Raw genomic sequence first — 57,671 nt, 5'->3', positions numbered from 1 at the left:
ATTTTAGAACATCATAAAAACCACCATCTGATAAATGTGAAACATCTACTATTATACCCATATCCTCCATACTTTTAACTAACTCTATCCCAAACTTTGTTAATCCATTTTCACTATTCACAATACTTAAGTCTGACTTTTCTAATACATTCCCATTTTCATCCACCTTAAGTTTAATATTGGGATAACCTACTCCATTAGGATAATTCCATGTTAAAGTTATAAGTCTAACTCCTCTATCATAAACTTCTTGTAATCTCTCAATCTTACATTCTAATGCACCTGAATCTTCTATCGTTAATAAAGCTGCTATTTTACCATCTCTTTCACACTTTAATATATCCTTATAATTATAAACTGGCTCTATATATTCCTTATTTTTACTAAGTTCCTCATAATAAATATCTATCATTTCATTTAATGTCTTATAAGGATTTTTATATTTTTTAATATCTATAAACATTGCAAAATTTTGTAGAAAATAATCAGCCTTCTTCATTTTCTTTATATCAATATGAAGATTATTATCTTTTAAATTATAAACATTTCCTAAAAGTTTATTTTCATAAATAGCTCCAATTGTATCACAATGCATATCAGCAACTCTCATAAAAGTTACCCTCCTAAATATTTATTAACTTTAATTATATCACAAATGGAATAATAACAAAAAAGTGGCAAGCTAAGCCTGCCACTAATACTAAACTAACCATAAGGTATTATATTAATTTTTCAACTATTTCATAAGGTGCAGGAACTGTAAAAATTAAATCTTCATCTACTCTAACTTTACATTCTTCTTTACTTTCTTTAACTTTATCCATAGATAATCCACCAATATTAACTTCCTTTAATCTAGATGGAGCAACTTCAACTTTAAATAATGAATCCTTAATTCCTGTAATTTTTAAATCAGCTTCTCCAGTGCTATTTTTAACTTTTAAGCCAATTATGTTATTACCTTTTATAGTCTTTTGTTCTGTTGGGAAATATTCTACATCAACTTCACCTGTTATAGTAATAAATCCACCGCTTAATTTTCTTTTAACTAATAAGTTTATATTATACTCATTAGAAAGTTCTTTTAATAATTTTCCTAATTTATGTACTGTTAATTCGTATATCATAATAATTGTTCCTTTTCTATAATTTTATATATCTATTATACTACACAATTATTATATTATTGCAACCCATTTGTTTAGATATATCCTTTAGTTCTTGAATATATTCACTTTCTGGACTTTTTAAATGACTAAATTCTTTTCTTACACCATATTTTCTAAAAGAAATAATCTTATATCTAATGTTTGAATTATACTTAAAAATTACTTTAGAAACTTCTCTTACCGTTTCTTCATTATTAAATATCTCAGGAACAACTACTGTTCTTACCTCATACAACTTATTAATGGACGCCAAAAACTCTAAATTATTTAATACATTTGAATTATTAAAGTTAATATATTTTTTATGCTCATTATTTTCAAAGCATTTTACATCTAACATAACTCCATCACAGAGCTCTAACAACTCCTTCATTTCACTAAAGTTTTTTGATCCATTGCTATCAATAAAACAAGTAAGTCCTATATCCTTTGCCTTAGTAAATAGTTCTATTATAAAATTTTCTTGCAAGGTACATTCTCCACCTGATACTGTTATCCCCTGAATAAATGGTCTATAATTTAATATTTCATTTATTACCTCATCTGCAGTAAGCCTTTGTATTTTAGGACTACTGCTATTTTGGCAGGTTTTAATACATTCATCACAATTACAGCATTTATCTTTATTCCATATAACTAAACCCTCTATAATATCTATAGCTTTTGTAGGACATTTAGCTTTACATAATCCACAATTACTACATATATTTATAGTTTCTGGGTTATGACAATAAATACAATTAAAGTTACATCCTTGAAGAAAAATTGCAGTTCTATTCCCTGGTCCATCAACTGGACTAAATGGTATTATCTTATTAATATAACCAACCATTATCTTACCATTCTTTCAAGAACTTTTCCGTTATTAACTTGACCTTGCCCTAGAACAACTGTATCTTGAAGAGTTGCTTCTCCTCTATTTAATTTTTCAATTTCACTTTTCTTAACTAAATATCCCGTTATTCTAATTACATCAGCATCTGAAGAGTAAAGAGAGAAATATCTCATCCCTTCTTTAAATGCTCCTTGAATAATATTTAAAATAAATTCTGGATTATTCATTGCATTTATTTCAAATGGGAATATATCTCCAACACCTGATGGAAAATATTTATGGAATCTTGCAGTTTGTTTTAAATGCTTCCATAATTCTGGTTCTTCTCCTATTGGAATTCTTGAACCTGGACTAATATTTATATCATCTCCAATACCAACTTGCGCATGAAGCAATAATCTTTCATTTGTAACTTTACAATGCTTACTTTCAAAGTTATTAATAAACTCTTCCATAAAGTCCATTATTCTAACACCTAAATCATCTGCAGCTTGTGAATGTCCAAATTTATCTTCAAGTCTTTCGGCCTTAAGTAATATATTTACACATTCAGCTAAACCCACTAATCCAAACATGGATGTAAATCTATCTTTATTAATAAAACCTTCTTTAACTAAGAAATTAGTTTCAAAGAAAGTACTTTCTTCTACTATGTATCTAATTCTTTCATTAATATACTCTGCCATACATCTCATTGCATGTGGAAGCTTGTTATCAAAGAAATCTTCTATACTATCTGCTGTTTCTGCAACATTAGATAATCTCATTCTTACTAAAGTATGTGCTCCTCCCCCAACATGCAGTCCATTATAGCAACTTGCTATTCCATAGTTTCCTAAATCATTACTAAACATTTTATCATTAGCAAAGCTTGGTTTTGCAGTAATTAAAGCTGTCTTAATTGCTTCTATTGCTAAATCATCAGGAGTTTCTTCATTATATTTTAAAGTAAGATTCGGAATTGCATTTTCTAGTTCTCTTTCAACTTCTAATATAATTTTAGCTGCCTTAGTTGGTTTTGGTCCTAGATTCCCATGGCAGAAAGAATCTGTTATAGTCCTATCTAATTGAGTTAAGAATAGTCTTATTGCAAGTTTTGCTTCTTCTTCATCTACTATAAAAGGTTCTAATAAATAATCTATATTACCAATATAAACTGGCATTGATGTTATTGAAGGAACATGCTTGTACATAATTAATAAATTAGTTGTAGCTTCCCATATATTTGTTGCTGGAGACAGTTCTAAGAACTTACAACCTTCCTTCATAAATTTTTCGTAATCAGGTAATATGTATCTAGGTCTATAAGGAACATTTCCTTCAAATAAATCACATATAATACCTTCTTCTCTTAGCTTTTCTGTATCTTCAGATATATTTAATACCCTTACACTATTTTCTGCATATCTTGCTAATGATAATACCTTTTGCTCATATGTTAAGGTAACATCCTTAATTATTTTTTCTACTCCATTCATAGTATCACCTCATAAGTTATCTTTTGTACGCTTAGAGTATATCATAATAAATACTTATGTTCCATTGTTACATTAATATAAATTATGATGTAACTTTTATATTAATTTTTTTATTTAGCTTTTAAATTCTATAGATATATTTTATAATTATTTAGTGGTAAATGTTATAATTTAAGGCAGGGATTGAATATGGATTTAAAAATTAGATTTGCAGAAATTAACGATTTAGACAGTTGTGTTGAGTTAGACTTACATAAAAACATCGATACAATCAAAAATAAAATTTCTATGAAGGAAGTTATTGTTGCTGAAAGTAATAATGAAGTTATTGGTTGTTTAAAAATTGAGTACATATGGACTCATCTTCCATTTATAAGCTATATAGTTATTAAAAATGACTTTAGAGCTTCTGGAGTAGGAAAATCTATGTTAACGTTCTTAGAAGAATACTTAAGAAACAATGGACAAGATACTCTTCTAAGTTCAACAATGACTGATGCACTAAGACCTCAAAAATGGCATTTAAAAATGGGATTTGTTGAATGTGGAATGCTATGTGGAATTAATGATGATGGTGTTGGAGAGATATTCTTTAAAAAAGCATTATAAAATTAATCTAAATATCTAAAAAGCCCCAGCTTTATCACTGAGGCTTTTTATTAATTATTAACTAAAAAATCTAAAACAAATGGTGAAACAATATCTATTTTACTAACTAATTCTAAATGATTTAAATTGTCAAATATTTTATATTTAACACCATACGTTTTAATACTATCTATATTTTCTTTGATATTTTCTAAAACAATAGGATTATCGTTACTACCTGAATAAATCGTAAGTTTACAATTTATATCACTTGGATTAATGCCATCCCAATTTATCCAAGCCTTCATTTGAGATATATTAAGATTTAAATCTGTATTTTTAATCCAATCAATATCTTCTTTTGATAATTCTTTAGTATCAAATTTATTATTTTTTTTCATATATTCATACTTTTCATATTTTTTTATCCACATAGGAATTACTTCCTTGAAAAATTTATCTCCAAAGGTTGTTCCTGCACAAATACATTTATTTAACTTCTTATTGTACTTACAAAGCTGCAAACCAATAGTAGCTCCATAAGAATGTCCAAAGCAATTAAATTCTGTGAATCCTAACTTTGTAATTAAAGTATCTATATCCTCTAATATTTTACTATAATCATAAAAGTCAACTTCATATGATTTATCACTTTGCCCATTTCCCCTAATATCAATAGTTATAACTGTAAAAAAATCTTTCAATAAGTCTATCCATCCAGTTTCTTCCCAGAGTTCCTTACGATTTCCCATTCCATGAACTAATAAAAGTGCTGGACCTTTTCCAAAAACTTTATATGAAATTTTTGAACCATCCTTAGAAAAATAATATGCCATAAATACCTCCTTTAGGTTTCCACATGGGAAGAGTTTAATTTACTTTAAACTTCCAACAATTTTACTTCCATGCATTTCAACACATTTTATATCTTTAGCAAGTTCTTTATAATTTTTATAAGTAACTCCACCACCAACTAAAATTGTTATTCTTTCTGAACTTTTTTCTACAAGCTCTTTTAATACATTCTTCCCATCTTCAGCACATGTTTTAGAACCTTTAGTCAGTACTCTATTAATACCCATTGAAATAAGTTGCTCTAAAGCTTCCATCTTATCATCTATTTCATCAAAAGCCATATGGAAGGTAATCTTTAATCCATTTGATAACTCTACTAATTCTCTTGTTCTTTCAATATCAATAGTATTGTCCTTATTTAATATACCAAATACAACGGTTTCAACACCTATTTCTTTACAAAGCTTTATATCTTTTTTCATTATTTCAAACTCATCATTTGAATAAACAAAATCCCCACCTCTAGGTCTTATTATTACTGCAATAGGGATATTAATATTTTTCTTTGCTAAATGTATAGTTCCATAAGAAGGAGTTGTCCCACCTTCTCCTAAGTTATCACATAACTCTATTCTATCTGCTCCTTGTATTTCTGCTCTTTTAGCCTCTTCATAACAACCAACACAAGCTTCTAATAAAATGCTCATAGTTTTTCCTCCATTACTCTTCTGTATTTAAAACACCACATGTATTTAATTCTTCTCTTAACTCTTTAATGTTCTTAAAGTGAATTCCCTTAATACCTTCTTTATTTGCACCCTGAACATTTTCAAGAACGTCATCAATAAAAATACATTCTTCTGCTTTTAAATCATAATCATTTAAAATTTTTATATAAATATCTCTTTCTGGCTTTAGTAGTTTCTCCCTAAATGAAACAACACCTCCATTAAACGCTTTAAAAACTTCATTATTTTTTGTAACATATTCAAAAGCCCTTGAATGGAAGTTAGATAGATAATATAATTTATATCCATTACTCTTAAGCTCATTTATAAGATCCACTGTATCCTTTAATGGATTTAACATAACATACCAATCCTTAAATGCTATTTCAATAATCTCTTTATTATTTATATCTCTATTAACTATTCGTTCTATTGCCTCTTCTTCTGTTATAACACCCCTATCTAACATTGGCCATTCTTCACTTTTAAAAATATTTTCTAAAGCAATTTTCTCGGATTTTTCATCATTTAATTTATCCTTTAAATATGCTATAGGATTATAATCTAAAACTACATTTCCTAAATCAAAAATAATATTCTTATACATTTTATCACCTCAACCCTCTACTCTTCTCACATTTTTTATTATAACATACAAACTCTAAGTCTAATTAAAAATCTACTATGAACTTTTCATTTTAAAAAAACTTAGATATATATAATATACCTAAGCTATTTTAAAACTTTTCATTTAATAATTTTACTTAAAAGTAAACATATATTTTTCCTGGAAACTTACTTTTATTATATCATTAATTTTAAACTTCATTTTTTCTTTTGAAATAGTAAAATTAATTAAATTAACATTAGAAGAATTAACTTCTTTTATATATAAAGTATAATCAAAAGGATTTTCAACTATATTTTCAATAATCATATTAAAGACGTTCACGCTTTCATTTTCTTTATCATTAAACAATTTAATGTTATGAGACCTTATAGCAATATATCTAATATCTACACTATCATCTAAAACTTTTAATTTTAAATTCCATTCTTCAGCTAATATGTAATCACTATTTAATCTTTTAGCCTTTGATATATTTTTACATCCAGTAATTTTAGCTTCTGCCAAACTTAATGGTTTTTCAAACAAAATACTCTTTTCTCTGATTTCACTTGCTTTTCCACTATCAAAAACTATTATTTTATCACAAACTCTATAAGCTTCTGCTATATCATGAGTTACAAACACTACTGTTCCATCATAATCTTTTAATATTTCTACAAGTTCTCTTTCCATATTAGCCCTTAAATGATTATCTAATGCTGAAAATGGTTCATCAAGAAGTAATATATCTGGCGATGTTATTAAAGCTCTTGCCAGAGCTACTCTTTGCTGTTGACCACCTGAAAGCTGCCAAGGATATCTATTTTCTAACCCTTCTAATCCAAATTTTTTAATATAATTAGCTGATAACTTATTTTTCTCGTCCTTACTTGTTTTATCTAGTCCTATTTCAATATTATTTTTTATAGTCATATGAGGAAATAAAGCATAATTTTGAAATAAAAATCCTACTTTTCTATCTTTAGTCTTTATATTTATTTTATTTTCTGAATCAAAAAGAACTTTATCATTTATTATTATTTTACCTTTATCAGCTTTTTCAAGCCCTGCAATGCATTTAAGTGTCATACTTTTACCTGAACCTGATGCCCCTAAAAATCCTATAATACCACCTTTACTTTTCATTGAAACATCTAAATTAAAGGAAGATAACCCTTTTTTAATATCTATAAATAAACTCAATTTTATCTCCCCCTATTACCTATTAACTTTTGTTGAGTGTCACACCAGTAATTTAATAAAAATATCATTATAAATGAAATTGCTACTATAATTAAAACCCAAAGCATAGCCTTATTCATATCCCCACCTTCAACAGCAAAGAATATTGCAACTGGCATAGTTTGAGTTCTTCCAGGTATATTTCCTGCTATCATTAATGTTGCCCCAAATTCTCCTAATGCTCTTGCAAAGCTTAGTACTAATCCTCCAATTATACCTGGCCATGCAAGTGGAATTGCAATTTTAAAAAATATCTTAGTTTCACTTAATCCTAGTGTTCTTGCAGCAGAAATCATATTTTTATCTATTTGCTCAAATGCAGAACGACATGTTCTATACATCATTGGAAATGCAACTACAGTTGCTGCTATAACTGTTGCACTCCAGCTAAATATAATATTTTTATTGAAACTCATGAAAATCTTTCCTACAAATCCATTCTTACCACAAAGTAGTAATAAGAAAAACCCAATAACAGTAGGAGGTAATATTAGAGGAAGAGTAAAGATTCCATCAATGAATCCTCTACCTCTTCCTTTATAATTATCCATTTTATAAGATATAAAAATCCCTATTATTGAAGTTATAATGGTTGCAAGAAATGCTGTTTTAAGCGATATCCATAAAGGTGAAAAATCCATAACTTATAACCTTACCTTCTTTTTATTACTCTACAGACTTATCTGATAGCTAGTAGTTATTAACTCTATAGAGTTAACAACCTCACACTCCTAGATAAGAAATTCTAATCTTCAATTGGAGTTTATACTCCAACTGAAACTAAGAATTCACTTTATATCCGTACTTTTCAAATATTTTTTGTGCTTCATCAGTAAATAAGAAATCTTCAAATTTCTTTGCTTCATCAATATTATTTGAAGCCTTTATTACTGATACTGGATAAGTAATTGGTGAATGATCATTAACTTCATCAACATTTTCTACGATAGATACACTATCACTGCTTAATGCATCACTTAAGTATACAAATCCTACATCTGCATTACCAGATGCAACCCATGCTAAAACTTCTTTAACATCTTTTGCAAAAACTAATTTATCTGAAATACTATCTTTTATTCCTGTATTTGTTAAAACTTCATCTGCATACTTACCTGCTGGTACACTTTCTGGTTCTCCAACAGCTATATGAGTAACTTTATCACTCTTTAAATCATCAAAGCTGTTAATTTCAACTCCATTAGCTGCTACAAGTACTAAAGAATTTTCTACTAAATCTTTAGTTGTATCATCTAATAATAATCCACCATCTTTTAAAGCTTTCATTTGCTTTTGTCCTGCTGAAATGAATAAATCACAAGGTGCTCCTTGCTCTATTTGTTGTTGAAGAGATCCTGATGAACCATAATTTACAACTAAAGTAACATTTTCATTACTCTTTTTATATTCTGTTTCTAAGTCAGCCATTACTTCTTTTAAACTTGCTGCCGCTGAAATACTTAATTCTACTGGTTCCTTCTTTTCATTTGTGACATCATCATTACTTTTTGTAGTACATCCAACCATTAATAAGCTACAACATAATAACATCGATATCCATTTTGTCTTTTTTAACATTTTACACTCTCCCACCATTCTATTTTAATCATGTTTTATTATTTTTTATCACGTTTTGTTATGTTTGATACAATAAAATATTATCATAATATACCTTTTATATCAATCTATTTAATTCAAATATAGAATTACTTTTCTTTTAATGTTAAAATTATCTTAATATTAAGGAGGGATACTATGAACTTAAAATCTTCTTTAACTCCATTAGAAGTTTCAGAGTTACTTAAAATAACTAAAAATACAGTCTACGAACTTATTAAACGTGGTGAATTACCTAGTTATAAAATTGGTAAAAAAATTAGGATAGATATGCATGATGTTGAAGAATATATTAATAATCAAAAATCTAACTCTAAACCATCTATTAATCGTAATATAATTAATAATTCATTAAATAATAATATTTCAAATATTACTACTAATAATATCTCACTAAATAATCCAACTAATTCTGAAATAATTATTTCTGGTCAAGATATTTTATTAGATGTTTTAGCAAGATACATAGAAGAAATTTTACCTGACTACACTATCCTTCGTTCTTACAAGGGAAGTTATAACGGTTTATATGATTTATATAATAATAAAGTTTCTATAGCCTCCTGTCATCTTTGGGATGGTGATAATGATAGCTATAATTTTGATTATGTTAAAAGACTATTACCAGGCACTCCTTGTATTCTTGTAAATTTAGCATATAGATTACAAGGATTTTATGTTGCAAAAGGTAATCCCTTAAATATAAACTCATTTGAGGATTTAACTAATAAGAATATAAAATTTATTAACAGGGAAAAAGGTAGTGGGGTAAGGGTACTATTAGATGAAAAACTTAGATTGCTTAATATTGATCCAAACTCTATAAATGGTTATTATAATGAAGAAAATTCTCACTTAGCTGTTGCAAGTACAGTGGGACGTGGTGATGCTAATGTAGGTCTGGGAAATAAAAAAGCTTCTATGCAAGTTGAAACTATAGATTTTATTCCACTTCAAACTGAAAGATATGATTTAATTATAAAGAAAAGTGATTTAAATAATCCTATTTATCAAAATATACTTTCTATATTATCCTCTGAAAAATTCAAAAATGAACTATACGGTATTGGAGGCTATGATTTAAAAGATCTTGGAAAAATCATGGCTACCACTTAAAGAAATTTAATTTATCAAAAAGAAATATTATATTTACAGAATTATTAAAGTTTTTTCTGTTATATATTATTTCTTTTTTTATTTTTATCTATGATAAATATAAATATAAATATTTATGCCTCTACTTTTTAAGTTTAGAATTATATTAATATGACCATAATTACAATTGGTGATGAAATGTGATTAATTTTTATAAAACTCTAATGAATTATAATTCTAATAAAAATATAGCTAACTCTTGTTGTAAAAGTTCTAAAAATAGTAATTGTAAAATAGAAAAATGTCCATATTGTGATAATAAAGATTTTATCAAATATGGTATGTATAAAAAACTTCAAAGATACAAGTGTAAAAATGATTTGTGTGGTAAAACCTTTACTAAAGAAATTTATAATAAATTTCGCTATTCTAAAAAATTCAAAGAAAATTATAGTAAATACTTTGATCTTTTAAATAAAGGATTAACATTAAGAGAATGTGCAAATAAATTAAATATTACAATTGTTACAGCCTTTTTCTGGAGACATAGATTCTTATTTGATTTTAAAAACCAACATTATATTGAAAAAATAACTTCATATGTTGAATTGACTAAAATGATTATAACAGAAAATTTTAAAGGTTCTAGAGATATTCCTTATGATAAAAGAGATGAAATAACAATTATCAATGCGGTAAATGATTCTATTGATATAATTCCAATCTTTGCTGCAAGAAACTTTTTTGGATTTTATGAAATTAGGGATAATCTTATTCCACGTTTAGATAAACATTCATATGTAGTTGGATTAATTGATGGACGTCTAAAAATATTTTCTCAAGCATTTAATGAAATAAATAAAGCTAAAGCAACAAAAATTCCTAAAAATTATATTGATATAAAATATTCTATTAATACTGTAAATTGGCTTTCAAAATTTCATGGTGTTGCAAGTAAATACTTAGATCACTATTTATATTGGAGATTATTTGAATATAAAAATAACTTTGAACTTAATAAAGAAAATAATCTAATTAATAAATTAAAAAATAAAGATTACTTAGCTCCAAATCTAACTACCTATATATCTTGGAAAAACATAAAATTTAAAACGATACTTATATAATAAGTTTATTTTTTATAATATAAATTTACAAGCTAGTTTTTTTAATATTAATTCTAGCTTATTCGCTATACCTAAATTTATATCTCAAATTTTTTTATCATTTCTTACATTCTCATTTTCTCTTTAAGCCTTCCATTCTAATATATTACCCTAAGCTATATTAGAATCTGTTATACTAAATTGTTGTTACCAACAATTTAGTATAACAGATTTCTATAGTTACTAATAAACATTTATAAAACTAACTTTAAAACAAAAATAAAATTTATCTTTTATATAACTCTCTCAATTCATCTGTAAAGCCTATCCTATTTTCCTCTAAAGTCTTTAATCTAAAGAAACAACTTCCTTTTACATTTGAATTTCCCCTAGAATATCGGATTTGATTTATTACTTCATTTTCATTAAGCCATGACTCACCATAGGTTGAATCATTTATTTTATAGGCTGCATGCCCAATATATAATTGAACATTAGTATTTTCAACTTGTTTAGCCCACCAGTCAACAAGCGTTGCATATGGAGCTGCACTATAATCAAATTGCCAATATATTTGAGGAATAATATAATCAATCCAACCTTCTTGAATCCATTTCCTTGAATCTACATATACATTATCATAGCTACTTAAACCACTTGTATTACTTCCTCCTAAAGATTCTCCATTTCTCCATATTCCAAATGGACTAACACCAAACTTAACTTCCGTATTAGTTTCTTTAATCTTTTTATATAACTCACTTATAAAACAATTAACATTATTTCTTCTCCATTCTTCCTTTGAATTAAATCCTTCACCATACTTTTCATATGTATTATCATCAGGAAATTCTAATCCACCTGAAGGATATGGATAAAAATAATCATCTAATACAACCCCATCAATATTATAATTTTTTACAACTTCTATAATTGTATCTATTACATATTCTCTAACCTCTGGTATTCCTACATCAAGATAATGATAATTATTATATTTTACAATCCAATTTGAATTATTTTTTAATGGTGATTGTTCTGGCAGCTCATTAATATAATTATCCATATTAAAACCTGCAGAATTACTATCTATTCTAAAAGGATTAAACCATGCTTGAAGCTCTAAGCCTCTTTTATGAGCTTCATTAATAGCAAATTCAAGGGGGTCATACCCAGGGTCTTCTCCCAAACTCCCAGTTAAATATTTTGACCATGCTGCATAATTAGATTTATAAAATGCATCTCCCATTGGCCTGACTTGAAAAAATATTGTATTCATATTTTGTTCTTCTATGAAATCAAATTTTTCTTTTAACATTTCTTGCTGAACTTTACTATTCTTATAGCTACTAATTTCAGGCCAATCTAAATTGCTTACTGTAGATAACCATACACCTCTCATTTCACCATCCTCTAAAAATTTATTAGCTATAATTTCTTCACCTTCACTTTCATTGCTATCTATACTTTGATTATTAATTTTTGAATTATTATTAATTTTATCTATCTTTATTTTTAGCACCACCCCAGTAACTAGAAATATTGCTATAATCATTATTACAAACTGAATATACTTATTTCTCATTTGTCACCTCCTTTTACAATATTACTATTAATCTTTTACTAATATAACAAAAATTTAAAAAACTTAATAAAAAAAGGTAATCTATTTCTAGATTACCTTTTAGTTATTATAAAGCTTTTAATGCAACTGCATTTAAAATGCTCCATGGTTTATTAAAGTGTGGTTGGAAGAAGAAATCTGTCATTGCTAATTCTTCTATTGTCATTTCATTTTGAATAACTACTGATAAAGTATTCATAAATTGAGTTAAATCTATATCAGAAACTATTTGTCCTCCAATTACTCTTCTAGTATCTTTATCAAATACTATCTTAACAGTAGCTGGTAAGTAAGTTGGCATAAATTCTGGTCTGTAGTTATCAGTTAATGATACTGATCCAACATTCATTTTAGTAGTAGCTTTTGCAACATCTTCAGTTAATCCTGTTGAAGCTATACATTTTTCATAAATTTTAATTCCTGAAGTACCTTGAGTTCCCATGTACTTAAGAGTTGGCTTTACTATATTTCTAGCTACTAAAGTACCCATTCTTACTGCATTTGTTGCAAGTGGAATATATCTTGTATCGTGAGCTGGATTATAAGTTACTACACAACAATCCCCAGCAGCAAATACGTCTTCTTTACTAGTTCTCATGTATTCATCTATTATTATAGCTCCATTTGGTAGTGTATCTAATTTACCTTGAACAAGTTTAGTGTTTGGAGCAAATCCAATACATAATACAACTAAATCGCCTTCATAGCTTCCATTGTTAGTAACAACCTTTGTTACTTTTCCATTTTTGCCTTCGAACTTAGAAACTTTTTCACCTAAAACTAAATTTACTCCTCTATCAGCAAACTCTTTTTCAGCTATATCTGTGAATTCTTTATCAAGATATTTAGCCATAATTCTTTCTTCTGCATCTATTAATGTAACTTTCTTACCTTGCATTTCAAATGCTTCTACAAGTTCAACACCAATGTATCCAGCTCCAATTATAACTACATTTTTAGCATCTTTAGATTTTTCTATTATTTCAATTGCATGGTCATGATTCTTACATAATAAAATATTTTCTAAGTCTCCACCTTCAAATCTTGGAACTATTGGCCATGATCCTAATGTTAAAACTAATTTATCGTAATTATCTTCAAACTCTTCATTTGTTAAAAGATTTTTAACTTTTAAAGTTTTATTATCAAAGTCTATGTCTAAAACTTCATGTTTCATATTAGTTACTACACCCATTTTAGCAATGTTTTCTGGTGAGTTATAGAAAAGATTTTTAGTTTCCTTGATTACTCCTCCAACATTTAAAGCTATTCCACATGATAAGAATGATAGATTATCATTTTTTTCATATATTGTAATTTCACTTTCTGGGTGAAGTTCCTTTAAATTAACTACTGCAGCTGTCCCTGCATGTGTACATCCAACTACTACTATTTTCATTACAAATTCCTCCTAAAAGAACATAGATATTTCATTTATTAATATTAGTTTTTAATTAATAATTGTTTTCCTTAATTAAATCATACTACTTCGCTCAGGAATAGTAAAGAGTTTTTTTGATTTTTTTGTATATTTTTTAACAATGATATGAAAACAAATATTTTTTTAATATATTATTTAATTTATTCTTTGTTTTTTCACAATTTATATTCTTTAATATTTATAAAATTATTTCTATTTGCTAATATTTCATCATATTTTTCTTGTTTTATATAGTTTTCATTAATTTTAAACAAAGTTTTTAAATAAAAATGGTTATTTTTAATTATTTCTTTCATAGTATATTATTAGATTTTTATTTAAGGAGGATTTAACTTATGAGTAAAAGTGCATGGGAGTATACACTAGAAATTATTTCACTTGCTACGGATATAGATAATTTAAATAGTAAACTAAGTAAAACTAATAACACTTCAGAAAGGGAACGACTTTCTTCTAAAATTGATACTTTGGAAAGTAGATTATTTGAAGTAAAAGATAAGTTGAAAAAGGTAGATATAATTTAAGTGTATCAAATAAAAATTTTATTAATTAATACATTAAAAAGGTATGATTCCTAAAAAAAGAAATCATACCTTATTTGCATATCATAGTTTAAGCATATTTTTATATACTACTATTTTATTTATTTATTATTTTTTACCCTTTTTCTTAAATAACACTATTGCACCTGCAGCTACTACGATAATAGCTACTACTACATAAATAGTTGAATTAACCCCACCAGTGTTAGGTAAATTTGTTGTTCCATTATTATTTGAACCATTGTTTGTGCCTGATCCATTATTTGAGCCTGAACCATTTTCTGATCCATTTCCACCTTCTGGCTTAACATCAACACCTGGCTCTTCTGGTTTAACATCAACATCTGGTTCTTCCGGCTTTTGATTTTCTTCATCATCTTCTAAAACAACTATTTCTGCTGAATCTCTAACTCTTAATCTATGACCTTCTGGATCTTCTGATGCAAGACCTATAGCTGAAACCTTGTCTCCAACTTTAATTCTTGACTTCCACTCATCAGCTACACCTGGATTTGCACTACTTCCAATATATCCTTCTGTGTAAACTCTCGCTTCACCAGTTCCATCATTAACATAAATATTTTGACCTTCTATTCTTGTTACTTTACCAGCTACTTCAACTAATAACCCTTCTTTTTCTTCAAGCATACTATCTGCAGTAGAAAGCTTAGTTGGATTAACTAAATTAATATTAGTATCAATTATTTCTAAATCAAATTCTTCATTGTTTAAAGCAATTTGTGCATCACCTAAATATGAAGATACCTTACCTGTAAGTCTTACCTTTTGACCTAATTTAACTTCTGTTGATGATACACCAAAGACAGTAAGTCCAGCTGTTTCATCTTGTACATAAATTACATCAAAGAAAGAATTTCCTTTTGCTGCTGCATTAGATGCTGCAGTAACATAACCTTCAACAACTACTGTTTCACCAAATCTATCTGGATTATTATCTCCATCTAAATCCACTCTTACATCAGCAATTTTACTAACTGGTAACTGTGGAGTTGGTGCTAATTCTCTTAATACTTTACTTGTTATATCAAAGTTTGAATATACATATCCATCAATTTCGAAATCTGAGAAGAATGTAGCTCCTGAAACAAATACTTTAGAACCACTTTCAAGTGTTTCAACTGCAAGACCTACAACTTCACCTTGTCCTACTGGAGTATTGTCTCCCTTTTTATCTGCATCATTACCATAAGTAGTTTCATGACCTCTTACTAAAACTTCAATATTATTAGTATTTTCAGGCATAACTAATGTTGAACCACTATAGAAGCTATAATTTTTACTTGTATCAACATCCTTTAACCATTCACTTTCAGTATTATAGTCATTAAAGTATAATCTATAACTTTGACCACCATTTTCTACATCATCTGTAGCTTGGTCATCATTAAATCTTATATTAGCTCCAATTGCCTCAAGAACTGAATTTCCTTGTGCTGCATTTCCATATTCTCCTACACCATCACCATAGTCTGCTTTTGATGTAATTACTATATTACCACCATTTTTTGCAAACTTAGCTATAGCTGCTAATTCATCTTCACTATATTTTTGAGGAGTTAATCCATATGAATCCTTATTTGTACTTTGAGGGTCTGAAAGTATTAATAATGATACACCTTCTAAAGTTTCATCTGTAATTGGTTCAGTATTTAATATAGATTTAATTCCATTTTGAGTCATTAAACCTGTAAGTGTAGTCATTTTTCCTGCGTAATCTCCATTTACATATTGGTTTTGATGAGCTCCATCAATAACTACCTTTGAAACAGCACTAGCTTTAGATACTTTAATATCTATGCTACCTTTAAACTCTCTTTCATTTCCATTTACATTTGCTTTAACAACTACATCTATTTTATGCTCACCAGCAGCCTCAAAACTATGGCTTAATGTAGCAGTTCCTGTTGAAGCAGATCCAATATTTTCAATAGTGCTTACTACTGGTTCAGTAGCTCCATCAATATAGAATTCAACTTTAACGTCTGTTAATTCTGTAGCTTCATTGTTATAAATAGTAGTATCAATATTAATTTTTTCATTTTCTACTACAAGTTCTGTATCACAATCAATTGATTCTATTCCAACATTTTCTCTTTCACCAACCCATATAGGTGCAGTTACCGCGATATCTTGGTCTGCTTGATCAACTCTTACATAGTAATATGAACTTACATTATTGTCTAAAGTAAATGTCCATTGTTTTTCTGTAGAATTTATATTGTCTATAGACTTTACAACCTTACCACCATCTCCAATAATTGAGATTTTCTTAATGTTATCTCCTGAATCAATATCTTCTACATTTATATTAAATTCTAATGCATCTGTATCATCTAAAATTGATCCCATAGTGCTTCCATTTACAGTATATGAAATTCTTAAATTTTCATCTTCTGTAGCATAAGTTCTTCTTTCACTAATAGCTTCATAAACAGCTTCTCTTGTAAGCTCTGATGCTTCAACTACTGTTCTTGCAGTATTAGCATTACCCCATTTACCTTTATGGTTATCTTGGTTATTTGTAGGAGATACATGCCATCCCTTATCAAGAGCTCTTGTATACTCTTCATATGATGGGAAATATCCTGAACTTCTTATAGCTCCTTCACCATTACCAACTTCTATTAAAGTAACTACTTCATCAATAGCTACATCATAATGTGCATAATCACTAAAGTTACCAAAAGTTTTACCTGGATGGTTTAATTGAGATAAAGACTCTGGATATTTCTTTAATGTTTCATAGTAATTCTTTAAATTCATATTTTTATTTGTTCTAGTTTCGAATCCAGGTGTGTTAAATGTATTTATATGTCCATATCCACCTGTTGAACCTGACCATGTCATTTCATAACCATATATAGCTGCAAATTCGCCATCTTTATTATACTTGTCAGCAGTAGCTAATCCTAATTTCCACTCTTCACTTACAGATCCATCCCCCATATTAGCTGATGTATCATTATCAAACCAGTTACTATGATCTGTAACAGCTATGAAATCAACATTTGCATTATCTCTAGCATAAGTATAAGCTTCATCTATTGTACCTTGTCCATCTGAAAGGTTTGTATGTGAGTGAAGTTGTCCAAAATAAAGATTACTTTCTACAGTACCAACTGTAAATTTCCACACTTTAGTAGTTAAGTTTCCTAATGTATCATTAACTTCAACTTTAACAGTATATTTTCCATCAGCTAAATCTTTATTAACTAAATACTTAACTGTATTTTCTTCTTTAACTAAACTAGATGTAACATCTTCCCCATTAAATGTAACTTTAACAGTATTCATATCCACACCGGATTCATCTTCAAATGTAGCAGTTATTTCTGGTCTTCTGTTTTCACCTAAATTAGCTGAATTTCCTGGAGTAACCTTAACTACAGTTGGTCCAAATTTATCTACTTCTGGTTCTTCTGGTACATCTGGAGTTTCAGCTTCTACTTTTGTGAAAGAACAAGATGATCCATAAATTTGAACAGTATCATTATATCTTCCTACAGTTCCAACTACATCTACTGTATCGCCTGTAGAAACTTCTAATCCACTTGGTATAAAGTATATATCTAAAACATCATCACCTTGAGTTAATGTTTTTGCACTTGTATCTAATACAGCACCCTTTATTTCTACATAGTAAGAATCATAATTACTTTCTTTTAACTCTTTTATAGTTAATAGCTTTGGTGTAGGTTCACCTTTTTTACTTATAGCCTTAATTTCTGTAGCCTGTACTTGTCTTAATTTACTATAAGTATCAAGTGTTCCTGTTATTTCTATTTCATCACCTTTAACAAATCCTGAAAGATCTATACTACTATTTTTATTTGAAATAGCTATAGCACCTGTTTTATCTTGAACATGAAGTGTTTTATTTCTGTCATTAAATGAAACTACTCCTCTTATTGTTGTTTCTTCACCATCATTTAATTCTTTTGCTTTATTGATGAATGTTACTCCCTCAATAGCTTCAGATTTTTCACAAGTAAGTCTTACATCATCAAAAGTAAGATTCCCAACATTTTTTGTATATTCAAAATTTATATTTGTAGTTTCTGAAGGAATACTCGCAATATTAACCTCTTTTACTACAGTATATTCAGATAACTTAGCAGCATCAAATGCTTCTTCAAAAGTAATTTCTCCATTAGCATTAAATCCTTTTACTACAAATGCTGATGTAGAATCGGCTTTAATACCTTGACTCTTTAAGTAAAAACTTAACTTCCCTTCATTCTCTAAAGTAAACTTTGGAGTTGAAATAACATCTATTTTTCCACTTGAAGTTCCTTTACCTAACCCAACTGATGGTAAAGTGTTATAATTACCATTTGAGTCATATCCACCTAATTCTCTACTAAATGTCCAACCATCGTTTATAGCATTTACACTATCTTTATTCCCCGCAAAATTTTCTTCAAGTACAAGCACTTCTTCTTGTTCTGAACTTACTGATTCCTGTGCTGTTTGAATAGCGCTAGCATATGTAATTTGCGATTTTGGCGTTATTAAACCAATTGACATAGTTGCAGCCATTACTAAAGCAATTAACTTTTTATTTTTCATTTTTATCCCCCTATTTTTGGATGTTTTCTTACGAACATTATTCTAGCATAAGACACGAACGTTTTGAAGTCTTTTTATGTTAAATTTTTGCTAATTTTAATATTTTTTATGTTTTTTTATAATTCCTATATAGTTTTATTCGACTTTTTTCATCTTTTATGTATTTTTTACCATTATATTTATTATTTTATTTAATTTTTACCAAAAATATTTTTATTTTTATTTTTTTCAATAAAATTTGTCCGTATTTCTATAAGCTTTATTTTTAGTACGCAAAATTTGCCAATTATTATAATAAAAGAGGTTCTAAATATAAATAAATATATTTAAAACCTCTTTTATAACTATTTTTTTATTTAACTCTTGTTCGATTTACATAAATAACATCCTATTAATGCTGTAATCGGCACCGCTAAAACTATCCCTATGCTACCGGCTAATCCTTGTATAACCTCTGTACCTAATACATCTAAATTTATCATTTTATTATAAGGCATAGATGAAGAATATATTAATATTAAAACACTTAAAGATCCACCTGCAAAAGCTAAAATTAAGGTGTTAGTCATTGTACCAATAATATCTTTACCAATATTCATAGCACTTTTAAATAGCTCCTTAAATGTAACCTTATCATTTATACTATTAATTTCAAATATAGATGATGAAATTGACATAGCTACATCCATTACTGCTCCTAACGAAGCAACTAATATCCCAGTAAACATCAATCCAGTAATCTTTAACCCCGTATCTTCTGCTATATACATTAAACTTTCAGCATCCTCCATAGTAATTCCTGAAAGATAACTTAACTTTCCAAATACATAAGCTATAATTCCTGCAATAACAACACCAGAAACTGTTCCTAATATTGCAGTAAATGTTTTTTTATTCATACCTGAAACTAATAATAATGTAACAGTAATACTTAATATAGCCATTAAAATTCCTGCAATAATAGGACTTACCCCTTTAAGAAGTAATGGCAACATTAAGTATACACAACAAACTAATGTAAAAATTAATGATACTAATGACTTAACTCCTTTAACTCCACCTATTATTATTACTATTAAAGCAAATATTGCAACTAATATATAAATTATATTACTTCTATTATAACTAAATATGGTAAATACATTTTCTCCGTTACTTTCATAACAACCTACAATTACCTTAGTTCCTTCTTTTACTTTTATATTGTAAAGCCTACTTACTGGATTGCCAATTTCATACTCTTGTCCCTTTAATGGTCCATCTTTTAGTTGTACTAATACTGTCTGAAATCCAACTTGAACATTTTCTAAAAATTCATCCTCTTGTAAGTTCTCTTCAAGAACCTCCACTACCTCACCTTTATAATATTCCATTCCCTTATTATACTTATCAGCTAAAAATCCACCTTTAAATATAAACTTTGATAAACTTATCAATATCAAGCTACATATAATCACTCCTACAATTGGAATAATATTCTTCTTTAGATTTTTCATACCTTCCCCCCTAATTTGAAATATACTTACTTTATTTATCTATATTTTATTACATATATTAAAAAAGGTAAATTATTTTATATATTTTTCTATATAATATTCGTATTTTTATTTTATATAATACTTCTCTGTCAAAGCTAATTATATAATTAATTATAATAATCAATTGTAAAATTCATTCTAACTTTATGTTAAACTTATATTTATTTATAGCAAAAGAACACACCCCTAAAGAGGCATGTTCTTTAAACTACTTACTTCTTTTCTTTTTAGATTCCATAAATATTCCACTACCTACTAATAATAATGCTGCTGCTATAACGTAAATACTATTAGTTCCTCCTGTTTTAGGTATTGTAGTAATTATATTATTACTTCCATTACCTTTGTTTCCATTCCCCTTATCTATATTATTTTTATCATCATTTACTACTCCTGAACCTGTTCCACTGCCTGTTCCTGGATTTGGTGTTGGTGTCGGAGTTGGATTTTCATTTGAAGAACCTGGATATTTAATTGAAAATTCTAATTCTACTTCAGTTACATTTCCTGCTCTATCTGTAGCAACTATTTTTAATACATAATTACCTTCAGCCTTTATTTCATTTCCAATATAATCTTCTCCATTTAAAGTCATTACTAACTCTGTATCTTCATCAACTGTTATAATTGGTTTCACTACTTTATCATACTTCATACCATCTATAACACCCTCAACAGTAACTTCTGGAGCAGTTTTATCTATCTCAAAATTATATACTACTTCAGTTTCATTACCTGCTTCATCTACAGCTTTGATTATAAATTCATACTTACCTTCTTCACTTATTGCTGCTTTATCATAATCTTCACCATTTAATTTAATTGAAACTGTTGCTGCTTCTTCTACTTTTATATTTGGTATTACATCTGTATCATATATCTTACCATTTTCTAATCCATTTACTGTTATAATTGGAGCTGTTTTATCTATAGTAAAGTTTATAACTGAGTTATTTTCTACTCCGTTAATACCTATAGCTGTAATTACTAACTGGTAAACTCCTTCTTCAGTTATTTCCTCTAAATCATAAGATTTTCCACTTAAAGTTGCTGTAAATGTAGCATCTTCTGGATTAACTGATATTTCAGGCTTTACATTTTGATTGTAAACTCTATTATTTTCAACACCTTCAATATTTATAGTAGGTATAGTCTTATCTACTTTTACTTTTATTTGTTTAATTGTTTCATGTCCAACTAAATCTACTGCCTTTAATGTTATTATATCCTCATCTACAACAGGAACTTCATATTCAAATTCTCTATAGTTACTTTCTTCATTACTTCCACTTAGTACAACTGTCATTTTCTTTTCACCGTTTAAATATAAAGAATAACCTTCTGACTTATCAGATACTGAACCCTTTACTATAACTGAATCATTAGCTGTAACTAAAACTCCATCTTCCCCAACAATTGGTTCAAAAACATTTAAAGTTGGTGCTGTAATATCACAATATACTTTATGTCCATAATTAGCTATTACTTTACCTGAAATATCTGTTGCATAAAACTTAACAGTATTTTCCCCTTCTTCAAGAGTTACTACTTTAGTGAACTTTCCATTTTCTTTAGTATCTGGCTCTTCTCCATTAATTAATATTTTATCTACCGGTCCAGAGTAAACACCTTCTACTACCAATTCAGTACTATCTAAATAATCTGCATCTGGGAAATTAACTAATTTAACACTTGCTTCACTTTCTCCAACAGCAACATTAAATTCGTCATCACCAATATTGTAAGCATTGTCCATTGTTAAAACTTCTATAGTATTAACAGCATTATCAACTAATGTTAAATCAATAGCAAACTTATCTCCATCAACAACTCCATTTGCTAATGTTTCATCATTTAATACTTCACCATTTACTGCAATAAGTAATTGTTTAAATTACCATTTTCTAATTCACCATCAAAATTTAATTCTAGCTTATAATTTGATGTTTCTGATTTTATATTAGATAGTAAATTAACGTCTATTGCTGTTAAATCAATTTTAACTGGCATAATGAAGTTTTGATAATCAGTATTATCCCCATCAACTTTAGCTTTGTAATTTAAATAATATTGTCCTTCTTCTGCTACTTCTTCACTACCAGTTTGTTTATTATATACTTTACCATCCCAAGCTATATCATTATATACTGATGCTGATGATCCACCTGTACTACTAAGTACTTTCTTTCTAAAATCAACTCCAGCAGAAACATTTTTAGCAATTACGTCTCCATTTTCATCTAATAAGTCAACTGAAATTTCCTTTGCATTTCTTAAGAAATATAAGGCCGGGAAGAATTCATCTCCTAATTCATCCTCATTTGGTGAAATAGCAATTTTATCTGAATCTATGATAACATTTCCTGCTTCATCTCTTCCAACATACCCTGCATAATTATATTCTCCTAAAATTTCTGTTGCTGCAAAACTTGGTGATACTATTACTTCATTATCCCATGCAACTCCATCTATTATAGTTTCTGCACTCCAATCACCATAATACCCCATATAAGGAACTACTAATGATGGTGTATCTTCATCTTCTGCAATAAATTTAATAAATCCTTCTACAAAGTTGTTTGATACAGTTCCTTCTTCTACATTTAATGTAACAGTTATATTAACTGATCCATTAGCAGGAACTGTAACTTTATTACTATCAAATGTTAAGCTTGCACCTTCTAATACTGTATCAAAAGCCATAACTCCAACTATATTTCCACCAATCATAGTAGGAGTAAATGCAGTTAATACATCACCTAATGATTCTACTGTATACTTTTCTTCCTTATCACTATAATTAGTTAAAGTTAACTTAAATGATGTTGTATTTCCTATTTCCTTTAAAGAAACTGTAGCTTGTCCGCTTTCATCAGTAACTAAAACTCTATTCTTTATTGCTTCTTTAGCCTGAATCATTCCTGAACCTTGCCTTCTAGGTGAATATGGAATATTTTCTTCCTCCAAAGCATTTTTTTCAGTTAAAGTTTCTGCAGTATTTATAATTGTCTTCTTAACAAACTCAACTAATTCTCTTCCTTCAAGTTCTATTCCATTATCTTTTAATCCTTGAATAATTAATGCTGTAGCACCTGCAACATGTGGTGAGGACATTGATGTACCACTCATAGAGCCATAACTATTATTATTTAAAGTTGAGTAAATATTTCCACCTGCTGCTGTAATTTGAGGAGCAAACTCTAAATTAGGTGCTGGTCCCCATGATGTAAAATCTGACATTAATGTTGCTTGTGGATTTGCTATATTAACAACCTCTCCTTTAAATGAAATTGTAGCTTCACTTAATGGAGCACCTTTTAAAAGATCTGCATCTTCCTTTGTAATAAATACTACAGGTATTTTAATACTATTATCACTAGCCATATTAATATGAGCTGAATTAGCTACATTATTATAAACAATTACCGCACTTGCCCCAGCAGCTTGTGCATTTATTTGCTTTTCAACAAAAGTAATTTCACCTCTACTTATTAATGCAACTTTTCCGGTTAAATCTTTTCCTTCAAAATCTTCTGGATTACCAAAGCCACAATCTACTAAGCTTAAACTTTTATCTGAAGGAAAAACTTCCATAGGATTAACATCACATTGAGTGTATCCTATTAATTTTGTTTCACTTCCAATATTGGCTTCTAAAGCTGGTAAAGTAATTACAGAGTTTTCACTACTAGCAACTTGTAGTGCATCACTTGCAAGTCCTGGTGAACCAACAACTGCCGTATCACTTACTCCGCTTACTATATAAGGATCTAATGATGTAGCAGAGTTTCCTGCTGAAACTACACAAATAACACCATCATCTGTTGCATTCTTTATAGCAACTTGTTCTGGATCTTCTGCATCTCTATACCCTGCTGTAGAACCTAGAGACATATTTATAATATCAGCATCTAATTCAACTGATGCTTCTAATGCTGCTATTATATCATCTGAAAATGCTCCTTCTATTTCAGGATTATTGGTAAATACTTTCATAGCAAGTACTTGTGCCTCTGGTGCAACACCTTGTACACCTGCATTGTTATTAACTTCCTCTTGTGAAGCATTTGCAGCAACTATCCCTGCAACGTGCATCCCATGCATACTACCACCGATATCTAAAATTTCATCATTTTCATCTGCAAAGTTATATCCATATGGAACTTTATCAGTATAAAACTTTCCTAGTCCTATATTAGTATTTTCTTCATTTAACTTAGCTTTTGATGAATCTGTTAACTTCATATCCTTATGACTTGGATCAATCCCTGTATCTATTACTGATACTACTAATCCTTCACCTTTATATCCATAATCATTCCAAACACTTAAAGCTTCAGTAAATTCTTTAGCGGAGTTTACATCAGGATAATAAATCTTTACTTCTTTAACCCTTGCTACTCCATCAACCTCTTCAATTTTTTCTATATCCTTTCTTTTTACCTCTATAGAAAATCCATTAATAAGATTTCCGAAGGTATGTCTAACTTCTTCTCCAGTTTCATTCATTACTTCTTCTTGAATAGGTATTTGTGCTTCTTTTACCTTCTCAATCAACTCTTCTGTTGGTTGTTCTCCATCCTCTAACATTAAAGTTGCTGGAGTATCATTTAACTCAACTATTACTCTTACTCTTTCTTCTGGATTACCTAATTCATCTAATGTTGAGTTTTCATTATCTACTTCTAATACTTCCACATTTGAAAATTTGTCCCCATTTAAAATTTTACTTTCCAAATTTTCTAATAATGTTTTTCTAGCATTTTTACTTTTCTCTAAAGTATATGCCTTTGCTTCCGTACCTTTGTTTGATGCCAATAATGTTATAGACATAATTGCAGTCATAACAATGGACATAAATTTAAAATTTCTTTTTTTCATCTAATATCCACCTTTTTATTTCAATATATTTATATATATTGTATTTATTGTCTACCTTTTGTTTCTATTCATCAAGTGTTTATCAGTATTTTTCTTATTTTTTTACAATATATTATGTAAACTTCACCACTATATAAACGTTTACTTAACTTTTAGTGAATTAATTTTAATTTTAATTTTAATTTTATTATCATAATAAAAAAATAATGCCAATAAGAAATAATCCTATTGGCATTATAATATTAGCTTATTAAATAATTTAATTTACTTTTTTCTTACCTTTTACTATAAAATATACTCCTCCAGCAACTAATACTAATGCAATAATTACATAGTAAATTGTATTAGTTCCTCCTGTTTGAGGTATATTTCCTGGTTTGTTATTATTATTGTTGCTATTATTACCATTTTGATTTCCACCATCTGGTTTAATATCAACTCCTGGCTTATCGGAATCATCACCATCACCTGGCACTTCAACCTCTTCATCATTTATTACAGTTACCCTTATTTCCTTAGATGTTTCTCTGCCGTTATCATCAACAACTTTATATCTAACCTTATATTCTCCTTCTTTTGATGTATCAACAGTGTTCTCCACAATTTCTAATCTTTCAGTAATATCATTACCTAAAGAATCAATTGCTGTTACTCCATGGAAAGGATTAAAAGTATCACCTAATTTAATAACCTTATCCTCTACATTGATTACTGGAGCTTGAATTTCTTCCCCTTCTCCTAATCTAGTAATTTCTAATTCTAAATCCTTAGTTGCAAAACCTATAGCTTCTGCATTATTGTTAAATATATCAGGATTATTTTTATTTTCTTCAGTTGGTTCAATATGAATTGCTATATTATTTTTACCAACATTTAATTTTACCTCATGTGCAAAGTTACCATTTTCATCAACAGCTACAGCTTCACCATTTATTGTTAAATTAGGATCTAACATTGAATTACCTCTAACAGTAATACTTTCATTTTTAGTATAGCTTCCATTTGAAGGGTCTAAAACAACTACAGGCATATCCTTCCATCTTACCACTTCATTTTCAACTAACATTTTTCCATCACCTTGATTTACAACAGTGATTTTTTCATTTCCACCTTCACCAGTTGTACATCCATACTTACTTTGATTTGCTGCTTTTGGATTTGAGTAATTCATTAATGCTTCTTGATTCCATTCTCCACCTTTAACATACTTATACTCTATTGTTTCACCTTCTAAAACTGAAATAGTATAAGTCCAGTCAGCAGTAACTGCACCATTTCTACTCATTTCCCATGAATTAACGTCCCATCCATTCATTACTCCTGGCATAGTTATAGTTGCATCAAGAGGAGTATATGAAGGTGCATGTAATTTAAATGTTACTTCTACCATTACTAAATCTGGAGTAACAGTAACCTCATTTGATTTAACAGAGTTTCCTCCATTTGTATATGCTATTACTTCATATTTATATTCTGTTTTATTTCTAACATCCGTATCCTTATAAGATACTATAGAACCATCTTGAATTCTTGCAACAACAACTCCATTTCTTACAATTTCATATAAAGTAATATTATTTGTTCCAACAACACTCCAATTTAAATTAACTTCTCCTGATTGTTCCTCTGGAGTTTTAAGTTCTATTGCCTCTGCTGGAATCCCATCTTCAACTGATGATAATTCAAATACTTTCACTTCTGTATAGCTTACTGAATTTTCATCATTAAATCCATAAGTTCCTTTTGTAGTAAATTCATATTTATATTCATATTTTCCAGACTTATTTGCTATAAATGAAGCAGTAAACATATCATTGTTTCCAGCCTCACCAGAGTAATTTGCTTTAACTACTGTAAATTCCTTATCTCCTGGATACTTAACTAATAATCTTCCAACTAAACCTGCTGAAACACCTTCCTCATTAGAAATATTTTCTATGAAAACTTCAGCATTAACATTTATTGGTGTTGAAATATCAACTTTATCTACTTTTACATCACTTAGATTTCCAAACCATGTAATTTTTGAATGAGGAGTTAATTCATCACTCCAAGTTAGAACTGACTCATTTCCCTCTTTATCTATTACACTTACTGCAAAATATAATCTATTACCATTTACTAGCCCATCAATTGTAGCTTCAGTATTTTCTACTGTCTTTACTTCTGTTTTTAAGCTACCCTTAAAGCTTGAATAATAAATTTTATATTCCTTAGCATCTTTTACAGCATCCCATTTTAAAGTTACTTCTCCATTACCTTCTGTACCTGTAACCTTATTAACTGAATCTGGTAATTTTATAACATTAGTGCTTGTCATCATTCTTCCTGTCATTGAAGGAATAGTAATTTCAGCCTTTCCATCTTTTACTGTTACTTTATATGAAGAATCTAATCCATCAATAAATTTTGTGCCATTTCCAGTAAACTCTTTTAAATCTATAGTTACTTTTGCATCAGTATTTGTAGGATTAATAGCAACTATTGCATGTTCATCTTCATAGCTTCTTCCATAAACATACACCCCTTCAGCTCCAGTATATAAAGTTGTTAAATCTCCATAAGAGAATAACTCTTTATTATTTTCTCTAACTGATCCAATAGCCTCATAGAAGCTTACTAATGATTCATCTTCATTTCCCCATGGATAAGTTCTTCTACAATCTGGATCCTTAGAACCTGTAACACTAGCTTCATCTCCATAATAAATAGTAGGTGCTCCTGCATATCCAAATTCAAATAAAGCTGCAAGCTTTAATCTTTGTTTTCCTAAAGCTTTATCATAATCACTAAATTCAGCTCTTTCTTCTGAATCTACTCCGCCACCTAGTACATATATAGCTCTTGCAACGTCATGTGATCCCATTAAATTCATTAATGCATAAAATGCTTCTTCTGGATAATCTTCGTAAACAGCCATTAATGTATCATTTAATCTAGTAGCATTACCATTTTTTAAATAATCAATTAAAGCTGCTCTAATTCTATAGTTCATTACAGAATCATATTGATCACCAACAAAGTACTTTGAAGCATCATCCCATATTTCACCTAAAATAAGTGTGTCTTCATTATGTTCCTTCATAACTTCTCTAAAGTCATTCCAGAAAACAGTATCAACTTCGTTAGCAACATCTAGTCTCCATCCATCTGCTCCCCAATCAATCCATTGTTTAGCCACTGAATCTTCATCTTTATAGATATAATCAACTAATTCTTTATTATTCCATTCACTAGATTTATTAACAAACTCATCACTTGCACTTGCTAATCCTAATTCAATAGCTTCATCTTTAGTTAATGATTTAAATTCTGGTAATGAATCATATCCCCACCAGCCTTGATAATCATATCTTTCATTTGTTGTTCCAACATCAACTTTAGAATTTTTAATATTGAACCATAAGTGCCACTTTTCTTCACTAAATACTTGTCCAGATTTAACAAAATAATCATCAGCTTTAGTCATAGCAGTTTCTTCTGTTAATCCTTCATTATTCATTTTGTCATATACATATTCCCAATATTCATAAGCACCAACAGTATCATATTTACCATATCTATCAAAATAAATTGAATCATCACCTACATGGTTAAATACACCATCAACAATTAAGTGCATTCCTCTACTCTTTAATTCCTTAGTAAATGACTTAAATTCTTCTTCAGTTCCAAACATAGGGTCTAAAGATTTATAATCTGTTGCATCATATTTGTGATTTGATGCTGCCATAGAAATTGGATTTAAATATAATGTATTAACACCTAAGCCTTGTAAATAATCTAATTTTTCTTGAATTCCCTTAATATCTCCACCAAAGAAATCATTTGACCATATTCCATCTCCAGAATATCCACCATCTATATCAGACATATTCTTTTCACCTAATCTAGGATTATCAGGAAGTGAATTCCATGATTCTGGTACTTCAATAGGCTCTTCTCCTCTTGCATTTGTTTTTGCATCATCGTTAGAAGTATTCCCGTTATTGAATCTATCTGGGAATATTTGATATACAACTGCTTCTTTCATCCAATCAGGAGTTTGATAATCTTTATCATAAACTGTTAATTGGAAGAATAGTCCATTCTTGTCTCCAACAGTTCCAGTTTTACCTTCATAACCATCTTCAACGTAATATTTTGCTGTATCTCCATCACCAGCAATAAATTTATATCCATAAACTCCTATTTCATCTGGAGTAAATGTTGCTTCCCATATATCAACCTCTTCTTCATCTACTGTTATAGTAGACACTTTTTCCATATTGTAAAGATCTGATCTGTTAGTATTTGTATTTCTAACTAATACTCTAGCATATTGTAAATCACCCTTTTGAGCATGCATTCTAACTGTTACATCAGTTCCTTCTTCAACTGCTCCAAATGGATATTTGTAAAGACTCTCCCAAGTATTATGGTATAACATATCACCATTAACCTGTCCATCTAAATCAGTTATCTCCTTGGAAGCTACTGGTGAATGATAACTAAATGTTTCTTTACCTTGACCTACGTATATATCTAATGTTCCATCATTAGCTACATGTCTTAAATCAATAAATCTATTACTATCTACATCTTTTTCAGCCCATTCATTGTCTCCTTCTGTTCTCTTAACAATGAAACCTACCTTGTTATCATTAACTAAATTTTCATATACTTTAGTTGCTACTTTTCCGTAGCTATCTTCTGAAGTAAACTCTACTTTTTCTCCTTCTGCTCCTTCTACTGCCTCTAACCATGTCCATAAATTCCAGTTATCATAATCTTTTTTATTTCTTTTATAATGAGTGTTTACAGTAAGATTTTCATAATTCTTTATAAATGCTCTTTGTTCAACACTCTTTGGCTTTTCTTTTTCACCGTAAGTTACAACAATTTCATTATTATCATTATTTAATTCTGAAATTTCATATTTTAAATCCCCAGTTGCTTTATTACTCCAATCTTGACCTTGTTTAACTATAATTCCAAACTCACCTGAATTTACACCTACAGGCAATTCTAATAAAGAATATGCTCCTTCTTTATCTACATAATCAAATTCAACAAATCTTCCACCTTCACCAGGATACCATGTCCAGAATCCCCAGTTTTCGTATTTAGTTTCGTCATCTTTAATGAATCTAACCTTTATAACTTTCTTTTCTTCACCTTTTGGTACAATAACAACTGAATTTCCATTTGCTACTTCAGAATTTAATTGATCTATAAATGCTCCTTCCCAATTATCTCCTGGATTAGGTTTAAATTTATATTCGTAAGTTCCAGGTTCTAACTTAATTGTTGTAGAAAAAATTCCATCTGAATTCTTTTCCATTTTTATTTCTTTTGATGTATTCCACTCAACCATTGAACCTATTAAATATAAAGCTTCACCTTCATATTCAGCTCTAAATGTTACAGTACCATCATCATTAATTTGTGGGCTTTTTAATGCTGATTCACCTTCAACCACAAGTATGGCATTAGAAGTAAAATTCCCTTCTTTTTCATGCTCTGGATTTAAAGGATCACCTTTCCAATCTCCCCATTCTTGATCTACAGTATCTGGAGACCATGTTACTATACCATATTGATAATTTCCTGGTGCTATATCCATAGTTACTGACCAAATATTTGAGCTACTTTCATTAGTCATTTCATGTAAAACACCCCAATCCTTATCAAATGAACCTTTAACAGCCACTCTAGTTTCTGTTCCATTACCTAAGTAATATAATGTAACCTTCTCATTGCTTATTTGTGGGTTAACCACTACAGCTGGATTATTACCTTTTTTATATGTGTTTAACGGGTCACCCTTCCAATCTCCCAACTCTTGTTCCGTAGTATCTGGAGACCATGTTACAATTCCATATTCATTTATTCCTGATATTCCTTCTACAGTGGTTGTCCAAATATTATTTTCCCCTTTTGCCATATCAATTGTATTCCAACCACTAAACTCTCCTTTTACTTTAACAGCATCTTCTGTCCCATTCCCTTGATAATTAAACGTAACTGTTCCATCACTATTAATTACAGGGCTTTTTAATACAGTTTCCGCAAAAGCACTAACAGCATTGCTAGGAAACGGTACCAAACTTAGACAAAAGAACACTAAGGTCATTATTGATACTTGCCATTTGTACTTTAGAACTCCATTTTTCTTCATAAAATCTCCTCCCTATTTTCAATTTAAAAATAGCCTAATATACCCTTTTAATTTTCAGAAATCGTTACCATTAAATTTTAAATTAGTCTATTTCTAAATCCACTTTACATTATTATTGTAAATCATTACGATAACTATTTCTATATTTTTTTATTTTTTGGATATTATTACAAAATATCTTAATTCTATTTATTACCTGACTTTTTTATAGTATAATTATTAGTTAAACATAAAAAGATTGTATAAAACTGTTATGAATATATTTGTTATATTCATAATTATGTTTTATACAACCTCTTTTTAGTCTCTTCCTAAATTAATTCCTAACATCCCAGAAAGAATACCAACTAAAGCACAAAGTGAAAATTTAATCAAATCATATAGCCCTAAAGTAGCCTCTGCTCCAAATAAAACTCCTATTGCATATAAAGCTATGTAAAATAATACTCCAACTGAAAGTCCTATTAACCACCCTTTTCTTCCATATAGCTTAGCTGCTAATATTGTTCCAAATATTAAACTAATACTTGTTAAACCAACATTAATAGCACTATCTACACCTGAGCTAAAATCTATAAAGTTCATAATCAATGAATAGATAGCAGTTAATATAGTAGCTACTGCAACTGCTCCAACAACTCCCTTTAGAACATTGTTAAAATAATCTTTCCACTCCATAAAAATACCCCCTTTTACTTCATTCTATGAAGTAAAAAGGGGTAATATTCTTTATTATGCAACGTCTTTATTTAATTTTTGAGCTATTGAGTTTTTAGTCACTCTAAATCTAACTCTATCTGGACCTGATTGGATAACCATTTGATCTTCTTCAATTGTTATGATTTTCCCAATGATTCCACCTCTAGTTAAAACTTCATCATTTACTTTTAACTCTGATAACATTGAATTATATTTCTTAGTTCTTTTCTTTTCTGGTAAAATTAATAAGAAATACATAATTGCAAACATCGCAACTAAAGGTAATAATGTAGCTAATAATTGTGGCATTAAAATCCCTTCCCTTCTCATTTATGTAAAAAACAATACATTATAATTTTTACTAGTCATTAAATATGATACTTTATTTAAATTTATATGTCAATTCTATGACTACTCTATATGCTAAACTTTAATAGTTTATTCATAAAACTATTTTTAAAATTTTATTTTTTTATATTCCATTCTCTAAGCTTTTGCTCTTTAAACTCACTATAAGTTCCATTATCAATGGCAGTTCTTATGTCTTCCATTAACTTATTATAGAAGTAAAGATTATGTAATACACATAGTCTTAATGCAAGCATTTCTTTTGCTTTAAATAAATGTCTAATATAACTTCTTGTATAGTGTTTGCATGCAGGACATTGACATCCTTCATCTATTGGTCTTTCATCTAATTCAAACTTAGCATTCATTAAGTTTATTTTACCTTGACCTGTAAATACATGACCATGTCTACCATTTCTAGCTGGAAGAACACAATCAAAGAAGTCAACACCTCTATCTACAGCTTCTATTATATTTTCTGGAGTACCAACTCCCATTAAATATATTGGCTTATCTTCTGGTAGGTGTGGAACAACTGCATCAATAATTCTATACATTTCTTCATGAGTTTCTCCAACTGCTAAACCACCAATAGCATATCCATCCATATCTAATGTTGCTAAATGCTTAGCATGCTCAATTCTTATATCTTCATAACATCCACCTTGGTTAATACCAAAAAGCATTTGTTCTTTATTTATTGTATCTGGTAATGAATTTAATCTATTCATTTCAGCGATACATCTATCTAACCATCTATTTGTTCTTGCAACTGAATTTATTACATATTCTCTAGTTGATGGATTTGGTATACATTCATCAAAAGCCATTGCTATAGTTGATGCTAAATTACTTTGAATTTGCATTGATTCTTCTGGCCCCATGAATATTTTCTTACCATCTATATGTGAGTTAAAATAAACTCCTTCTTCTTTGATTTTTCTCATTGATGATAATGAGAATACTTGGAATCCGCCTGAATCTGTTAATATAGGTCTATCCCAATTCATAAACTTATGTAATCCACCCATTTTAGCAACTACTTTATCAGATGGTCTTAAATGTAAGTGATATGTATTTGAAAGTTCAACTTGACATCCTATTTCTTTTAAGTCCATTGAAGAAACTCCACCTTTAATTGCAGCTAAAGTTCCAACATTCATAAATACTGGTGTTTCAATAGTTCCATGAGGTGTTTCAAATCTACCTCTTCTTGCTTTACCGTCTTTTTTTAACAGCGTATATCTTTTACTCAAAACTTCACGTCCTTTTAACTCATGTTTTTTATTATTTTATTATCATTGAATCTCCAAAAGAGAAGAATCTATATCTTTCTTTTACAGCTTCATTATAAGCATTCATTACTTTTTCTTTTCCTGCTAAAGCAGAAACTAACATTATTAATGTTGACTCTGGTAAATGGAAGTTAGTTATAAGCTTATCAACTACTTTAAATTTATATCCTGGATAAATAAATATATTAGTCCATCCACTTTGTGCCTTTACAAAACCATTCTCATCACCAATTGTTTCTAAAGTTCTTGTAGAAGTCGTTCCAACAGAGATAATCTTATTTCCTCTTTTTTTTGTTTCATTAATTATCTTTGCATCCTCTTCTTCTAAATGATAAAATTCAGAATGCATAACATGTTCATTTACGTCATCTACTTTAACTGGTCTAAATGTTCCAAGCCCTACATGTAATGTAACATAAGCAATATTTACACCTTTTTCTTTTACTTTTTCTAAAAGCTCTTTTGTAAAGTGTAATCCTGCTGTTGGAGCTGCTGCAGAACCTTGTTCCTTAGAATAAACTGTTTGATATCTTTCTCTATCATCTAGTCTTTCTGTTATGTATGGTGGAAGTGGCATTTCTCCAAGTTCATCTAAAACTTGTTCAAATATTCCTTCATAAGAAAATTCTATTATTCTATTTCCTTCTTCAACAATATCTACAACCTTACACTTTAATTTACCTTCTCCAAAAGTAAATTCAGTTCCTATTTTAGCTCTTTTTCCTGGTTTAGCTAAACACTCCCACTTATCTCCTTCTATTCTTTTTAGAAGTAAAAACTCAATTTTCCCTCCGCTTTCTGACTTTTCTCCTATAAGTCTAGCAGGCATTACTCTAGTATTATTTAAAACTAATGTATCTCCTGAATTTAAATATTCTATAACATCATAAAAATGTTTATGTTCTATTTCTCCAGTAGCCTTATCTAAAACCATTAATCTAGAATAATCTCTCTTCTCTAATGGATGTTGAGCTATAAGCTCCTCTGGTAAGTAAAAATCAAAATCACTTGTTTTCATTATATATCTCCTAACTTTCAAAAAAACTTGTTTGTCTTTTTGTAACTTTTTTACCTCTTTCTCTTCCTAAATGACTATATGCCTTATCTGTTGCTGTTCTTCCTCTAGCTGTTCTAACAATAAATCCTTTTTGAAGAAGATAAGGTTCGTAAACATCTTCTATTGTTCCTAGCTCTTCACCAATAAAATAAGATAATGTTTCAATACCTACAGGCCCCCCGTTAAAATTGTCGATAATAGCTTCTAATATTTTATTATCAACTCTATCAAAGCCTTGAGCATCTACTTCTAAAAGTTCAAGAGCAGCCTTTGCTTCTTTATAACTAATTAAAGAATCTGAATATACTTCAGCATAGTCTCTAACTCTCTTTAATAATCTATTAGCAATTCTTGGTGTACCTCTAGAACGTCTTGCAATTTCATATGCACCTTCTTCAGTTATATTACACCCTAGTACAAATGCAGAACGTACAATTATTTCTTTTAATTGCTCTTCTGTATAATATACCATATCACAAAGAACACCAAATCTATCCCTTAATGGAGAAGTTAGCATACCAATCCTAGTTGTAGCTCCAATTAAAGTAAAATGTGGCAAATCTAATCTAATAGATTTAGCTGCTGCTCCTTTTCCTATAACTATATCTAAAGCATAATCCTCCATTGCTGGATATAATATTTCTTCAACACTTCTATTTAATCTATGAATTTCATCAATAAATAAAACATCATTATCTTTTAATGTTGTTAATATTGCAGCCAAATCACCTGCTCTTTCTATTGCTGGACCTGAAGTAATCTTTAAATCTCCACCCATTTCTTTTGCAATTATATTTGCTAATGTAGTTTTACCTAAACCTGGTGGTCCATATAATAATACATGATCTAGTGCTTCATTTCTTCTTTTAGCTGCCGTAATAAAAATATTAAGCCTTTCTTTAACTTTATCTTGACCTATATATTCATTAATTTTTTGAGGTCTTAAACTTAATTCATTGTTTCCATCTTCCAGAATCTCATCTGGCGTGATAATTCTCTCCAAAATCTATCACCTCTATCCCATTAATACTCTTAAACATTCCTTAATAATATTTTCTACAGTTTCTTCTCTATTTACTTTCTTTAGCGCACTTTCTGCTTCCTTTTCTGAATATCCAAGTGATAATAATGCTCCAAGTGCTTCACCTATTGCATTTGCATTGCTTGGTGCCATATCTTCAAATCCTTGCTGAATATCAACACCTTCTGAAACTTCATCTGTTTTAATCTTATCTTTAAGTTCTAATATTATTCTTCCTGCAGTTTTCTTACCAATTCCAGGTGCTCTGCAAAGATGTTTATCATCTTCCATAATTATTGCATATTTTAAATTGTTTATCCTACTTATTGATAATAAAGATAAAGCAGCCTTTGCACCTACTCCACTTATTGAAATAAGAAGTTTAAACATTTCTAATTCTTCTCTGTCTTTAAATCCATATAATCCAATAAAGTCTTCTCTTACTATTTGTTCTAGGTATAATTGTACTTCTTCAGATACCTTAGGCATTTCTGCCATTGTTGCTCCTGAAGTAAAAATCTTATATCCTATCCCATTATTCTCTATAATAACATAATCCTTGTTAATTCCAATATATTTTCCCTTAATATATTCGTACATTTTCATCCCCCTTAATCTAATTATTAATTAGATTATATTTGTGCTTTCCTAATTAAGTTTTATATTTAAAACTGTACATTAACACAATTACTTCTTTAGTCTACCTTATACTTTATCATTTAAACTTAAATTTTTCAACAATAAAGAGTTATGCTATTCCTATAATATATAAATAGCATAACTCTTTTCTCTTTACACTGTTATTGACCTGTAATTGGATCTCCATAAGGTTCCATAATATCAATAGAATCTGCATTAGTAAATATATTATCTATTGCATAATCAAAGGTATTTATTTCATTAGGCTTGTATAATAGTTTCGAAATCAAATCTTCTTTTTCATCTTGAAAAATAAATTCACCTTGTATCTTTTCTATTATTTCTCTTGTGTTATATAGCCTACATTCTCCTTCTTCTACTCCTATTTTATAGCAAATTACATCAGCGATATCATCAAAATCTTCTGTTAAATCTTCATATGCGCCAACTACATCATTATTTCTTGTCCTGAAATAATAGTAGTTATTAATATATGCTTTTGCTGTTTCTTCATCATTAAAACCTTTTATGTTTCCACTAGGCATAACTAATAAATATTCAAAATTTGGCATAATACTCATATATCTTCGCCTCCTTAGTTGCTTTCCTTAATATTTTCTCCTCTTATGTGCAATGTTATACAAGCATCTATTTTCCTATAATGAAAGAGATTATAAATAAAAACCAAATTCTATTTATAATCTCTTCATGTAAAATTATATATAATTTAAGGGTATATTTTAAAAATCACTTTAAAAAGTGATTATATGGGATAAGCATTATGAAATATATGCAGTTAACTTTTCAATTGCTTCATCTTTTGTATCATAATAATTTTTCATTTTTTTAATTTCATCTAAATCTTCACCTTTTAAAAAACTAATAGGTCTACTATTTCTATATACATCATCTTCATTTTCAATTGTTAGTTTTCCATCTGCATCTGTTTTATAAATTGCAAAATAACCATCTTTTTCACCTATATAATATTTATTAGGTTGTAATACATTAGTTGTTCCATCCTTATTAAAAACTACCTTTTCATCTTGTAATTCTTCTAAATTATATCCATTTGCTTCGAAAAAATTCACAATAAACTGTTGGCTAATTTCGCTTGTAATAAAATTTTCTTTTTTAAATTCAGAAATACTTTGCTCTTTTTCAACAATACCTTCATTCATTAGAATAAGAATCATATTATCATCTAACGCCTTAGTATTGTTGTATACTGTTTTTTCTTCTTCAGCATTATTATTAACATATTTAGGATTAGTTAATCTATCAGTTATAAAATAGGTAGCAAAAAAACAACCTACAATAGCAAAAACAATTATTCCTGAAATTATTGCCAATTTCTTATTTATATATTTATCTTCATTATTTTCAAACTTACTATTCATAAACATCACTCCTTAGCTATAATTCTTGACAGCTTTACAAATGATATTCATAATTTTAAAAAATTTTTATAAAAAAAATAAAAGCTCATATTGAGCTTTTACCATTCAATTGTTAATATACTATAATCCTCTTTTTTAAGAGATATTCTATATCCTTCTAATAATAACCAGCTTACTAATTGTCTTTGAATTTCTTCACTTTCGTCATCCATGGCAAGGATTGCACTAATTTTATTTACTCCCATATTTTTTCCCATATCAATATTCTCTTGTATCTTATTTTTATGACTTTCCAATTTTTCTTTTAATTCATCACTTAAAAATTCCACAAAAACTCCCCCTTTATACAATAAAATCTCCTCTATTATTAAATATTAACTTTTTAACTCCATCTATATATTATTTTATTTTGAATTTAATAAAATAAATCTCTTACTATATTATGATTAATATTAATAGTTCACCACAAAAAATAAAAATTATTTATTTTTTTATTTTATTATAAATTTATTCCTCTTGATTTATACTATAATATTGAGTATAATCTATGTTTGTAATATAGACAGTTCGGGAACCTCCTGTCTTTAAACAAAACTAGGTAAAAGTTTATACTTAAAATAATAGCTAAGAATTAGTAATTATTTTAGTAGTTTTAATTTAAAATTTATTTTAATAGGTTTTCTCCGTAAAACTACTAACTTATAACTACTAGCTCCTAACTATTATTAGCCTTAGGTTCCTAATATTTTTTATTAGGAGGTTTTTCAAAATGAAAAATGATTTAACTAAAAGACTTACTAGAACTGCAATCATTGCAGCTATCTATGCAGTTGTAACTGTGGCAATTGCCCCTTTATCTTACATGGGAGTTCAATTTAGAATTTCTGAAATTTTAGTTTTACTAGCTGTTTTTGATCCATTATATATAGGTGGATTAACACTTGGATGTTTAATTGCTAATTTATTAGGTCCTAATGGTCCTCTAGATGTGATATTAGGAACACTAGCAACTTTCATTAGTGTTTATGCTATTTATTTAACTGGTAAGATAGTAAAGAATTACAGAGCTAAGCTTCTTATAGCATCTATTTGGCCTACACTATTTAACGGACTTATAATTGGTTGGATGCTAAATATGTTATATGGCTTCCCACTAGTTTTATCTATGGGACAAGTTGCATTAGGGGAATTAGTTGTAATTACTTGCATAGGAGTTCCTTTATTCCTGTTAGCAGGTTCTAGATTTAAAAACGCAATGACATTTAAATAGTTATTTAGGACAACATTAGGTTGTCCTTTTTTTATATAACAAATGGATTTACATCATAAATCCATTTATTATATAAGTTTAAATTGCATTATTATCATCATCTGGACAAATACAACCTTTTATCACTTCTTCTTCCTCTAACTCTTCTGCAAGTTTAGGATTTATTGCTTTAATAAACATATTAATAAAGTTCAATAATATAAAGAATACAACGTATGTAGCAATAAATATTTCTATATCTCCTAATAATTCAAATATATTTCCTAATACAGTATATCCACTCTTTATAAAATATGTTGATAAATCATAAGCTGCTAAGGTAGCTATTGCTAATGTGAAAGTAAAAGATAAAGGTTTTAAATATTTAATATTCTTTATTACCCAACAGTTACTAAGAGTTATAAAAGCCAAAGTTGTTCCACTTATCCCAATATGCATTTTTTTTAACTTTGCTAAATATCTTTTGATAAAATCACCTTCGTTTCAATTTGAAATTCCAACAATTCTATACTAGTATTCCTAATTTTCAAAATTTATATAAATTTTATTGCATTTTTCCTGGAATTATAATCCATAAATTATGTATAACTACCTAATATCAACATTAATTTAAATAGCGCCTAAAATAAAAATAACAAGTTCCATATATTTTATAGAACTTGTTATTACAAATTTTATTATACTAATTCACTATTTAAATCTATTTCACTATTATAAACTTTCTCATCTAGCATACCTTCTGATTTTGCAACTACTACACTTGTTGCTGCATCTCCTACTACATTTAGAGAAGTTACCAACATTTCTATTGGTCTATTAATTGCAAGTATTAATGAATAAGCAAGTATTGCTGCATCATTATTATATCCCATTCCAGTAAGAACAGTAAACAGTATTATTGCCCCTGCTCCAGGAGCTGCTGGTGTACCAATAGATGCTATTAATGCTAATAATGAAATAACTACTATATTTCCAATTGTTACATCATAACCTGCACTTGTTGCTATAAATATAGCTGCTATAACCTGCATTATAGCTGTTCCATTCATATTTATTGTCATTCCAAGAGGTAATATAAATGATGCTATATCTTCACTAACACCTAATTCTTCAGTTGTAGTTTTAGTGTTTAAAGGTAAAGTTGCTGCTGAAGATGAAGTTGAGAATCCAAATAAAGCAACCTTTCCTATTTTCTTTACAAACTTAATTGGATTAAGTCTAGCTCCTATTGCAATAAATGCTGCATACCCTAATACTAAAAATAATAATAACGTAAATACAGTTGTAACTACATATACTAGCGCTGGTTTTAAATTATCTACCCCGTATATGGCAAATGTTCTAGTAATTAATACAAATATTGCTACAGGTCCAAACTTTGTGATTATAAAGCTTAAAAATACAGTTATAATTGAATTTACTTCTTCCAATAAAGTTTTCAAAACTCTTATTTTTTCCCCTAAAGCATTTATGCAAAGACCTAATACTACTGCAACAAAAACTACTGCAAGAATACTTCCATTTGTAGAAAATGCTGCTGTTATATTGTTTGGAATTGCTTTTACTATTATTAATAATGGATTTGTAGAACTTGCTACCCCTGCTTGTGCAGTAACATTATCTACATTAGCAGTAAATAACCCTAGATTTTTAATTATAAATCCAACTGCTCCTGCTAATGCTAAAGCAAAAACTGATGTTGATAAAAATCCTAATATTGTTTTGTAAGAAATACGTCCAAGCTTTTTAGTATCACTTATTTTACACATTGCTAATGCTATTGATGTAAACACCATTGGTACTATTACTAATTGAAGTGAATTTACAAATAGCTGACCTAATATATAAAATATTCCTAAAGCACTTGTTGCTCCTTCTTGAGATATATCTTGGAATAATATATTATTAATACTTGTCCATATCTGCCCATTTCCATTAGCATTTAAGTTTTCTCTAAGTACTATACATCCTATTCCTACTACTAACCCTAAAATAAGAGCTACTGCCATTTTTATGGCTAGTTTGTTACTGTTATTAATTTTCTTATTCATTTGTTTTAATCTCCTTATTAGTTCATTCCCTAATTCAAATAACTACTTAAGGCTTTAGCTTTAGTATGCTTTTTATTAACTAAAAAAGTCTTCCTAATAAAAGGAAGACTGTCGTAATCTTATTCTTAATAACTCTTACTCAATAATAATTATAATAATATTTCAAGACTAAAGTATTATTTTATAAGCATACTATAACTTCCTTACTGATTTCTCGAATCAATTTAAAGGGATTTTTTTCTTTATGCTATCATTATATACTCACTTTGTCAATACTTGTTGTATTTTGTCATATAAAAAGGTAGATAGTTATAATTTTTTAACTTCAATACTATCTACCTTTAATTCTATAAACTATATAATTAAGTATCTAATAAATTACTTTATTAAATCTCCTTGTTCATTACTAACAACTATATCACCATTTTTAATCATTTCTAAAACTTCATTAACTTTGTTAACTGTTTCTTCACTTAAATTTGGATTTTCTTCTGGAAGACCAACTCCATCATTTGAAGCATCAAATATTAAAGTCTCTCCACCTGGGAAATTTCCTTCTACTGCTGCTTTAATCATATCATAAGAAACTTGATTGAGCTTTTTAGTTGCAGAAGTTAAAATAATTGATTTATTATTTTTCTCATCATATATACCATCTGCATATTGATCAACATCAACTCCAACTATCCATACTTCTTCGCCATTCATAGTTCTTGTCTTAGCTTCATTAATAGCTCCAATACCAACACCAGCTGCTGCAGTAAATATTGCCTTTACACCTCTTCCATACATTTGAGCTGCAATTTGTTGTCCTGCTGCAACATTATCAAAGGAACCCTCATAAACTACGTTTTCTGGATTTATATTCATATTAGTTCCAAGGTTTTCATTAGCATATTTAACACCTTGTTGGAATCCCCAGTTAAATCTTTGAACTGCTGGAATTTCCATTCCTCCAATGAATCCTAACTCGCCATCTTTTAATTCTAAAGCAGTTGCAACACCGGCTAAGAATCCTGATTGCTCCTCAGCAAAATATATCGAAACAGTATTTTCTCCAACTTTTGCTTCTAATTCTGCCCCTTCTTTACCATTATTTGGACTTCCATCAAGAATTACAAATTTTATGTTTGGATATTGTTCTTGTGCCTTCATTATTGCTGTTTCAAATTTATATCCCGGTGTAATAATCATATTAAAATCACTATCAACAAAATTTGAAATTTCAGTTAAATAATCGGCTTCAGTAGTTCCTGCCGGTTTTAAATATTTAACAGATAATCCTAGATCCTTTTCAGCCTCTTCAATACCTTCCCATGTACCTTGATTAAATGATTTATCATCAATAGTACCTGCATCTGTAACCATTCCTACAGTTACTTCTTCTCCTCCATTTGAAGTACCGCTTGTACTATAACCGCATCCTACTAAACCAGTTAGCATTAATGTAGAAATTACTAATGCAATTGCTTTCTTTTTCATTATTATTTCCTCCTATATTGAATATTGACTGTCAATAATGAAAACTGAAAACTTATATTAACTTTAAGTGAAATTAATATGTCTTAAACTTAATTAAGTTTACGGCTTCATACATATCAAGTCCACTCATAGCCAGAAATTTAAGGCTTCCTGTAGAAACATCCCACCTTATTAGGGATTTATATGAGTTTTTCTTATTTTTAAAGTTCCATCCGAACTCCTTTCAGCATTATATATTATATAATTCGTAATTTCAACATTTTTTCTTTATTTTTCGAACTTTTTTATGTATTATTTTAAAATAATTCGCTTACTTAACAAAAATTATATATACAAAAGGAACATATCAATTTGATATGCTCCTTTACTTATTGCTTATTATAAAAAAATATTTTTTAATAATATATAACCTTATTTTATGCAACATTCTCTTTTTTCTTAAGAACTACAAATCCAATTGTTGTTATAACTAATGCTATAAATACAACTTGAGCAGAAGATATTGGTGCCCCAGTTTGTGGTAATTTATCAACCCCTTCAGTATTATTACTTCCTGCATTATTTTCATTTCCACTTCCACCAGGAACTACTTCTGGCTTTATTTCTGGAGTTTCTTCTGGATTAGGATCAACTGAGTTATTTTCTTTTAATTCATTTACTGCTTCTATGATTTCTACTAATGTATTATCTACATTAAATGTAATATAAAGATTTTCTAGTGATTTATCAGCTAATGAAATCTTTATTTTGAATACTGTATATTCACCATTTTCTTCTGTTTCAATTTCTATATTACCTAATTGCTTTAAGTTATTTAAGAAAGATTTTATCTTATTAATTTCAACATCATTAATTTTCATTTCTAATGGACTTTCATAACTTCCGTCACCATTTATTAATGTAACTATAGTTGTATCTATAATACCTGACATAGCTTCTGGAATAACTGCTGTATCTTCACCATCAATTAATAAATTATAGTTTAACTTATCAATACCATTTTCCCATTGATTAATAACAATATCTCTCATTTCTCCAATAATAACAGGATCAATATGACCATCAAAGTTATAACTATCTCCACCAGTCATTAAGAAATCAATACTTGTTAAAGTATAATACTTATCTTCTTCAACTTTAGTTCCATCTGATAATCTCATTGAAGTTATTTCATCAGTTTCTGAATCATACCATACTGTTAAACCTGAATATTGCCCCCATCCAAATCCATCTGGATTGATTCCATGTTGAATTAACTCTTTTAATTTAGCTCCTGTTACTTTCATTGTAACTACATTATTATCAAATGGTAATATTGTATACATATCTCCAAGAGTTAATGTTCCTTTTGTTAAAGGTGCTCTAATTCCACCACCATTAGCAATTGCTACTTGTGTTCCACCCTCTTGTCTCATTGCCTCTGCAACTGTTACCCCAAGAGGTGTAACCCCTGCATATCTATCGTGATCTAAATCAAATTTTAATTCTGTTACTTCTGTTAATAATGTTGGTGCTAATTGTTCATTATATTTAGCTATAGTTTCTTCAACATTTTTATCTATAGGAAATTCATTTGTACTACTTTCAGCATAAAACTGTCTAGTATTAGCCTCTACATCTAATATTTCCTCATTCTCATCAAAGGTAAATGTAATTACTGATAATCCTCTACCATTATATCCTGCTTGAACAACTGGTACATCTTTTCCAGTATTATTATTATTTACAAATCCATCAACAAACTTATGATTATGTGCAGCAACTACCGCATCAACATCAGCAGCATTTTTCGCTATTTCTGCTGCTTCACCAGTTATACTTCCATCACTATTTTCTAAAGCTGGTGAGTGAGTTAATGCAACTACTATATCTGCACCTTCAGCTCTAACAATCTCTGAATACTTATCAATTGTTTCAACTATGTCTAAGAATTTTAATCCTACAACATTTTCTGCTTTTGTACTTGTTAATGTTTCTGGTGTTGCAATACCTATAAAAGCAATGTTAATTCCATCAACATTAGTCATTACATAAGGCTCTGCATATTCTGGTGCTACTCCAGTAGTTTCATCAATTAAATTTGCAGCTACAAACTTAAATCCTGCTTCCTCTGCCCATGGTTTTATTTTATCTGAACCCCAATCATACTCATGATTACCTATAGCAGATGCTACTATTCCAATTTCTTCAAGCATTTTACTAACAGGTTCTCCTGCCAATATGTTCGAAATTGCTGTTCCTTGATATATATCACCACCTGAAACTGTGGCTACCCCATATGTATCACTTGCTTCATCTCTTTTTTGATATTCTTTTATAATGCCTGTTAACTTTGCAGCTCCAATATTTTTTCCACTTTCTAATACATTTCCGTGAAAATCATTAAAGCTTAAGATTTCTACAACTTTATTTGAAGATTTACTATCGCTATTTTCCTCTTCACTTAAAATTCCATTTTCAATATTTTGAACTACTTCAACATTAATTTCATCTGCTTTAACTATTTTTACTGGTGTTATTAATCCAGCACTAATAGTAAGTGTAGTTATAATCGCAATTAATTTACCTTTATTTTTTAACATTTTTGTCCCCCTTAAAATATTCAAGACAAATAGCCCTATGTCTTTTGTATATTAAGAATTTTACAATACACGAACATTTTTTTGCAATACCTTTTGAAATATTCGTATATATTTTTTAATATTTTCTAAATTTACATATATTTAAATATAAAAAAATTAGCTCTATAATAATATTTAACATTATTATGAACTAATTTTTTAACGATTATATATTTAAATAATAATATTTTTTATAAAAATAAATTATTCATCCCATCCTTCTGGGAATTCAGCATTGTGGTAAACTTCTTGAACATCATCATCATCTTCAAGTAAATCTAACATTTTTTGGAACTTCTTAGCTGCATCTTCATCAATTTCAGTGTATGTATCTGGAATCATCTTAACTGCTGCTTCTAAGAATTCTAATCCTTCAGCTTCTAAAACTTCTCTTACTGTACCAAAATCTTCTGGTGCAGTTGTGATTATGAATACTTCTTCTTCATCACTGTTGAAGTCTTCAGCTCCAGCATCTAAAGCCATCATCATTAATTCTTCTTCATCAAGGTCTCCCTTTTCTATAACAATTTCACCTTTTTCTTGGAACATGAATCCTACACAACCTGTAGTTCCCATATTTCCGCCACCTTTAGTGAAAGCACTTCTTACATTACCTGCTGATCTATTTTTATTGTCAGTTAAAGTATCAACTATAACAGCAACACCTGATGGTCCATATCCTTCATAAACTATTCTTTCATAATCTACTGCTCCTAATTCTCCTGAAGCTTTCTTTATTGATCTTTGTACTGTATCATTTGGCATGTTTGATGCCTTTGCTTTTGCTATTGCATCTCTTAATTTAGGGTTGTTATCAGGATCCGGACCTCCATTTTTAACAGCTATCATTAATTCTCTACCGATTTTAGTAAAGATTTTCCCTCTTTTTGCATCAGCTTTACCTTTTTTGTTTTGTATATTATGCCATTTTGAATGTCCTGACATTATTTCATCCTCCTAAATCTTTCAAATCTATTAATAAAAATCTTTTATATTATACCATAATGAAAATTATTTAACAATTTTGTCTTAAATGAGATTCAAAATTTAATTTTATGAATCAAACTTATATGGACGAATTAAAATGATTAACTTGTTTTATAATAATTTTCTTTATAATAAATTATATTATACTATATAATCTGTTTTCTTCTTTAAAATATAACTCTGGCTCACTTTTTTCAACTATTATCTTTCCATTACTTGCTTCTATAGCTTCTTTTTCTATTTCTTCTGCTACAGAAATTTCCGCAAGTATATGTATTATAACTTTATCTGTATATTCAGTATCCTCAATATGCCAATTATTTTGTCCGCAAAAATATTGAACTTTTCCTATCATGTCATACTCTAAAGTAAGTGATACCTTAACACCTTGAACCTTTTCTACTACTCCTCCTGCCTTTAATGCAATAGAAGCACCTTTAGTATAAGCTCTTGTTAAGCCTCCAGCCCCTAATAATATGCCACCAAAATATCTTGTTACAACAACTGCACAATCTGTTATATTTGATTTTTTCATTACTTCTAAAATTGGAATCCCCGCTGTTCCTTGAGGCTCTCCATCATCACTATATCTTTGAATACCCATATTTTCACCAATAACATATCCCCAACAATTATGTCTTGCTTGTTTATGTTTTGATTTTATTTCAGCTACAAATGCTTTGGCCTCTTCTTCATTTTCAACTCTTTTTGCATATCCAATAAACTCTGATTTCTTTTCAATAAAGCTATCTTCTCCATATTCTCTTATCGTTATATATGCCATTTCTCTAGCTCCTCCTTAATTATATCAATTCCGCTTATTATTTCTTCTTCATTAACTTGAGAAAAACTTACCTTAAAATATTGCTCTCCAAGATTTGATCCCTTATAAAACAATGTTCCTGGAGTAATATAAACATTTTTACATTTAAGCTTATAAAACAATTCCTTAGATTTTATTTCTTTATCTTTAATATTTAAATAAAAGCTTAACCCACCTTTTGGATCAAAAAATACTATATATTTTTTAAGCTTTTCATTAATTAGCTTTTTCATTAACTCATATCTCTTTATATATTCATTTCTAAGATTTTCTATATATTCAATCCAATAGCCCTCTTTAATATAAATCTCTAAAGCTCTTTGCATTAATGTTGATGTTGCAATATCTGTATTAATTTTTGAGTTTTGAATACTTTCTCTAAAATTTTCAGGACATATAATATACCCAAGTCTTATACCCGGTAAGAATATTTTTGAAAAACTCTTTATATAAATTACTCTATCATTTTTATCTAAAACCTTAAAAGGCTCGTGTTTTATATTATCATCAAATATTAACTCTGACAAATAATCATCCTCTATTATATAAAAATCATATTTTTCAGCCAGTTCTAATATTTTAAGTTTCTTCTCTAAGCTATAACTAATTCCTGTTGGGTTTTGAAAATAACTCATAGTATAAAAACACTTTATTTTATTTTTCTTTAATATATCTTCAAGTTTTTTTATATTTATGCCATCCTCTTCTACAGGCATTTCAAATACATTAGCTCTTCTAAACTTAAATACGGATAATGCACCTGCATAAGTTGGTTTTTCAACAATAACATTATCATTAATATTTAATATTGCTTTAGATGCAATATCTATACCTTGTTGTGCTCCTGATACTATTAATAAGTTCTCTATATTTAATGAACTTCTCCAAAAGACTTCATTTATAGTTTCTCTAAGCTTTGTATATCCAAAAGGCTCTTCCCTAATTAAGGCATCTGCACCATCTCTATCTAAAACCTCATTTATTACCTTTTTAAATTCATTTATAGGAAAATTAACTTTTCTAGAACTTTCACCTGTAAAATCAATTATATTTCCATCATAATTATTTTTTATTAACTTAATTTCCTTAGAGTACTCTTTTCTAAAATGATCAGTAATTTCTCTCTTCTTAGCATATGTTCCTGATCCCATCTTTTGATAAGCATATCCTTCACTTACAAGCTTATCGTAGCAACTTACTATTGTAACGTTGTTTACTTTTAACTCCTTAGCTAAACTCCTTATTGGTGGTAACTTATCTCCATCCTTTATAACATTTGAATTTATTAATCTTTTTATATTATCTGCAATTTGAATATATTTAGGTTCATAATCATTAAACTCAATACTATATCTCTCCATATTCCCTCACAATTATTATTTATAAATTGTATTAATACATTTAATTATAGAAAATATAGTAAATATAGTCAAATACCCATAAATATAGACCTTACTACTTATCCATTTAAGATACGCATTAAGGTCTATTTCAGAAAATATAACTATTACTTGTCCAATACCCAAACAGATACACTACCATTTTTAACTTTAAAATTACCCATTCCCTCTTTATCAATAATTACTCTTTCGTTAAAATTTAAAAGCAAATCTTTAAACTTATTTCCTGAGAAATGTTTTCCAACATACATTTTCTTTTCCCCACCAAGCTTATTAGTTAACAAAACTGCCAAACCTGAATTTTTATATTCACTAATTCCTTCTCTTGTCCATCCAATTATATTTCTATCATCAAAATAATCATGTTGTTCACCATAAGAAAAATTTTTCCGCGCTTTTAATAATAAATCTAAATAACCACCTATTCCATAATATCCATGACTAGGTATTCCATAGTAATCCCCATAAAAAACACATGGATATCCACCTATTCTTAATAATATTAGAGAATAGGCTATTACTTTAAACCAAGGCTCTACCCAAGATTGTAATGAACTACCTAATTGAGTATCATGATTATCTACAAAAGTTACAGCCTTAGTTGAATATCTATCTACTAAAGTCCCCTTAAATATATTTCTCATATCAAAGTCTCCATTACTACGTGAAGCCTCATATAAATTAAAATGTAATGGTACATCAAATAAAGACATAACATATTTAGTATTTTTTAAATAATTTAATAATACATCCACATTAGAATGCCAATATTCTCCTACTGTAAACAATTCTTCACCCGTTTCTTCTCTTAAAAACTTTAGCCATTCTACAAAAAAGTCATAACTAATATGTTTAACAGCATCAAGCCTAAAACCATCAATCTTAGTAAAATCTACATACCATTTTCCCCACTTTTTTAACTCTTCTATAACTTCCCTATTAGAAAAATCTAAATCTGCCCCCATAAGATAATCATAATTTCCATTTTCACTATCTACTCCACTATTCCACTCCTTAGTTAAAAACTTATAAATACTACTTCTCTTTGTTTTATCATCATAATCAATTCCATCAAAATCATTCCAATTCCACTTAAAAGAAGAATATTTATTATTTCTTCCTGGAAAGGTGAATTTAGTCCATGCTCTTATCATCCTATTCCCATTTATAGGTATATTTCTATTAAAGAACTCCTCTTCACTTGCCATCACTTCTTCAGCTTCATCTGCACCCATTTTATGATTTAAAACTATGTCTCCATATGCTTGTATACTATTTTCTTTTAAAATTTTTATTGCAGATAAATATTCATCCTTACTACCGTATTTAGTTTCAATAGTTCCCTTTTGATTAAATTCTCCTAAATCATATAAATCATATGCACCATATCCAACATCATATATACCACTAATTCCCTTGTATGCTGGCGGCATCCACACTGCTGTTATACCTAGCTGATGTAAATTAGTTGCATCTTTAGCTATTTCATTCCACAACTTACATTTAGGTAATAGATACCATTCAAAATATTCCATTATTGTTCCATTAATCATCCACTCTCACCTACTTCAATACTGACTTATTAAAGATTCAAATAAACTGCTCTATAATAAAATTATTTAAAATAAAAATGGTTCCGATATTGCTAAATACAAATCATTTCGTTGGTACCTATGAATATTTTATAAGTAGCACCTTAAAACATTTATATTTTTTTCATTAACAATATCAGAACCTATGTTAAAAAGAGCATACTTAAAACAAGATCTTATCCGCCTCTGTCAGCATAGATAACTTATTTTAACCTTCACCTAGAATCTTATTTCTATAAAAATGCTAAAATCTCTTAATCTTAAGTAGCTCTTATTAACTATTACATTAATATATTTATGATGTAATCTTTAGTTTTATTATAACTTTCGTCATCAACTTCAACAATCATAAAAGTTCCATCTTCTCTATACTCTTCTTCTAATACTCTACCATTTCTATGTAGGAATGAATTCATATCACTTCTATCATATGGTATTAAATATTCACATTTTTTCATCTTATAAGGAAGATTTTCTTCTATTTCATTTAATAAATCTTCTAAATTTATTCCTTCTCTTGCTGAAATTTCTATTGTCTCATATTCAGCTGTAGCTTCTTTCACAGCTTCAACTTGTTCTTCTGTAGCTTTATCTATTTTATTTAAAACAAGTAATGTTTTCTTATCCTTTGCACCTAATTCTTCTAATACTTCTTCAACAGCTTTAATTTGCTCTAAAGCAGTATCACTTGATGTATCAACTACATGACATAAAAGATCTGAGTAAATTACTTCTTCTAAAGTTGATTTAAAGGCTTCTACTAAATCATGAGGAAGCTTTCTTACAAATCCAACAGTATCTGTTAAAGTAATTACCCCTTTATTCTTAAGCACTATTGCTCTTGTAGTTATATCTAATGTTGCAAATAGCATATCAGCTTCAAAAACCTTTTCTTTTCCTACAACTTCTTTTTGAGCTGCTACATCACAAAGAGCATTTCTTAAAGTAGATTTACCTGCATTTGTATACCCTACTAAAGATACCTTTGGAATGCTTTCTTTATTTCTTTTTTCTCTTTGAGTTTCTCTTATTTTCTTAATTTTCTTTAATTCATCATTTAAATCATAAATTTGTTCTTTTATATGTCTTCTATCAGTTTCAAGTTTCTTTTCTCCAGGCCCCTTAGTACCAATTCCTCCACCTGTTCTTGACATAATTGTTCCTAAACCTTGAAGTCTACTCATTCTATATTTAAGCTGTGCTAACTCGACTTGAATTTTTGCTTCTCTACTCTTAGCTCTTCTGGCAAATATTTCAAGAATAAGTGTAGTTCTATCTATAACTTTAGCACCTATAGCAGCTTCTAAATTTCTTACTTGAGATCCTGAAAGCTCATCATCAAATATAACTACATTAGCTCTTAACTTTTGTCTTAACTGAGCAATTTCTAGAACTTTACCTCTTCCTATGTAAAATGCAGCATCAATTTTACTTCTGCTTTGATAAACGCTTTCAAGAACTGGAATATCACAAGCTTTTGTTAATTCTTTAAGCTCTTCTAAGCTTTCTCTTGTATCTGAACCAACTAAAATTGCTTTTTCTTCATTATCTTCTACTATATCTTTTTCCTTAACTAAAGAATCAATATAGCTTATTTTATTTAGTATGTGTATCTTTGTAATTTCTTCTAATGGAATATGTGCTATTTCTTCATAATCTAAAGTATCATTTGATACAGTTAATAATCCTAATGAACAATCTAGTATTTTACCTTCATAAATACCAATAGCTACAATAGCATCTAATTTTAATTTTAATAATGCACTAATATCTAATGCTGATAAATTACTCATACCATTTGGATGAGTATGAATTATTCTAACTCCAGCTAATTTTTTCTCTCTTATATCTAAAGTTTCTATTTCTACTGAAGTAGAATCTCCAATTGCTATAGTTCTAATATTACCTCTTCTATCTATTGCAACACTTATTTCTCTTTCTATAAATGATGAAACCCTTGAAATAACTTCAATTATTTCAATTGAACAAACTTCATCCTTTGGGCATTTGGCTTTATAAAGTCTTTCTAGTTCTTCAATAGCTGACTTTTTTACACCCTCTATATTTCCATATATCATATTATCACCTCAACTAAAGCATTCTTATTTAGTATATACTAAAGATGAAAATTTAATTTTATATTTTTTATTAAAAATCTTCCTACATATACTATAATTACTCAATATTTCACTATATTGTATCTTATTCTAATGTAAATGTAAACTCACTTTACATTTAAAGTTGGCGTAATAGCCACCTTTAAATTATTTTATTCTTAAAATTTGTCATACATATATTAAATTTACTCTTTAATCATATTGTTACTTAATTTTCAGTTGCAAAAAAACAAAAATATTGTTAAAATTTATATTATTATAGCATTTTGCGTCATGCTAATCTTTTTAGTTGACTTTATAAAATTGACTATTTAAAAGCTTTTTTTCATATAATAATATAAATATTGTAGCGGAGGCGTTATACATGGAAGATAAAAAACGTAATATTCTTTTTTCTGAAGAGCAAATTAAGGAAAGAGTTTTAGAATTAGGAAAAGAAATAACTAAGGATTATGAAGGTAAAGAAGTATATGTTTTACCATTATTAAGAGGAAGCTTTGTTTTTGGAGCTGATATTTTCAAGGCATTAGATTTAAAGGCTAAAGTAGGATTTATGACAACTTCAAGCTATGGTCATAGTGAAGTTAGCTCTGGTACTGTTAATGTAGTAAATGATATACCAGATAATATAGAAGGATTAGATGTCATAATAGTTGACGATATAATAGATACTGGTTATACAATGGAATTTGTAATAAACCATGTTAAAAAATTAGGAGCAAGATCAGTAAAGACTTGTGTATTATTAGATAAACCATCTAGAAGAAAAGTTGATTTAAAACCTGATTACTGCTGTTTCGAAATTGATGATTTATTCGTAGTAGGTTACGGATTAGATTATGAAGGTTTCTACAGAAATGTTCCATATGTATTTAATTGGGAAAGTAAATAATATATAACCATAATTAAAGCTAGTGATTGCAATGCATTCACTAGCTTTTTGTTTTTTAACTTTTTAAAATTGTAAAAATACTTATCCCTAGAAATCATTATCACACTATAACTTCAAAATTCTAGGTATTTTCTTGCATAACTTTCCATAAAAACTTCCTATTCCATTTAGATAATATTAATAGATTTTGTAAGTCTTATTCTAACGATAATTGTAATTTTAAACTTCTCTAAAAGACTTGGCGATACATTCTTTGCCATTCTATTTCTAAATCATGATCTAACACATCTATATCTATAACATTTTCTTTATATAATAATCTGATTTCTTGAATTCCAGAAATCCCGAGTCTTGTCCATGCCGCAACATTCAAATGAAGTGTAAATGTAATTAAATCTACCGATCTGATACCTGCATCTACTACATCTATTGCACATAAAGTTCCATGCCCTGCCAAAAGCATCCTTCTAAGCTCCGGATGATTACCAAATGGAACGGAATCTTTCCACGAATTCTTATTATAAAATCTTGATTTTAAAGACCACATTAATCTAATCATTAATTCATTAAGAAGAACTGGAATAGCTGTCGTTGTTGCAAAACGTAAGTCATATCCTCTTTCAAATATTTTTACGGTAAGTTCAGATATAGCCATCTTTTCACCATTTTTATCCGGAACATTAAATGTACAAAATTGAAGAAGTTCCATAAATGGAACTGGAATCCCTGATCCTCTTCCTCCTTCTGATGTTGCTCTAGTTGTATTAGACCCAACAAGATCCGAGCACAGATGTCCTAACCAATTTGTAAATCCACATAATAACTTTGTCGCAAACGTTGTTCCTCTTAATTCAAATCTATCTATTTCATTTTTCTTTTCTTTAGGGCGAAGCCTGATTAATTTACCTTTATCGACAAATGATGCTTCTCCAGTAAACTGATCAACAATTGAAAAAAGTAAACCTATAATACTTGGTGAATGTGCCAGAGACATAATATGATGATTCAATGGTCTCATTCCAGCAAGTGCTCCATTACCTTCTACAAACGCAGCACTAGATGCATCATAATTGACTCCAAATTTTTTTTCTAGATACTGAATACATTGTTGTAAAGTCTGTGGTTGTTCTTTTAAATTCTTATTATAGGGTATTCCTGCATCTTTCAACATTTTATCTCTTTGTTCTTTTGTAATTTTATTACTCTTAAACATATTAAGAATTTCATCTCTTTCCCTTGCATCTTTTTTCCATAAACCTTTTGAAATCTTACTTACAAATTTATCTGCTTGATCATCTGTCCAAGCGCCAAGTTTTGATTTTTCTGGCATTCCTACAAAGAAAGAATCTATCAATCCGCATACAACTCCACAAAATGCAGCAATAATATAATCGTATTTATCGCAATGTGCTTTCTGCATTATATAATCATCATGAATTCTTTGTCCAATTTCATTTTTTTCTGCCTCTGTTAATAGTAAATCAAATGGATTCTTTGTAAGGTCTAGATTCTGCCCTGTAGCATATATATAAATCTGGTTCATATATTCATCCCAACTCGAAGAGACATCTGTAGTAACTAATACGTCAAAACATGGAACTGTAATCTGACTTTGCTCCTCACTATTTAACTTGAGCATCTCATTACCCCTTTTATAATCATATTCTGTAATATCTTCTTGTGAGTATCCCATAGCAGCACTTAATTCCTCCACCTGTTTCAGTAATTGGTCAAGTGCATTATCATTAGAAACATTTAACTTTTCAATATTATATAGTTCTAAGGATGCCTGTGTAAGTACCTGTTCTGTACGCTGTCTCTGATCTTTTTGAACTAGGTAAGAATCAGCAATTTCTTCTAAATTTTTATCATTATCTAATTTACCCATCTATCTTAATAACCCTTTCATCAATCCTTTTGCAGTATTCATAGCAACCGCCTTAGAATTCTGTACCATGTTATAAAATCCTATTCCATTTAAAGCATTATAAACATTTTCAAGCTCCATCAAATTAAGCTCTGTATTTAAGCAATTAAGCATTATATTTCCCTGTTCATCCATTCGCTTTGCTGAATATGCAGAATAAATCAATTCTCTAATAGATTTATTAGTTGCCCCAGAAGCCATCTCTTCGATTAAATCCTTTTTTATTTTAACTGGGAGTTTACAGATTATTTCTTCTCTCTTTGCAAAATCAATTTGGTCTGTTGTTTTCTTAGCTCCTTGAGTCATCATGGAAAGTATTCCTGATATCTTCTTTATTTTTATTTCTGTTTCTTGTCCTGTTTTTATAGCTTCCTGAAGCCTTGCACTAATTTCATTTACATCCTCAATCAGATAATTTAATGTTCTCTGAGAATTCCTAGCGATCTCTTGAAGCATTAATTCTCGCTGCTTATTCTTCTCCAATTCTCCCATTCCAGTTACTTTCTTTACTCCTTTGTAAGCGCCCACCCCAAGCAGAACTGCCACACCTATTCCAGTAAACATACTTGAAAACCCAAGTACACCTCCCATACCTAATGCCGCTAATCCAGAAGTCATTCCAGTTGCACTAACACCAATAACAGAACCTGATAAATAGACTGCAGCAAGTGGAACCCCTACCGCTCCTGCTTTCGCTGCCAACTCTTGCATATTTTTCTTAATATGAGTATCATCCTGCCTGTTCGCAATAATATCTTTATTTTTTTTAATACTTTCTACTATATATTCTACCTGAGAATCCTTAACACCAAATTCCTTTGCAATATTAACTATATAAGAGGACTTTTTCCATTCATTTATTTCCTTATCGTTTGACATTTTACTCCAAAACATATTAATTATATCTTTAATAATAGAAATCCTTAACTCATCTAAACTCTCTGCACTAACATTCTGATCTAAATACTTAATTAAATCTTCATTGCTTTCTATATTGCTATTATCATACATATATGTTCTGATAGAAATTCTTACATCTTTTTCTATAGAATTTATAGCAATTAATGACATAATTTCTGCATACTCTGAAGACCCTACCTTTCCATCATCTGAATACGCATAATTACAGATTATTTTTAAGTAAGTCTCTTGTATTTTTTGACTCATCATTGCCAGTGGGCATGTCTGATTTGTCGTTTCTAATTCTCCATCTGAATCAGCAATATTTTGCAATATCATCTCAATTAATTCAATAAATCCATCTTGATTTATCTCAGAAATAATAAATGTAATATCCTCCTCTTCTCCATCATACGTAAGAATATACTTATTATTTATTACCTCTTTTCCTTCTTTATCCTTCTGCTTATGTTCTTGTTTTTGAATCTTATTTATCCTTTTAAATTCATATTCTTTTTTTCCATAATGATTAATAAATATACGGTCTCCAATAAAAATAAAACCTTCTTTCGCACTGCCAAATAGTGTTGTATCTATTAATGCCAATACATAATTAGATTCAATTCCGTGTGCAATTTTTTCAATAGCATTATCTAATTTCTTCTTTGGAATATCCGGTGACACATAAACTTTAGATATGGAACTGCTTAATTTACTTACATTATCCTTAATTATCTTCTCAATATTCATTTTTACCTCCAAATAATAATATTAGATAAAATTTATTTTTACCATTTTATAACATATAATGCTTATATTCAAATAAACATATTATATTCATAATATAGCCATTACCCCTATAAACCCGTAAAAGGTGCTCTTTTGTAACCTCTAATTAACAGTTTAAAAAACGCTTATTTAGTTAATAAATTAATATTTTCATTATGAACTCACATAAAAGATACAAAAACATAGAATCAGTATTCTAAATAATAAAAAAATATTACTGGAAATAAAAATTTCCAGTAATATTTCAGTTTGTTGAAAAACCCCCTGTTTAAAAACAGAGGGTTTTTCTATTATTAGTTGTGGATAAAATTTAAAATTCAAA

General features: G+C 28.8%; 43 protein-coding genes and 1 riboswitch (1 of these 44 running past the window's edge). Of the genes, 6 read left to right on the top strand and 37 right to left on the bottom strand.

The features are described 5' to 3' along the window. The 4 genes from HCG76_RS08940 to HCG76_RS08925 all read right to left on the bottom strand — a co-directional run. Positions 1-610, bottom strand: the 5' portion of a protein-coding gene (locus HCG76_RS08940) for a dipeptidase (RefSeq protein WP_221699990.1). It extends 401 nt beyond the left edge of the window; 610 of the gene's 1,011 nt are visible here — the first part of the coding sequence; its start codon is at positions 608-610; the stop codon falls past the left edge of the window. A gap of 109 nt (positions 611-719) precedes the next feature. Then, positions 720-1,127, bottom strand: coding sequence for a UDP-N-acetylglucosamine pyrophosphorylase (locus tag HCG76_RS08935; RefSeq protein WP_221699991.1), 408 nt, complete (start codon positions 1,125-1,127; stop codon positions 720-722). A gap of 40 nt (positions 1,128-1,167) precedes the next feature. Then, positions 1,168-2,004: a YjjW family glycine radical enzyme activase gene (locus HCG76_RS08930; RefSeq protein WP_221700030.1), complete on the bottom strand. Its 837-nt coding sequence runs from the start codon at positions 2,002-2,004 to the stop codon at positions 1,168-1,170. Continuing rightward, positions 2,001-3,482: a YjjI family glycine radical enzyme gene (locus HCG76_RS08925; RefSeq protein WP_221699992.1), complete on the bottom strand. Its 1,482-nt coding sequence runs from the start codon at positions 3,480-3,482 to the stop codon at positions 2,001-2,003. The genes HCG76_RS08930 and HCG76_RS08925 overlap by 4 nt, the downstream gene beginning before the upstream one ends. 189 nt (positions 3,483-3,671) lie before the next feature. On the opposite strand from HCG76_RS08925, the gene HCG76_RS08920 reads away from it, so the two are divergent. Continuing rightward, entirely contained in the window at positions 3,672-4,091 is a 420-nt protein-coding gene (locus HCG76_RS08920) for a GNAT family N-acetyltransferase (RefSeq protein ID WP_221699993.1), read from the top strand. 50 nt (positions 4,092-4,141) lie between these two features. On the opposite strand, the gene HCG76_RS08915 is transcribed toward HCG76_RS08920, so the two are convergent. From HCG76_RS08915 to modA, 6 genes are all read right to left on the bottom strand, one after another. Continuing rightward, positions 4,142-4,906, bottom strand: coding sequence for an alpha/beta hydrolase (locus tag HCG76_RS08915; protein WP_221699994.1), 765 nt, complete (start codon positions 4,904-4,906; stop codon positions 4,142-4,144). Positions 4,907-4,945: 39 nt separating this feature from the next. Then, positions 4,946-5,572 (bottom strand): copper homeostasis protein CutC, encoded by a 627-nt coding sequence (locus HCG76_RS08910; RefSeq protein ID WP_195987647.1) that lies wholly within the window; start codon positions 5,570-5,572, stop codon positions 4,946-4,948. A 13-nt stretch (positions 5,573-5,585) separates the two neighbouring features. Then, positions 5,586-6,200 carry an HAD family hydrolase gene (locus HCG76_RS08905; protein WP_221699995.1) on the bottom strand — a complete coding sequence of 205 codons (615 nt, stop codon included), beginning with the start codon at positions 6,198-6,200 and terminating at the stop codon, positions 5,586-5,588. A gap of 153 nt (positions 6,201-6,353) precedes the next feature. Further along, complete coding sequence (locus HCG76_RS08900; RefSeq protein WP_221699996.1) at positions 6,354-7,406, bottom strand: sulfate/molybdate ABC transporter ATP-binding protein; 1,053 nt, start codon at positions 7,404-7,406, stop codon at positions 6,354-6,356. A gap of 2 nt (positions 7,407-7,408) precedes the next feature. Then, positions 7,409-8,086, bottom strand: coding sequence for a molybdate ABC transporter permease subunit (gene modB, locus HCG76_RS08895; protein ID WP_221699997.1), 678 nt, complete (start codon positions 8,084-8,086; stop codon positions 7,409-7,411). A 139-nt stretch (positions 8,087-8,225) separates the two neighbouring features. Further along, positions 8,226-9,023: a molybdate ABC transporter substrate-binding protein gene (modA, locus tag HCG76_RS08890; RefSeq protein WP_221699998.1), complete on the bottom strand. Its 798-nt coding sequence runs from the start codon at positions 9,021-9,023 to the stop codon at positions 8,226-8,228. A gap of 177 nt (positions 9,024-9,200) precedes the next feature. Here modA and HCG76_RS08885 point away from each other — a divergent pair, with 177 nt between their 5' ends. Both HCG76_RS08885 and HCG76_RS08880 read left to right on the top strand, forming a co-directional pair. Continuing rightward, positions 9,201-10,178: a substrate-binding domain-containing protein gene (locus tag HCG76_RS08885; protein ID WP_221699999.1), complete on the top strand. Its 978-nt coding sequence runs from the start codon at positions 9,201-9,203 to the stop codon at positions 10,176-10,178. Between the two features lie 179 nt (positions 10,179-10,357). Continuing rightward, the gene (locus HCG76_RS08880; RefSeq protein WP_221700000.1) at positions 10,358-11,284 is read left to right on the top strand and encodes a transposase-like zinc-binding domain-containing protein; all 927 of its coding nucleotides are present in this window, start codon (positions 10,358-10,360) and stop codon (positions 11,282-11,284) included. Between the two features lie 265 nt (positions 11,285-11,549). Here HCG76_RS08880 and HCG76_RS08875 read toward each other — a convergent pair whose 3' ends face one another. Then, positions 11,550-12,848 carry a glycoside hydrolase family 10 protein gene (locus HCG76_RS08875; RefSeq protein ID WP_221700001.1) on the bottom strand — a complete coding sequence of 433 codons (1,299 nt, stop codon included), beginning with the start codon at positions 12,846-12,848 and terminating at the stop codon, positions 11,550-11,552. Between the two features lie 106 nt (positions 12,849-12,954). Further along, positions 12,955-14,286: an FAD-dependent oxidoreductase gene (locus tag HCG76_RS08870; protein ID WP_221700002.1), complete on the bottom strand. Its 1,332-nt coding sequence runs from the start codon at positions 14,284-14,286 to the stop codon at positions 12,955-12,957. Between the two features lie 377 nt (positions 14,287-14,663). Between HCG76_RS08870 and HCG76_RS08865 the strand changes: the two genes are divergently transcribed. Continuing rightward, complete coding sequence (locus tag HCG76_RS08865; RefSeq protein WP_221700003.1) at positions 14,664-14,852, top strand: hypothetical protein; 189 nt, start codon at positions 14,664-14,666, stop codon at positions 14,850-14,852. 126 nt (positions 14,853-14,978) lie between these two features. On the opposite strand, the gene HCG76_RS08860 is transcribed toward HCG76_RS08865, so the two are convergent. The 14 genes from HCG76_RS08860 to HCG76_RS08795 form a co-directional block, all read right to left on the bottom strand. Next, positions 14,979-19,460, bottom strand: coding sequence for a CehA/McbA family metallohydrolase (locus HCG76_RS08860; protein WP_221700004.1), 4,482 nt, complete (start codon positions 19,458-19,460; stop codon positions 14,979-14,981). Positions 19,461-19,816: 356 nt separating this feature from the next. Continuing rightward, entirely contained in the window at positions 19,817-20,956 is a 1,140-nt protein-coding gene (locus HCG76_RS08855) for a YibE/F family protein (protein WP_221700005.1), read from the bottom strand. A gap of 250 nt (positions 20,957-21,206) precedes the next feature. After that, complete coding sequence (locus HCG76_RS08850; RefSeq protein WP_221700006.1) at positions 21,207-22,754, bottom strand: LPXTG cell wall anchor domain-containing protein; 1,548 nt, start codon at positions 22,752-22,754, stop codon at positions 21,207-21,209. A 113-nt stretch (positions 22,755-22,867) separates the two neighbouring features. Further along, entirely contained in the window at positions 22,868-25,879 is a 3,012-nt protein-coding gene (locus HCG76_RS08845) for a S8 family serine peptidase (protein WP_221700007.1), read from the bottom strand. A 259-nt stretch (positions 25,880-26,138) separates the two neighbouring features. Beyond that, positions 26,139-32,039, bottom strand: a complete 5,901-nt coding sequence (locus HCG76_RS08840) for an alpha-amylase family glycosyl hydrolase (RefSeq protein ID WP_221700008.1) — start codon at positions 32,037-32,039, stop codon at positions 26,139-26,141. Positions 32,040-32,339: 300 nt separating this feature from the next. Further along, on the bottom strand, positions 32,340-32,717 hold the full coding sequence (locus HCG76_RS08835) for a TIGR04086 family membrane protein (RefSeq protein ID WP_221700009.1): 378 nt from the start codon (positions 32,715-32,717) through the stop codon (positions 32,340-32,342). Positions 32,718-32,771: 54 nt separating this feature from the next. Continuing rightward, on the bottom strand, positions 32,772-33,047 hold the full coding sequence (gene yajC / locus HCG76_RS08830; protein WP_195987633.1) for a preprotein translocase subunit YajC: 276 nt from the start codon (positions 33,045-33,047) through the stop codon (positions 32,772-32,774). Between the two features lie 155 nt (positions 33,048-33,202). Further along, entirely contained in the window at positions 33,203-34,342 is a 1,140-nt protein-coding gene (gene tgt, locus HCG76_RS08825; protein WP_221700010.1) for a tRNA guanosine(34) transglycosylase Tgt, read from the bottom strand. 31 nt (positions 34,343-34,373) lie between these two features. Beyond that, on the bottom strand, positions 34,374-35,399 hold the full coding sequence (gene queA / locus HCG76_RS08820) for a tRNA preQ1(34) S-adenosylmethionine ribosyltransferase-isomerase QueA (protein ID WP_221700011.1): 1,026 nt from the start codon (positions 35,397-35,399) through the stop codon (positions 34,374-34,376). 10 nt (positions 35,400-35,409) lie between these two features. Next, entirely contained in the window at positions 35,410-36,441 is a 1,032-nt protein-coding gene (gene ruvB, locus HCG76_RS08815; RefSeq protein WP_221700012.1) for a Holliday junction branch migration DNA helicase RuvB, read from the bottom strand. Between the two features lie 12 nt (positions 36,442-36,453). Next, positions 36,454-37,059, bottom strand: coding sequence for a Holliday junction branch migration protein RuvA (gene ruvA, locus HCG76_RS08810; RefSeq protein ID WP_221700013.1), 606 nt, complete (start codon positions 37,057-37,059; stop codon positions 36,454-36,456). A gap of 200 nt (positions 37,060-37,259) precedes the next feature. Beyond that, entirely contained in the window at positions 37,260-37,679 is a 420-nt protein-coding gene (locus tag HCG76_RS08805) for a hypothetical protein (RefSeq protein ID WP_221700014.1), read from the bottom strand. Between the two features lie 198 nt (positions 37,680-37,877). Next, a complete protein-coding gene (locus HCG76_RS08800) occupies positions 37,878-38,498 on the bottom strand; it encodes a hypothetical protein (RefSeq protein ID WP_221700015.1) in 621 nt (206 codons plus the stop codon). 98 nt (positions 38,499-38,596) lie between these two features. Then, on the bottom strand, positions 38,597-38,827 hold the full coding sequence (locus HCG76_RS08795; RefSeq protein WP_221700031.1) for a hypothetical protein: 231 nt from the start codon (positions 38,825-38,827) through the stop codon (positions 38,597-38,599). 440 nt (positions 38,828-39,267) lie between these two features. On the opposite strand from HCG76_RS08795, the gene HCG76_RS08790 reads away from it, so the two are divergent. Beyond that, positions 39,268-39,768 (top strand): QueT transporter family protein, encoded by a 501-nt coding sequence (locus HCG76_RS08790; RefSeq protein WP_221700016.1) that lies wholly within the window; start codon positions 39,268-39,270, stop codon positions 39,766-39,768. Positions 39,769-39,846: 78 nt separating this feature from the next. On the opposite strand, the gene HCG76_RS08785 is transcribed toward HCG76_RS08790, so the two are convergent. The 9 genes from HCG76_RS08785 to hflX form a co-directional block, all read right to left on the bottom strand. Next, on the bottom strand, positions 39,847-40,179 hold the full coding sequence (locus HCG76_RS08785) for a hypothetical protein (protein ID WP_221700017.1): 333 nt from the start codon (positions 40,177-40,179) through the stop codon (positions 39,847-39,849). 266 nt (positions 40,180-40,445) lie between these two features. Beyond that, entirely contained in the window at positions 40,446-41,819 is a 1,374-nt protein-coding gene (locus HCG76_RS08780; RefSeq protein WP_221700018.1) for a dicarboxylate/amino acid:cation symporter, read from the bottom strand. A 378-nt stretch (positions 41,820-42,197) separates the two neighbouring features. Continuing rightward, positions 42,198-43,301 (bottom strand): BMP family lipoprotein, encoded by a 1,104-nt coding sequence (locus HCG76_RS08775; RefSeq protein WP_221700019.1) that lies wholly within the window; start codon positions 43,299-43,301, stop codon positions 42,198-42,200. 109 nt (positions 43,302-43,410) lie between these two features. Next, a riboswitch (purine riboswitch) is annotated at positions 43,411-43,508 on the bottom strand. 209 nt (positions 43,509-43,717) lie between these two features. After that, positions 43,718-45,883, bottom strand: a complete 2,166-nt coding sequence (locus HCG76_RS08770) for a 5'-nucleotidase C-terminal domain-containing protein (protein WP_221700020.1) — start codon at positions 45,881-45,883, stop codon at positions 43,718-43,720. 243 nt (positions 45,884-46,126) lie between these two features. Next, positions 46,127-46,867, bottom strand: coding sequence for a YebC/PmpR family DNA-binding transcriptional regulator (locus tag HCG76_RS08765; RefSeq protein WP_221700021.1), 741 nt, complete (start codon positions 46,865-46,867; stop codon positions 46,127-46,129). 178 nt (positions 46,868-47,045) lie between these two features. Then, positions 47,046-47,693 carry a YigZ family protein gene (locus HCG76_RS08760; RefSeq protein WP_221700022.1) on the bottom strand — a complete coding sequence of 216 codons (648 nt, stop codon included), beginning with the start codon at positions 47,691-47,693 and terminating at the stop codon, positions 47,046-47,048. Then, a complete protein-coding gene (gene pdxR, locus HCG76_RS08755; RefSeq protein ID WP_221700023.1) occupies positions 47,681-49,093 on the bottom strand; it encodes a MocR-like pyridoxine biosynthesis transcription factor PdxR in 1,413 nt (470 codons plus the stop codon). The genes HCG76_RS08760 and pdxR overlap by 13 nt, the downstream gene beginning before the upstream one ends. Positions 49,094-49,239: 146 nt before the next feature. Then, complete coding sequence (locus tag HCG76_RS08750; RefSeq protein WP_221700024.1) at positions 49,240-50,685, bottom strand: alpha-amylase; 1,446 nt, start codon at positions 50,683-50,685, stop codon at positions 49,240-49,242. 320 nt (positions 50,686-51,005) lie between these two features. Then, positions 51,006-52,802, bottom strand: coding sequence for a GTPase HflX (hflX, locus tag HCG76_RS08745; RefSeq protein ID WP_221700025.1), 1,797 nt, complete (start codon positions 52,800-52,802; stop codon positions 51,006-51,008). A gap of 403 nt (positions 52,803-53,205) precedes the next feature. Between hflX and hpt the strand changes: the two genes are divergently transcribed. Next, positions 53,206-53,733, top strand: a complete 528-nt coding sequence (hpt, locus tag HCG76_RS08740; RefSeq protein WP_195987616.1) for a hypoxanthine phosphoribosyltransferase — start codon at positions 53,206-53,208, stop codon at positions 53,731-53,733. Between the two features lie 229 nt (positions 53,734-53,962). On the opposite strand, the gene HCG76_RS08735 is transcribed toward hpt, so the two are convergent. Together HCG76_RS08735 and HCG76_RS08730 are read right to left on the bottom strand one after the other, a co-directional pair. Beyond that, positions 53,963-55,426 (bottom strand): hypothetical protein, encoded by a 1,464-nt coding sequence (locus HCG76_RS08735; protein WP_221700026.1) that lies wholly within the window; start codon positions 55,424-55,426, stop codon positions 53,963-53,965. 195 nt (positions 55,427-55,621) lie between these two features. After that, a complete protein-coding gene (locus HCG76_RS08730; protein ID WP_221700027.1) occupies positions 55,622-57,310 on the bottom strand; it encodes a hypothetical protein in 1,689 nt (562 codons plus the stop codon). Positions 57,311-57,671 lie beyond the last annotated feature (361 nt).

The organism is Clostridium sp. K13, from assembly GCF_019734195.1.
GTDB lineage: Bacteria > Bacillota > Clostridia > Clostridiales > Clostridiaceae > Clostridium.
The sequence above is the reverse complement of the archived record's forward strand: the minus strand, read 5'-3'. Positions and strand labels throughout refer to the sequence as shown.

Coding starts and splice junctions, on each gene's coding strand:
- hpt (WP_195987616.1), top strand. CDS start 53,206: ATGGAAGATAAAAAACGTAATATTCTTTTTTCTGAAGAGCAAATTAAG.
- HCG76_RS08855 (WP_221700005.1), bottom strand. CDS start 20,956: ATGAAAAATCTAAAGAAGAATATTATTCCAATTGTAGGAGTGATTATA.
- yajC (WP_195987633.1), bottom strand. CDS start 33,047: ATGCCACAATTATTAGCTACATTATTACCTTTAGTTGCGATGTTTGCA.
- HCG76_RS08860 (WP_221700004.1), bottom strand. CDS start 19,460: ATGAAAAATAAAAAGTTAATTGCTTTAGTAATGGCTGCAACTATGTCA.
- HCG76_RS08935 (WP_221699991.1), bottom strand. CDS start 1,127: ATGATATACGAATTAACAGTACATAAATTAGGAAAATTATTAAAAGAA.
- HCG76_RS08765 (WP_221700021.1), bottom strand. CDS start 46,867: ATGTCAGGACATTCAAAATGGCATAATATACAAAACAAAAAAGGTAAA.
- HCG76_RS08800 (WP_221700015.1), bottom strand. CDS start 38,498: ATGAATAGTAAGTTTGAAAATAATGAAGATAAATATATAAATAAGAAA.
- HCG76_RS08910 (WP_195987647.1), bottom strand. CDS start 5,572: ATGAGCATTTTATTAGAAGCTTGTGTTGGTTGTTATGAAGAGGCTAAA.
- modA (WP_221699998.1), bottom strand. CDS start 9,023: ATGTTAAAAAAGACAAAATGGATATCGATGTTATTATGTTGTAGCTTA.
- HCG76_RS08780 (WP_221700018.1), bottom strand. CDS start 41,819: ATGAATAAGAAAATTAATAACAGTAACAAACTAGCCATAAAAATGGCA.
- modB (WP_221699997.1), bottom strand. CDS start 8,086: ATGGATTTTTCACCTTTATGGATATCGCTTAAAACAGCATTTCTTGCA.
- queA (WP_221700011.1), bottom strand. CDS start 35,399: ATGAAAACAAGTGATTTTGATTTTTACTTACCAGAGGAGCTTATAGCT.
- HCG76_RS08775 (WP_221700019.1), bottom strand. CDS start 43,301: ATGAAAAAGAAAGCAATTGCATTAGTAATTTCTACATTAATGCTAACT.
- HCG76_RS08885 (WP_221699999.1), top strand. CDS start 9,201: ATGAACTTAAAATCTTCTTTAACTCCATTAGAAGTTTCAGAGTTACTT.
- HCG76_RS08805 (WP_221700014.1), bottom strand. CDS start 37,679: ATGAGTATTATGCCAAATTTTGAATATTTATTAGTTATGCCTAGTGGA.
- HCG76_RS08835 (WP_221700009.1), bottom strand. CDS start 32,717: ATGGAGTGGAAAGATTATTTTAACAATGTTCTAAAGGGAGTTGTTGGA.
- pdxR (WP_221700023.1), bottom strand. CDS start 49,093: ATGGAGAGATATAGTATTGAGTTTAATGATTATGAACCTAAATATATT.
- HCG76_RS08865 (WP_221700003.1), top strand. CDS start 14,664: ATGAGTAAAAGTGCATGGGAGTATACACTAGAAATTATTTCACTTGCT.
- HCG76_RS08870 (WP_221700002.1), bottom strand. CDS start 14,286: ATGAAAATAGTAGTAGTTGGATGTACACATGCAGGGACAGCTGCAGTA.
- ruvA (WP_221700013.1), bottom strand. CDS start 37,059: ATGTACGAATATATTAAGGGAAAATATATTGGAATTAACAAGGATTAT.
- HCG76_RS08905 (WP_221699995.1), bottom strand. CDS start 6,200: ATGTATAAGAATATTATTTTTGATTTAGGAAATGTAGTTTTAGATTAT.
- HCG76_RS08915 (WP_221699994.1), bottom strand. CDS start 4,906: ATGGCATATTATTTTTCTAAGGATGGTTCAAAAATTTCATATAAAGTT.
- HCG76_RS08790 (WP_221700016.1), top strand. CDS start 39,268: ATGAAAAATGATTTAACTAAAAGACTTACTAGAACTGCAATCATTGCA.
- HCG76_RS08875 (WP_221700001.1), bottom strand. CDS start 12,848: ATGAGAAATAAGTATATTCAGTTTGTAATAATGATTATAGCAATATTT.
- HCG76_RS08920 (WP_221699993.1), top strand. CDS start 3,672: ATGGATTTAAAAATTAGATTTGCAGAAATTAACGATTTAGACAGTTGT.
- HCG76_RS08845 (WP_221700007.1), bottom strand. CDS start 25,879: ATGAAAAAAAGAAATTTTAAATTTATGTCCATTGTTATGACTGCAATT.
- HCG76_RS08735 (WP_221700026.1), bottom strand. CDS start 55,426: ATGGGATACTCACAAGAAGATATTACAGAATATGATTATAAAAGGGGT.
- HCG76_RS08750 (WP_221700024.1), bottom strand. CDS start 50,685: ATGATTAATGGAACAATAATGGAATATTTTGAATGGTATCTATTACCT.
- HCG76_RS08925 (WP_221699992.1), bottom strand. CDS start 3,482: ATGAATGGAGTAGAAAAAATAATTAAGGATGTTACCTTAACATATGAG.
- HCG76_RS08770 (WP_221700020.1), bottom strand. CDS start 45,883: ATGTTAAAAAATAAAGGTAAATTAATTGCGATTATAACTACACTTACT.
- HCG76_RS08730 (WP_221700027.1), bottom strand. CDS start 57,310: ATGAATATTGAGAAGATAATTAAGGATAATGTAAGTAAATTAAGCAGT.
- hflX (WP_221700025.1), bottom strand. CDS start 52,802: ATGATATATGGAAATATAGAGGGTGTAAAAAAGTCAGCTATTGAAGAA.
- HCG76_RS08850 (WP_221700006.1), bottom strand. CDS start 22,754: ATGGACAATGCTTACAATATTGGTGATGACGAATTTAATGTTGCTGTT.
- HCG76_RS08760 (WP_221700022.1), bottom strand. CDS start 47,693: ATGGCATATATAACGATAAGAGAATATGGAGAAGATAGCTTTATTGAA.
- HCG76_RS08840 (WP_221700008.1), bottom strand. CDS start 32,039: ATGAAGAAAAATGGAGTTCTAAAGTACAAATGGCAAGTATCAATAATG.